Source organism: Acinetobacter piscicola, assembly GCF_002233755.1.
GTDB classification, from domain to species: Bacteria; Pseudomonadota; Gammaproteobacteria; order Pseudomonadales; family Moraxellaceae; genus Acinetobacter; species Acinetobacter piscicola.
Genome location: NZ_NIFO01000024.1, coordinates 1 through 56951, shown reverse-complemented (window position 1 = coordinate 56951; position 56951 = coordinate 1). Strand labels below are relative to the sequence as shown.

Genomic DNA, 56951 nt, shown 5'->3' with positions numbered 1-56951 from the left:
GGTTTTACGCAAAAATAATACTTTTTCTTGTATTACTGTCATCGCAAATTAAAGCCTATAAAAAAGATGAGAATATTCTTCTCGCACAACGCCGTGCAGGTATTGTCGTTGGGGCGATTGCTTTTATTGGGCTGATCGCTTTAGTGATGATTAAACCAGTTTTTGGCTGATTGTTAGACATGAATTTCACAGTTATATAGTGTCTAGGTTAAACTATATACAGGCTTAAAAATAAAGACATTTTGGGAAAAATTGTATGTTGACTCGTGTGGTATTTAATCAAAAAGGCGGTGTCGGGAAGTCAAGTATTGCGGTCAATCTGGCGGCTATTAGTGCTTATCAAGGTTTTAAAACTTTAGTGATTGATTTAGATCCACAAGCCAACTCAAGCCAATATCTTTTGGGTGATGATGCGACCTATTCAGCAGATAAAACTGCATTAGAACCGAATATTGAAAATTTTTATGACGATGTATTGGGAAATAATCAGCAAAAAGGTTTAATTGGTAATGCCATTGGCTCTTTATTAAAATCTAAAAATAAAGGTTTTGAGCAATATATTCATCGTTCACCTTTTAAAGATTTAGATGTATTACCTGCAAGCCCAAGTTTGGGTAATTTAGAGCATGCTCTAGAATCTAAACATAAGATTTACAAGCTACGTGATTCTATTCAAAGCCTAGTAGGGCAATACGATCGTATTTATATCGATACACCGCCTGCATTTAACTTCTTTACATTATCTGCACTCATTTCGGCAGATCGAGTGTTGATTCCATTCGATTGTGATGTATTCTCAAAACGTGCTTTACAAACATTGATTGAAAATGTGATCGAAACCCAAGATGATCATAATCAACGTCTTGAAATCGAAGGAATTGTGGTTAATCAATTTCAAGCACAAGCAAAATTACCGCGTGAAGTGGTACAGCAGTTAAAAGATGAAGGCTTGCCTGTTTTGGAAAATATGTTGCCACCTTCAGTATTGATGAAAGAGTCGCATCATAAAAATCTTCCATTAATTCATTTGGCTACAGATCATAAATTGACTCAAGCCTATCAGGCGTTGTTCAATGAGATAGATAAGAAATAAGATCGAGAAATATATGAATACTTCGAATACGGTTGCTTATAAATTCGCTAAATTAATAAAGCTATCTGCAGTTGCAGCGACGACGATTCTAGTCACAGCTTGTGCAACAACGGTAAAACCGACCTATGTGTCTCCAACGCAATATCAAGCCATGAATTGTGCGCAGTTGGCGGGAGAGTTTGACCGTATCCAGCAGTATATTAACAATGGCGTTCAACCTGCAAAAAGTACAGGCGTTGGTGTAGGCCTCGGTCTTGGTGGCGGTTGGGGCAGTGGCGGTGGCTGGGGAATAGGTCCAAGTATTTCTGTGAATATGGGACAATCTTCCAATACCAAAAATACAGAATTGTCTCGTCTTTATGGTGAGCAAGATGCTTTGTCTCAAGCTGCTCAGTTTAAAAATTGTCCTTATGTACCGAAACGCCAAGTTGCTCAGAAGTAATCTTTTTATAAATCAATATTTATGAATTTTATCTTTTGATTTAAATAAAAAAGCCGATGAATAAACATCGGCTTTTTGTATTTGTGTTTCTATATTTTGTCTGTATTTGAGCAGAATTGCTTATTTATGCACAGCACCTTTATTCTTATCAAAAAACTTATGGCGTATATAACCAATAATTCCAGGTAAAACGCTGATAATAATAATACCGAAAATTAAATGGGTAAAATTATCTTTGACAATCGGCATATTACCGAATAAATAGCCCAATGTAATAAATGAACCAACCCAACAAATTGCACCAATCACATTATAAGTCAGGAAGAATTTGTAATTCATGCTACTCGCACCTGCAACGAAAGGCGCAAAGGTACGTGCAAAAGGAATAAAGCGGGCAAAGATAATGGTTTTTCCACCATGGCGATCAAAAAACTGAGATGTTTTAACCAAATGTTCTTTATTGATAAATCTTGATTCGATCTCGAAAACTCGAGGGCCGATATATTTACCTATATGATAATTCACCGTATCGCCCAGTACTGCGGCAATAAAAAGCAAAATAATCAAAACAACAGGATCCATTGCACCTGTTGACGCTGCCAATGCACCAGCTGCAAAAAGTAAACTATCCCCCGGTAGGAAAGGCATAACGACCAAACCCGTTTCTACAAAAATAATCAGAAACAAAATACCGTAAACCCATACCCCATAATTGGTAATAAATTCAAAGAGGTGTTCATCTACGTGCAAAATAAAATCAATCAGATCCATAAGGCAAAAACTATGCGAAATTGTGCACAAATCCTAGCAGTGTGTGCTGTGAAAGTCAGTATTAAAACGTAAATAATTAAAGGCAAAAATTAAACTTTTTAAGCGTTCTATTTATAAGACGATGAGTATGATTATGAGTATTTCTAAAATTTTTAAACAGCGCTAATATGAGTACATATTTTAGACAAATTCAAAAAGGGTCACAAAATGTTTAATCCAAATGTCATCGTAAAAAACATCGTCAGTCAACCAAATACGGATGGTGCTTTAGCTTTAATTGCACGTTTACTTATCGCATTTATTTTTCTAGCTGCTGGTTGGGGGAAAATCACAGGTTATGCAGCAACAGTAGGTTATATGGAGTCGATGGGTGTACCAGGAGCTTTATTACCGTTAACCATTTTAGTTGAATTTGGAGGTGGCTTAGCCTTGTTATTTGGCTTTCAAGCACGCTTTGCTGCTTTTGGCTTGGGTCTATTTAGTATTATTACTGCATTTATATTCCATGATGGTGCGCAAGACATGATTAATTTTATGAAAAATTTAGCAATGGCGGGTGGTCTATTCTTCTTAATGTTACATGGCGCAGGTAAATTCAGTCTTGATCATGTGATTGAAAAATAATTTTTAAATTCTAATTTTTTTGATGAAGGCCAGATTTTTATCTGGCTTTTTTATGTTCTTAATTCAATTCAAGTCGATTGAAATCACTCAAAAGGAATGAGCAACTTCTGAATAATATTCAATAAATTTTGAAAATCTAGTGAAGTTGATGGAATGGTGTGCGTCTAGCGTATAAAAATGATAGAATATGGCGCTTATATTCATTTGCCTGCATAGTTGTTTACCCATGACTACCAATACTCAAATTACTGAAGACCGTATCCTCATCTTGGATTTTGGTTCTCAATATAGCCAGCTTATTGCACGCCGTGTACGTGAAGCTGGTGTATATTCTGAAATGTATGCTTTTGATATGTCTGAAGAAGACATTCGTGCATTTAACCCTAACGGTATCATCCTATCAGGTGGCCCTGAAAGTGTGCATGAAGAAGGCAGTCCACGTGCGCCAGAAGTTGTATTCAATTTAGGTGTACCTGTATTGGGTATTTGCTATGGTTTACAAACCATGTCAGAACAACTTGGCGGTAAAGTAGAGCCAGGTACAGTTCATGAATTTGGTTATGCAGCTGTTGACGTTTTAGAGCGTGATCAATTGCTTGGTGATTTGAATGATGGTGACAACAAACTCAATGTTTGGATGAGCCATGGCGACAAAGTGAGCGCGATTCCAGCAGGTTTTAAAGTTACAGCAAGCACGCCAAGTTGCCCATTTGCAGCAGTGAGTGATGAAGCTCGCCGTTTCTATGGTGTACAGTTCCATCCTGAAGTTACACATACTGCAAAAGGTGCAGAGTTATTGTCTAACTTTGTACATAGCATTTGTGGTTGTCGTAATCTTTGGAACTCGGAAAACATCATTGACTTACGTGTTGAACAATTACGTCAGCAAATTGGTGATCAAAAAGTTCTGTTAGGTCTTTCAGGTGGCGTGGATTCATCTGTTGTTGCTGCACTTTTACATAAAGCGATTGGCGACCAACTGACTTGTGTATTTGTAGACAATGGCTTACTTCGTTTAAATGAAGGCGAGCAAGTGATGGACATGTTTGCGAAAAACATGGGTATCCGAGTGATTCGTGCTGATGCTGAAGAGCGTTTCTTAACTGCGCTTGCAGGTGAAGTTGATCCTGAGAAAAAACGTAAAATTATTGGTCGTGAATTCATCGAAGTTTTTGCTGAAGAAGCACGTAAGCTTGATGGCGTAAACTTCCTTGCACAAGGGACAATTTACCCAGATGTAATCGAATCTGCTGCGACTAAAAATGGTAAAGCGCATGTGATTAAATCACACCATAATGTGGGTGGTTTACCAGAAGATTTAGCTTTTGAATTGGTTGAGCCGATTCGTGATTTGTTTAAAGATGAAGTACGTCGTTTAGGGACTACTTTGGGTTTACCGCATGAAATGCTTTATCGTCATCCATTCCCAGGTCCAGGTTTGGGCGTGCGTATTTTGGGTGAAGTGAAAAAAGAATATGCAGACATTTTACGTCTTGCAGATGACATCTTTATGCAAGAGCTTCGTGCAAGTGGTTGGTATGATAAGACTGCGCAAGCCTTTGCTGTATTCCAACCTGTGAAATCTGTAGGTGTGGTGGGTGATGGTCGTCGTTATGCATGGGTCATCGCACTTCGTGCAGTGGAAACTGTAGACTTTATGACAGCGCGTTTTGCACATCTTCCTTACGATCTTGTGGATAAAATTTCGACTCGTATCATGAACGAGATCAAAGATGTTTCTCGTGTGGTGTATGACGTTTCTTCTAAGCCACCAGCAACGATTGAATGGGAGTAAAACTGGGGTTTCAAGCAGCAACGCTGCTTGCCAGTTTTACGCCAAGCGCTCTGCGCGCGGCAGTGGGATTTTAATTGAAAAGCCGACTTAGGAAAAAGTCGGCTTTTCGTTGTTTGGGAGTGGAAAATTGAATATTTAATTTTTTAAATGTTTTACATAAGCGGTATTATGTCATTTTAAAGTTTATAAATGATACTCATGGAATTTTTCATATTTATTTTATCTATTATTGCTATGATTGTTTTCTTTAAAATTAAGAAAAAAAAGCATAAAGTAAAAAATATTTCTAAGTTAATTGAATACACATATAAATTCACTAACCCTCAAAATCCAACAATTTCTTTTGACGATGTTTTCTATTCGGATTTGGAAAACTACATTAATAGAAATTACAACATCCATATTTTAGAAAGAAAACAAGATTCTGTTATATTTACAACCCAAATAAATAATGTAAATTACAAGGTATTTGCAACTAAATTTATCAATAATCAGCTTGTTATTGGTGTTTCAACTATAAATTAAGGGGAGAATAATGATAATTGGGATAATTGTAGCTAGTATAGTTTTGTATTTAGTCATTTCTTCTTACTTCAAAAAGCATAAAGACGCTGATGAGAAAACTCTAAGACCTATGCCTGAGTGGGCAATTATATCTAATAGCTCTACACAAAATAATAGAGAAAGAATGAGTTATAGCCTAGTAATTCAAGCTGGTACTATTCTTGAAAAGCTTAACGTTATTTCTTTAAGCCAGCTTAGAACTTTAATGCTTAAACCAGGGTTAAGTAAATCTAACTTTGTATTATTAATCATGAATTTAGCTCCAAATATTATTCCTGAGAATCAACAAGAAGTTTTGAAAAAAACCTTCTATGAAAAACAGGCTAGGGTATATCTAGCAACATGTATAGAAATGGTTCTGATCTATGGTGATACTAATGATTTGGAAAATATATTAATTCAAGCCTGTAGTAAGCCTATAGATTGGATATGAATAAAACTCTAGAATTCTCATGTAACATAATGGGTATTATCTAAAACGCATCTTAATTTTTTATATTACTAAAAATTTCTCAGAGCTCTTATATCTTATCCCTTAAATTCATTATTTATCAAAATATTGAAATCTATTTTCACATCCCAACTTTACAAAAGATATATTAAGATATATCTTAATAGCCATTAAAGATACAGATGTAAAAGCAAATGATCGAAGAACAGCATCATCATGGGCGCCGTGGGCGTTTGTTTGAAACGGGGCGAATGAAGCTATTGGTCTTGCATTTAATCCAACAATCACCGAAGCATGGTTATGAAATCATTAAAGAAATTGGTGATTTAGTGGGTGGTGGGTATAGCCCAAGTGCGGGAACAATCTACCCAACACTGAATTGGTTAGAAGATATGAGCTTTGTCACTGTAGAACCCACGGAAAGTGATCGTAAGCAATATCATATTACACAGACAGGTATTGCACATTTACAACAACAGCAAACGATCACACAAGAACTACTTGAAAAATTGCAAACCCGAAGAGAGATACACAACAACGATCAACTTTTAGATATACATCGTGCGATGGAAAACTTAAAAACATCCTTACGTTTAAAACTGAAAAATCAAGATTTCAACCCTGAGCAAGTTCGACAAATTGCTGAAAAAATTGATCAAGCGGCTGTTGAAATCACCCGTCTTTAAAACTGAAATCGAGAGAAGAATATGAAACAACATCAATACCATGTCACAGTACAACACCTTGCCGATGCACAAGGCAACCCATCCACTTATACAGAAAAACTAGAATTTGATGTCGGAAATCATGACGATATTTTTGTGATATTACAACGACTACAACAAGCTGAATTATTTGATGAACAAACCACGAAATCCTTTGTAGTCGGTTTAAAGCTGTTTGGAGAAGTGATGTTAGAAAATAAAAATCATGCGTTATTTAAAGATTTTTTACCGCAGTTTGGGCAGTTTATGAAACACCTCAAACAGCATGTTAAGAAATAACGCATGTTGAATAAACATATTGATGGAATGAGAAGAAAATGCAGAAAAACCAAACCATGATGATTGGCAAGATTCCAAAACTACCTGCAAAATATGCAACTTGGATTATGCCATTACTCCTTTCGTGCCTAATGAGTGCAGCAATTTCGATGTTTAATCTTTGGAAAAACCTAGGCGTGATCGATGGATTCTTTTCCAAATGGTTCCCCATTTGGCTGCTTTCATGGGCGATTGCCTACCCAACAGTGCTGATATTCTTACCAATCGTTCGCCGATTAACCGGTTTAATTGTAGATCTTACGCCACCAGAAGTACCCAAATAGTTCTTTTGAGTGACAAAGCCTATTCAAAATAGTCTTATTTAAAATATAAAATGGGTAATGGATTACTCTCTCAAAGATTGAGAAAAATATGCTGTACACAAAGGCTTTTATTCTTAAAATAAAAAAATATTTACAACAAAAACAAAACTACTATTGTCCTATAGATAATATTCAGCGTATTAAGTTAGTTATAGGTTAATACGGATTTAGCCTTTATGATCAATACAATCAAATGATGTTAAATAAGGACTATTGGCATTGAATAATCTAAAGATAGATACATTGCCATTAGCCCCTAGACATCCTAAGCTGATGGACAACTTTAGGATAATAAAATGACCAATAGTAACTATACTGAAATTTCCAATTCTGATGATTGTGAAAAATATGTAAATCAATTCATACAAGATTTTCAGATTCGTTCTGCGGAAATAGGCAAAGGCACTGTTATTAAACGCGCTTTACCCAGTCGTCAAAAACGTATGATTGGCGCATGGTGTTTTCTAGATCATGCTGGTCCTGTCACTTTCCCCCAAGGTGATGGTTTAGATGTTGGCCCACATCCGCATATCGGGTTGCAGACCTTTACATGGTTGATTGAAGGAACCATGATGCATAATGACAGTATTGGTTCTGAGCAGTTAATTCGACCAAAACAAGTCAATCTAATGACGGCAGGGCATGGTATTTCACATACTGAAGTCGCACCCGAAACTGAAACAAAAATGCACGCGGCACAACTTTGGATTGCCTTACCTGACGATAGAATCAATATGGCACCGCAGTTTGATCATTATCCAGTCTTACCTGTCGTTGAGCAGGACAATGTTGAATTTACCGTATTGGTCGGTGAATTCAAGGACACGATTTCTCCAGTAAAAGTACATACCGAATTGGTTGGTGTTGATTTATATGCAAAAGAATCGACCAGTACACGTATTCCGCTCAATCCTAAATTTGAATATGGATTCTTAGCGTTAGAAGGTGAGGCGGTCATCAATGGTCATGAATTAGACAGTGACAATATGGTGGTGCTAGAACCTGGTATTAGCCATATCGAAGTACAGCTGCATAAAGGTTCACGTTTATTGTTGATTGGTGGCGAGCCATTTGAATCACCAATTCTACTGTGGTGGAATTTTGTTGGTCGTACGCAAGAGGAGTTGAAAGCTGCAACTGAGCAATGGATTAATCAAGATGCGCGGTTTGGTACGATTCCAGAATACGATGGACCACGTTTAGAGGCACCTGCTTTCCCAGATAATATGCGAGCTTCAAAGTAAATATTGGCGAAAATAAAGACAAGGAAAATAACATGGCAGTCATTTCAAGTGCAAAAGTAAAAACCTTTCCTGAACAATGGTCAGGTGAAATCATGAGTGGTAAACATCGATTCATTACAGATAAACCAGAGTCAATTGGCGGGCAAGATAAAGGGCCTGCACCTTATGATTTTGTCTGTTCGGGTCTGATCTCTTGCACCATGATTACGTTACGTATGTATGCAAAACATAAAGAGTTTGATTTAGGTGAATTTACTGTTGAAGCTTTTTTTAATGCCAATAAAGAGGGCAAAGAATGGATTGAACGTCGTTTATCCTTCGTTGAACCTTTGTCAGATGAGATGCATCAAAAGGTTTTAGACATTTGTCAAAAAACACCTGTGACCAAGACTTTATTACGCAGCTTGGAAATCAATACCTCAATTATCTGATTTGATTCGCGTAAATAAGAATGACACTTTGTATAAAAACAATGTGTCATTTTTTTATGTGAATCCGTTATAGTCGATATACAAAATTGAGGTCACAAAAATGATTACACTGCACCACTTAGAACAATCACGTTCTTTAAGAATTTTATGGGCACTTGAAGAATTAGGTGTCGAATATCAAGTTAAATTTTATAAGCGTTTGCCTACTTTTGCAGCGCCACCAGAATTAAAACAAATCCATCCTTTAGGCAAAGCGCCTGTTTTGACTGATGGTGATTTAGTTATCGCTGAATCTGCAGTTATTTTGGAATACTTACAAGCCACCTATGATACCGAAAACAAATTTAAGCCACAGAATCCTAAAGATTTAATGCAATACAATTACTGGATGCATTATGCAGAAGGTTCTTTGATGCCTTATTTGGTCATGACTTTAGTGATGAGTAATGTACCGAAGCATGTCCCATTTTTAATTAAACCGATTGCCAATAAAATTTGCGATGGGGTAAAGGGTGGTTTTATCAATCCACGCTTAAAAGAACATGCTGCTTTTTTAGAAAATTATTTGTCTGAACATGAATATTTTGCAGGTGATTTTTCTTTTGCTGATATCCAAATGAGTTTCCCTGTCGTTGCGATGCAAGAGCGAGTTAAAGCCAATAATCCTCAAATAGTAGCTTATGCACAAAGAATTCAACAACGTCCTGCATTTCAAATCGCCAAAGCAAAAAGTAATTTTTAGAGAATGGTGTGGATTTGCTCAGTGGTGTAATGAATTTGAATATGGTTTTCTTAGCGGGTGCATCGGGTAATACCGAATTTTGGCAACCTGTAATCAAGCAATTACCACAACAATATGAGAAGGTCGCCATTGCTTATCCAAGCTTTGGTGGTCATTCTGACCATGTTGCTGTACAAAGCTTTCAATCACTGCAAGAGTATGTACTTGAGCACATTCAAAAACCATCGATTGTTGTTGCACAATCTATGGGAGGAATTTTTGCAGTGCAAGCAGCTTTGCAGAAACCACAGCAAATCAAGACATTGGTCTTGGTTGCAACATCAGGCGGGATTGATTTAAGCCGTTTTGATGTAGCAGATTGGCGAGAAGAATATCAACAAACTTTTGCTGTACCTGATTGGTTTGTTCAGCATCAGTCCAATTTGGAGGATTCGCTTGATCAAATCACTTGTCCGGTACTGTTGATTTGGGGAGATGTAGATCCAATTAGTCCTGTAGCCGTGGGGCGGTATTTACACAGTAAAATAGTGAACTCGGAATTGCATATCATTGAAAATGGGCAACATGACTTAGCCGAAGTTTATTCGGATCAAGTTGCTGAGTTAATTCAGAATTTTTTAATCAAGCATTCTCTTTGAAATAATCAATACGTAAAAAAGGATGCCGAAGCATCCTTTTTGATTCATTTATGAATGATTCATTAATTGCGTTTAACCACAATTGAATCAATTCCACTGTGTTGCAAAGTTTGTTGTGCAATGACAGCCGTATTTTGTGAATCATAAGGCCCTGAAATCACACGATACCAAGTTTTACCCCCTTCAGAGCTTTGTACAACATCAGCAGATAAACCATTGAGAATAATTTCTGCACGACGAGCATCTGCCGCATCAGGATCATCATAGCTACGCACTTGTAAAATGTATTCTGGTTGAGCTTGCACAGGTGTTGCAGCTTGCTCTGAACCATCAACGCCAACATTAACATCATTCGATTGAGATGGTGCTTCAACAATCACAGGCTGCTGCTGAGTTTGTGTTTCAGGCACAGCTTGATCAGGAATCGGTGTGACTTGTTGTTGTGGCAACAAATCATAGAAACGGTAATCTTTGTTGGTATCTTCCTGATAATGCTCAGAAGTGATTTCATTTCGAGGTTGCACAGGTGCCCACGGTTTCCAGAGCAATAATGCAACTGCAAAACTTAACACGATTAATATGACGACGAGCATACCCAGCCATTTCGGAATCAAAGGCTGTTTAGGTTTATTCGGTCGTTCCGACACACCGCGTTGCGTTTTTCCAAACACGTGGACTTCCTCTTATTCTTTACATGCTTTCAGGCGCTGATACGCCAAGCAATGTTAAACCATTTTTTAATACTTGTTGTACATTTAATGATAACAATAAACGTGCTTGTGATAACGTAACATTTTGATCATCAATGAATTTAACACCATCTTGTGCATACCAACCGTGGAATAATGCTGCAAGTTCTTTCAAATAATTCCCCACTTGGTGTGGCTCGTAATTATTTGCTGCACGTACCATCACTTCAGGATAAGCTGCAAGCTTAGCTAAGATTTCAGTTTCAGATTCAAGTGTAAGCTGTTCTGCATTTTCACGCGCAGTTGCTACATTAAAATCGATACCCGCCGTACCCGCTTTTTGCAAAATACTTTGAATACGTGCATGCGCATATTGAATGTAATATACGGCATTGTCTTTACTTTGTGAAACAGCAAGATCTAAGTCAAAATCAATGTGTTGTTCAGATTTACGCATCACATAATAAAAACGAGCAGCGTCATTACCCACTTCTTTACGCAGATCACGCAAAGTCACGAATTGGCCAGAACGAGATGACATTTGCACCATCTCACCGCCACGCCATAAGCTCACAAACTGCACTAAAAGTACGGTTAGTTTCTTCGAGTCATAACCCATCGCATCGATTGCTGCTTTCACACGCGTAATATAGCCGTGGTGGTCAGAACCCCAAATGTCGATTAGGTCAGTGTAGCCACGTTGTAACTTATTTAAATGGTAAGCAATGTCAGATGCAAAATAAGTGGTTTGTCCGTTACGACGTTTTACAACACGGTCTTTTTCATCACCAAATTCAGTTGATTTAAACCAAATATTGCCATCTTTTTCGTATAAAAAACCACGCTGATCAAGCGTTTGCAAAGCTTCATCAATTTTTTCTATGAGAGAGTCTTCGCTAAACCATTGGTTGAACGTAACGCCAAACTCACCTAGATCATCTTTAATATCATCTAAAATGGCATGTAAAGCGGCTTGATGGAAAACACGATAGCCTTCGCCAATTAATTTTTGTGAATTAAAAATTAATCCATCAATGTGTTTTTCTTTATCACCTGAAACAACAACTTTATTGCCTTCGGCATCAAGTTCTTCTGCATATTGAACATCTTCAGGAACATCGAGGTAAACATCAGCAACAGGGCGTACATAAGCATCGCCATCTTTGTCGATAATGGTTTGTGCGATTTCTTTTACATAGTCGCCTTGGTAAGCATTTTTAGGGAAAACTAAAGTTTGACCTGTAAGTTCCAAGTAACGTAAATAAGTCGATGTCGCGAGGATGTCCATTTGACGACCTGCATCATTGACATAATATTCACGATCAACTTTTGCACCTGTTGCTTCAAGTAAATTCGCAACAGTCATACCATAAGCCGCACCACGTCCATGACCTACATGTAGGCTTGACGTCGGGTTTGCAGAAACAAATTCAACTTGAATTTTCTTTGCTGCATTGGCTTGAGTTTTACCATATTGGTCTTTTTGCGCTTGGATTTGATCCAAAACAGCAAAACGCTGGTCAGCATTCAAAAAGAAATTGATAAACCCCGGGCCTGCGATTTCTGCTTTAGAAATATCGATGACTTCAGGAAGGTTCGCTAAGATTTTTTCAGCTAGATCACGAGGTTTCATACCCGCTGCTTTAGCGCCAATCATCGCAATGTTTGAAGCGAAATCGCCGTGGCTTCGGTCTTTCGTTCGCGTCAAAGTACTACTGTTATTCCAGTCAGATGGAAGTATCCCTTCAGCTTGTAGGGATTGCATTGCATGATCAAGAGCTGCTTGTATGGCCGTATTCATAATCTATCGGAAAATAAATGTCGCAGAAAAACGCTAAATATAGCAAATTTCGAAGGCTTTAGGGGAATGCATTTGTATAGAATAAAAGGTATTCGATCTGAAATATTAAGCAATCAAGACCAAGCCTACTTTTATTGACTTGTTTAAATCGTATAAAGGTATTTTTTCTTTATTGCTTATCGTATTAAAAATTAAAATTAATTAAATAAAAACAATGTTTTATCATTTGTATTTTTAAAGTTATTTATTCCAAATCCTCTAATCATTCTCTACACGTTACAGGCTTATTTAAAAGTTCAGAATGAGCATTTTCAAATGTATAAAGTTTTGAATTGTTAAATATTTTAATCATTTTGGCTTTTTCCAGTGCTTTTTTAAACAAGGGCATTTTTTTCGCATTAATCAAATCAAATGGATTGCCATAATTTTTATTATCAACTAAGAATTGACTTTGACCTGCTTGAGGATCATGAGCTTTGAGTAGGTCTTTGCCATCTTTATTCTGAATAGTAAAGCCTGACTGTTGTGAAGAAATTTTACAATTTAGTCGAAAATACAGCATGTTGCCATCAGTCGATTTATTTTGGAGGGTATAAATACCTTGTAGATCATTTTCAATATACACCCACTGGCCTGTAGGCATATTGAGTGTCATTTGTTCTAATTTTTCAAGCGTTGCTTTGCTGACATCAACCACACCTTGCTGATCTATTTCAGGGGCTTTAGTTTCACCTAAACCCACCAGATTTTTAACTTTATCTGTGGTTTTGGTTACTCCCGTAGACACTTTTTGAACAGTTTGACAGCCCGAGCAAAGTAGCATTGTGCTAAAAATGAAGATATTTAATTTAGAATTCATATTGTTATTGGTTTTTAATGTTTTAATCACATAGATAAAATAAATCTAAAGTGGAAGAAAATCAATGATTGGTTAAAATATCTAACAAATAAATACAACATCTTTTCACGATGAAAGAGGCTATTTTCAATTAAGCAGTGCATGATGAGCGATCATCTGAGCATTACTTTAGGGTAGAAAATAACTAAACTTAATTTATCAATTTGTAAAATACTCTAAATATCATTATCACGCATCTAAATACCCATTTCGTGAAAAATAGGCTTAAGCTTATATGCGACAAAGGTCTTAGTTAAGCAAAATACCGAAGTTGAATAGATTGTTGACTTCAAAATGAGAATGGAAATGACAACGGAAAATTTGAAAAAACACCCTTTATATATTCCTTATGCAGGAAATACCTTGCTGGAACTCCCACTGTTAAACAAAGGTTCGGCATTTACAGAAGAAGAGCGAATTCGATTTAACTTGCATGGTTTGATTCCTCAAGTGATCGAAAGTATCGAAGAACAAAGCCAGCGCTCATATCAGCAATATTGCTCATTTAGTGAAGCAATCAATAAGCATATTTATTTACGAAATATTCAAGACACCAACGAAACTCTTTTTTATCATCTTATTGAGAATCATCTTAGTGAAATGATGCCAATCATTTATACACCGACAGTGGGTGAAGCCTGTCAGCGTTTTTCTGACATCTACCGCCGTCATCGCGGTATATTTATTTCTTATGCAGATCGTCAACACATTGATGACATTTTACATAACGTAAATCGTAAAAATGTCAAAGTGATTGTGATTACAGATGGCGAGCGTATTCTTGGATTGGGTGACCAAGGGATTGGTGGAATGGGAATCCCGATTGGTAAATTATCGCTTTATACCGCATGTGGTGGTATTAGTCCTGCCTATACATTGCCTATCACACTCGATGTTGGAACCAATAACCCACAGCTTTTAACTGATCCAATTTATTTGGGTTGGAATGAGCCTCGAATCAATGGTGAAGAATATTATGGTTTTGTTGATGAAGTCATTGCTGCAATAAAACGTCGTTGGCCAAAAGCGTTGATTCAGTTTGAAGATTTTGCTCAAAAGAATGCTATGCCTTTACTTGAAAAATATCGTGATAAAATCTGTTGTTTTAATGATGATATTCAAGGTACTGCTGCAGTTTCAGTCGGAACTTTGATCGCTGCGAGTCGTGCAGCAGGAAAACAACTGAAAGACCAAAAAGTTGCATTTCTTGGCGCGGGTTCAGCAGGCTGTGGTATTGCAGAGCAGATCGTTGCGCAAATGGTGGCAGAAGGTTTAACAGATGCTGAGGCACGTGCTCAAGTCTTCATGGTCGATCGCTTTGGTTTAATCACAGAGAATCAGCCAAATCTCTTAGATTTCCAACGTAAATTGGCACAAAAAACTGATCAAGTTGCACATTGGGGCAATGCAGAGGAAATCATTTCATTACTCGATGTGGTGAAAAATGCGAAACCTACTGTGTTGATTGGTGTATCGGGTCAACCGGGTTTATTTACTGAAGAAATCATTCGAACTTTGGCAGCAAACTGTGAATATCCAATAGTTTTACCATTGTCTAACCCAACATCACGCGTTGAAGCTGTTCCTGCGGATATTGTTGAGTGGACAGGTGGAAAAGCTTTAATTGCGACGGGTAGCCCATTTGCACCAGTGAATTATCAGGGACAAATTTTTAATATTTCGCAGTGTAATAACTCTTATATTTTCCCAGGTATTGGTTTAGGTGTTATTGCGGTTCAAGCGACACGTGTGACGGATAATATGCTGATTGCTTCAAGTACAGCACTGGCAGATTGTTCACCAAAACTACAAGATAAAAATGCAGATTTATTGCCTGATTTGAATGAATTGCAGCAAGTCTCTCGAATTATTGCTTTCAAAGTAGCCAAAGCAGCCATTGCAGATGGTGTTGCAGCATTGATCAGTGATGAGCAATTACAACAAAATATTGAAAAGAATTTTTGGAAACCTGAATATCGCGATTATAAGCGAGTTCCTTTCTAAAATTTATTGATAGGTATGCATGAGGGAGCAGCTATTGCCCCCTTTGTTTTGTAAAACTTAAAAATAATTCGAATTTCGATCTTTTTTTAGAATAATTCATTTGTGTTTTGATTTTTTATTATTTAATATGGCTACAAATATAATTTACCATTAATAATTAAAATGCTTAGAAATATTAATATCTTATTAGAACGTTTTGGCTTAGGAATGCAAAAAAGGGCAATTCATGTTCAATTTTCAAACCCAGTACTCAATGCCAATGTGTTTTTACAATGTATCCAAGGTACGCAGCACATCAATCAAGGTTTGAAGGCAGAATTACTGTGTCTTTCGACCAATGCAAATATTGCGTTAAAACAATTTATTGGTTGCCAAGTTGCTGTAGATCAAGTGACAGATTTTGGTGAGTTGTATCGAACAACGGGGATTGTGACGGGAGCGAGTCAAGGTCAAAGTGATGGTGCTTTAACTGTTTATAAGATCACACTCGAAGATGCAACAAGCTTATGGCATAAACGTCGTAATAGCCGCGTTTTTATGAATAAAAGTGTGGTGGAAATTTCAGAAATTTTATTCAAAGAATGGCAAACGAAAAGCGCATTATTTGCATCAAGCTTAAGTCTAGATTGTAGTGGCTTAAGGAAAGACTATGATATACGGCCGTTGATTGTACAGATAAATGAAACCGACCATCAACTTTTAACACGTCTTTGGCGGAGTGAGGGTTTGAGCTGGCTTATTGATGAGTCAGCTTCTATTGTTCCTATTTCTGCAGCTCAAATTCAAGCTCAGAAATTACGTTTAATTGATGATAATTCACAATATAAGGCGATGCCAAGACGAAATATTCGCTTTCATCGCAGTCATGCGACTGAACGGTTTGACACGATTACCAGTTTAATCGCACAACGTTCAATTCAATCTACAGCGATTCAGGTTCAGCGTTGGCAAGCGGATTATTTACTTCAAGATCAAACCTATACAACGTTGAGTCATCATCAACACAGTGAACAACAAGACAATGAGACCTTAAGTCTAGAACAAGCATGGACACTTAGCCCTGCATGGACGAGTGATCTCAACGGTGAAGATCAAACGACGAGGTCAAGCTCTGTACAATTGGATAAACTAAATACTCAACTCACCCAATACCAAGAATTGCAATCCAAATATTTTACTGCAATCAGTTCAGTCCGAGATGCGCAGGTCGGTTATTGGTTTGAGCTCAAAGAGCATCCTGAAATAGATCAACATGAGTCTTCTGATCGAGAGTTTTTAATCACAGGTAAGACATTTTATAACCAAAATAATTTACCAAAAGAACTATATGATCAGCTCTCCAAATTACTCAATTTGAGCTATTGGAATCATTTAATCAAAGATCAGCGACAGGCCAATGAGTTGTCTTTGGTACGTCGTAAAATTCCAATCGTTCCTGAGTACAATCCTTTAGTTCACCGTCCTGCAGTATTTCCACAACGTGCCAAAGTCGTCGGACCAGAAGGTGAAACGATTTATGTAGACCAATGGGGACGTATTAAAGTTCGTTTTTTATTTACTCGTACAGATGACAACTGGCACGATTGTGGTGCAGGCTCTAATGACAATGATACAGATTCTGCTTGGGTCGATGTACTGACGCCATGGGCGGGCGAAGGTTATGGCACAAGGTTTCATCCTCGTATAGGTGAAATCGTTGTGATTGATTTCTTTGATGGCAATGTAGACCGACCATTTGTGGTGGGACGTTTGCATGAAGCAGAGCGTTATCAAACGAAGTTCGATGGCAAGGGGCAGCTCCCTGATACCAAAAAGCTCAGCGGTATTCGTTCTTCAGAAGTGAATGGCTCAGGTTTTAATCAACTTCGTTTTGATGATACTACAGGACAGATCAGTGCTCAGTTGCAGAGTAGTCATGCAGCGACTCAATTGAATTTGGGAAATCTAAGCCATCCGAAAGATAAAGCAAGTAGTGATGGTCGTGGTGAAGGTTTTGAATTGCGTACGGATGCTTATGGTGCAGTGCGAGCTGGCAAAGGAATGCTGATTAGCACCTATGCGCAGGAAAATGCACTTGCTGAGCATTTGGAAGCAGCACAAGCTCAATCTTTACTGAAACAAGGTGCTGATAGCATGAATATGCTCAGTGAAATTGCAGCAAAGCAGCAAACTGATGCGTTGAATGTATTGAATCGACTGCCAAAACTGATCAATTCTTTAGAGTTGAAAGGTGCTAATCAAGCGCTTCAAGCAACTGTTGGATTATTTAAAAATGCGGTGAGTCGCGATCCAATTTCAGCTTTGAAGGACTGTGGTGGCTTTATTGATGATATTCAAAAATTTGGCACGGACTCTGAAAATATTGTCGATGAATTTAAAGATTTTTTTGATGAAGCAACAGAGTCTGTTGATAACTTAAAAGCTTTTATTGGAAACATGGAAGAACATGGTTCAGACCTGTTAAAGGTCAAACTTACGGGTTTAAAAGACCAATTAGATTCTGACCCTTTTGCTGGATTAAAAGCCTTAGGTAAAGTCATTACCCATGTTGAAATCAAAGATTTTGATGTGATGAGCCCATGTGGAACATTTAGCAAAGGCAGTAAATTGGATGTTAATCCAATGCAGGCGCTCAATTCTTTACAGGGTTTTATGGATGGATATACCCAAGATTTAGAGAATAGTGATGATGAAAAGGATCAAGCACAAGGCAAGATTTTCCGTCAAGCGTTGATGTTATTGGCTTCTCCCAATGGTATTGCTTTAACCACACCAGAAGACATCATTTTACAAGCTTCTCAAGATATTGCTGAAAGTGCTCAAGGTTCGATTAATTTAAGTGCACAGAAGAATATAGTGGCTCATGCGCTGGAGAGGCTGAGTTTGTTTGCGGCTGAAAAAGGTATAAGTGCTTATGCAGCCAAAGGTCCAGTCAAGGTACATGCTCATGACGATTTGATTGAAATGATTGCAAAAAAAGTCATTAAGCTGATTACGACTGAAGGCAAGATTGAAATGATAAGCACACAAGAGATAGACCTTAAGGCTGGTGGCTCACAACTGATTATTAATAAAGATGGTATTTTTATTAATACTGGTGGTTATTTCAAAATTAAAAGTGGACAGCATGTATTTGAAAGTGGGGCAAAGGTATTTTATGACGTGCCTGAGTTACCTAAGGCTGGACCATATGTCGTTGATTTTTTATTCTCAAGTTTGGCTGGCTCGGGAATTGAAAATGCAAAAATTCAAATGTTTGATCCTGAAAATAAAGAAATTATTTGGGAAGGAGTCACTAATTCTAACGGTAGAAGTGAACTATCTATACAAAGTGAATCTAAGCGCTATGAGGCTTTGATTGGTTTTGATGGCTGGTCAAGTATTTTTGAAGATGAAGATCAGTTTGATGAAGAAAATGAGGATGATTTTGATATTGGAGAGCATGGAATACAAATTGAATTAGATAGTGAAAAAGAATAGGTAAATTTATGTCAAATATTTATATTATTAAGGCTGGTGATACACTTTGGGGTATTTCCAAAAAATACCACACTACTGTTAAAGAGTTAGCAAAAATAAATTCTTTACATGGTAAAAAAATTCATAATTTAAAGATAGGACAAAAAATACATTTAAAAGCAGATTTGAATGGCGATGATGAACATGAAACACAATTAAAAATTATCATTTTAGATTTGGCCTTTAAACCAATTTTATCAGCTACAATTCAGCTTGAATTTGATGGGAAGAAAATAACAAAAACGACCAAAAATGGTGTTTTTGAGAATATTTTAATTGGTGACCATTCTAAGGGGCTAAAAGTTTATTATAAAAATGTTAATGGAACTTTTGATTTAATAGCAAATCACAAAAGCTTGCCAGTTGGTAAGAAAGTTTTGAAATTGACATCTCGGAAAATAAAGGTTGAAGGAAATCATTATGGTGAAAAAGGTGTTCCTCAATATTCTATTACTAGCATATTAAATGATTTAAAAGTAGAAGGTCGATTATTTCTTGAGGGAATAGGTGGTGCTTTGGGTTCTTCAAACAGTCCATCTAAAGCTAATAAAGTATTAACTCAGGTTCCTTCAGAAAAAAAGGAACAAAAAAGAACTGACAATGGTAATAGTACCCATATTATTGCTTCTCAATTTACGGAGGACAATTTTCTATTAAAACCAGTAAATAATAAATATAGGCGACATATAATTAGTGCCGCTAAACGACATGGTTTTACACCACATGCATTAGCAGCAGTAATTGATGCTGAGGCAGCAAAAATAAGAAAAACAGGGGAGTGGAATGTAAATAGTAAAGCTGATTCAAGTTCAGCAGCTGGGTTGACACAGTTTTTAGATGGGACTTGGCTAGCGATGTGTAAAGATAAAACTTCTTTAGTGGGGCAATATGTATTAGCAAACCCAAAATTATCTGAATTACAAAAATTGAATTTACGCTTCAACGCTGAAATGGCTATTGACGCAGCAGCAGCTTATGCAGTTAGTAACTTTAAAGCTTCGGGTTTACCTTACCAAAATTTAACTGAACCTAGTTCGATGGCAAAATTTGCATATTTATTACACCATGAAGGTTCGACTGGTGGGAAAAATTTTGTCTTGAATACCTTGAGTGAAGAACGTGCTCATAAGCTCTTATTTACTCAATTTGGTAAAAAAGGACATAAGCAAGCTTCTAATTTTTTAAAACGATTTAGTAATGCTAAAGCAGCATATGGTGCGTGGCTACGAAACTATATTGATGGACATATTGATATATATAATTACATGGTTAATAAAGAGAAAACTTCAAAAATTAATATCAGCATGGATGAAACGATTAAGTTACTTAAAGGGCAATCTGTAGCAATGCCCGCACCTAAACCGCAAACTAGTCAACCTAAAAAAACTACTGATCCATCAAAACCTACAATATCACCTTCTACGCGACAAAAGGTTGAACAAGAAATAATTGGAGGTGCGGATAGTTGGCATAACCCATTAGCAAGTTGTAAATTAAGAACTGCTGGATTGGCAAATGCAAAAGGAGCGACATTTGGCAAGGTTAGAAGTAATGAAACAAAGAACCATCAAGGAGTAGATTTACAAGCTAATCCAGGGGAAGAGCTTTATGCAGTTTGTGGTGGCATGATTGAGGTAGCTGAGGCAACAACTGGAGCATATGGTAAAATTGTTGTTTTAAAAGTAAATATAAATGATTTACCAGCGAAACAGAAAAAATATGCGCAAAGTAAATTATCACAAAGTACATTTGTCTACTTCTTTTATGCACATTTATCCGTTATTAGTGTTGAAAAGAAAACTCCTGTTGATGTAGGTGATGTCATTGGTAAAACTGGGGATACTGGTAATGCTAAGGGAATGAACACTATTGCTAAAGGTGGACATTTACATTTTGAAGCTAGGAGTGAACCAGTGTTAGGTAAAGGTTTAGCTGGAAGAATTGATCCTATTCCATTTATTGATGCAAATTTACCATATTAATTTTAAATACTTGATAGTAGACGACTCATGAAAAATATTAAAGCTTTAATTTTACTACTTGGTCTTAATCTAATTATTTCTTCTGGATTTGCGAAAACAAGTAATAGTTGGGATGACTATATGCAAGATGCAATCCAAATAAATTCACCAATAGAATTTATTGATAAATATAACAAATATACAGTCATTAGCCCTAAAAAGAAGATACGATTGACAGATTTTGGGAATATCGAAAAAAATAAAAATGGAGTGAAATATACTTTAAAAAAATATGGTGTTCAGATTTTAAACAACAATAAAGTTTATAATGTTTTTAAAACAACTACTACCTTGAAGTCTGATGTGGATTTTGCATTATTGTACAATTATAAGAATATAGTTGCTTTTAGAGTTAGAGAGTTTAGTACTATTGATTATATTAAGAGTCCGTATAGTACTTCTGAAGTAACTACTTATATTTATAATTTTGATTCAAATAATTTTTCTAAAATTACAGTTCTATTATCTGATTCAGATTTATATGGTGGGGATGTAGATTTATTAACTGGTGATCAATTTACATTTAATTCTAAAAAAGGAATTTATACTTATTTGGCAAATATTAAATATGCGAAAAATGGAAAGATTGGTACATTTAAAGTTGATTTAAATAATTCTTTAAAGTGTATCTCAGCAACATTAGGTTGTGAAAATGTAGGGCTATCTTCAGCAGAATTGGATAGCGCTAGTAAGTAAGCTATGAGAAAGCTAATCTAGTTGATCTTACGTGATTTTTAGATAGCGCATCATTATGAGCACTCATTCATGAATAATATTTATATCTTAATTTTTATAAGCGCTTTAATTGCATGTAGTGATAAAAGCCAGAATAAAATACAAAACAGTTCAAATAATGAACCAAATGTAATGGATACCAAAGTACAAATACAACAACCTACTGGTACAAGTGAAGCTTTGGTAGTAGGTGAAACAACGGAAGCTGTGGATAAGACAGTTACAACGAGAGAAAGTAATCAAGCAGTTCAAATTTCTTGTTCAAATCAAAATATTACAGAATGGTATGGCTTTGATGAGTCCACTGCTGAGCCAAAATGTGAAGTTGTAAAAGATTTTAAGTTACCATCTTATAAATGTGATGTTTCTAAAAATGCTTTTGGTGCAGATAAGGATGCAATTTTATTGGAGAATCAAGAACAACGAATCTTCGTTTATTCAAACTCTCTAGATTGTAATGAAATTTTAGAGATACGAAATTCTAATGCACCATAAAATTGATATCTTAAAATCTATATTTTAAGTTTTATTGAGATGGTGAGCTACAGTTTTGATAGAAATAATTGGTGTTTGGACGTTAATTATGAAATTTATAAAGAAAACAGTAGCATTTATGGTTCTAATGAGTAGTGTGAGTTTATATGCAGTAGATGATAATACCCAACAATGTTTAAAGTATTGGAATGAACAAAAGAAAATTGATCTAAAAGTTCGGATCTAAAGCTTTTTATACCCAAGATGGGAATAGTAGAAAACCCAAAATATTAGGAATAAATTTTGCTCCTGGTTATTATCATCATTTACATATTGGAACATGTATACCAAGTCTATAGGATATCTAATATGAGGTTTTTATTAATTTATATATATGCGTTTTTATTTGTTGGGTGCGGTTTTAATACTCAGAATACTCAGAATACTCAGAATACTCAGAATACTCAGAATACTCAGAATACTCAGAATACTCAGAATACTCAGAATACTCAGAATACTCAGAATACTCAGAATACTCAGAATACTCAGAATACTCAGAATACTCAGAATACTCAGAATACTCAGAATACTCAGAATACTCAGAATACTCAGAATACTCAGAATACTCAGAATACTCAGAATACTCAGAATACTCAGAATACTCAGAATACTCAGAATACTCAGAATACTCAGAATACTCAGAATACTCAGAATACTCAGAATACTCAGAATACTCAGAATACTCAGAATACTCAGAATACTCAGAATACTCAGAATACTCAGAATACTCAGAATACTCAGAATACTCAGAATACTCAGAATACTCAGAATACTCAGAATACTCAGAATACTCAGAATACTCAGAATACTCAGAATACTCAGAATACTCAGAATACTCAGAATACTCAGAATACTCAGAATACTCAGAATACTCAGAATACTCAGAATACTCAGAATACTCAGAATACTCAGAATACTCAGAATACTCAGAATACTCAGAATACTCAGAATACTCAGAATACTCAGAATACTCAGAATACTCAGAATACTCAGAATACTCAGAATACTCAGAATACTCAGAATACTCAGAATACTCAGAATACTCAGAATACTCAGAATACTCAGAATACTCAGAATACTCAGAATACTCAGAATACTCAGAATACTCAGAATACTCAGAATACTCAGAATACTCAGAATACTCAGAATACTCAGAATACTCAGAATACTCAGAATACTCAGAATGAATTTTTGAAAATGAATATTGGTAGTAATTATAAGCAACTAGAAAAAGAAAATAAAATTAAAATAGATAAAAGTACTAAGGGTGTTGATGGTTGTTTTTATGCGGAAAGTAAAGATGAAACTATAGATTATATCATTGTTAATGATATAATCTCATCTGCAATGTATAGGCGTTCTAGGTTTGTGAATGCTACTTCTAAGGAGGTAAAAACAAAGTTTAAAAATTTTGAACATATTAATGATGAGTATGATGAAAATTCTTATTATTTAATAAGTAAAATAGATGAAGTTAATGGTGTAAAGTTTCATATTGTGGGTGATAAGGTATTTGAAGTCTATTATGGTGAGCTAGGTGAGCTTAGATTTCAAGAAGGTTGCTTATAGTTTTTAAAATCAAAATTTTAATAGATAAATAAATAATAAAATTTCATTTATAGAAACGTGTGGAGATTTTAAATGAAAAGATATATATGGGTTGTATTTTTATTTCTATCCATAGATACATATGCTGAAATAAAATTTCCTTTTAAATCAGATTCATTATTTATAAATAATAATTTTATTGATTTAAGTAAATATGAATTTAGTAGGAATGATTTAAAGTTATTTTATTCGGGTGAGGATGAAGTTCGAATTCTCCAAACTATGAAGAAGAAAATAGCAGGTAAAGAATACTTACTTGCACTAGTTGCTGTTAATTTTAACAATTATGAAGGAGCAGGTCCTGCACAAGTTATATTTTTATCTGGTGGAGAGAATAAAAAGAAAAATTATCAAAATACTATATTTATAGTTATGGGAGGAAAATTTCCAATTCTAGAAGATGAAGTTAAAAGATTTCAAAATATTAATGAGAAAAAGTTGAAAAATTATTGTATTCAAAGTTTTTTACTTAATGCTGATTTAAGTAAAATAGAAGAAATGAAATGTGTAGGAAATGAGCCTAGTAGTGAAAAGAGGAACTTTAAGTTTAATATAGAAAATTTAGGGTATGATGAAGTCTAAGACAGGTATGAATAATAATTACGTATATTTTCATAATTTTTATCAATTGCTAAGAGTATTTAATATGAAAGCAACAATTCTTTTAATTTTATCTATTTTAGTACTAGTATCTTGCTCGAAGGGTTTTGAAACAGATAATCAAAATAGAAAAGAGGTGCTTAATACGGATTTTGGTATGTATGGTTTTAATGATATTAATATTAATATTAATGATAAATTTTCTTCTAAGCTAGTTGAGATAAGTGATAGTCGTATTGATGATTGCTTCATGGCTCAGAAAAAATCAGCAGATAACGATGTTGATTTTCAAATAATGAATGATCAAATTTCGGTAATTTCTTCAATGAAAAATGGTAGGTCATCATATACTGGTGTCAAAATTGGTGATGATGAAAAAATGATTTATTTAAAGCATAAATCTAAAAAGTTTAAAAAAATAGAAAACCCATATGGGGATCCAAAAAATGAATATTCTATTATTTTTTGGAATGATGATAATGAAAAGATCGGAACTAGATATGATATTGAAAGCCAAAAAATTATTTCTATAAGTGTAGGTAATCAGGATTTAGTATTAATGGAAGGTTGTGCTTGAAAACTTCACACTATTTTTAGATAGCGCATCATTATGAGCACTCATTCATGAAAAATATTTATATCTTAATTTTTATAAGCGCTTTAATTGTATGTTCGAATACGATGGGTTCAAAACAGCAAAAAATAGGTGAAAAAGCTATTTATGCAAATAGTGAACAGGATTTGAATAAAAAATATTTGGATATAAAAAATTATATTCGAGATAATCAGCCTGAGCTAAAGTATTTAGTTGATATTCAGCGAGCGTGGTTGAAAAATAGAAATTTGAAGTGTCAATTTGATGGCAAAAATCCTAATGTCGAAAATTATAAGTGTTTAAGTGATAGCAATTATATAAAAGTGCAGGATTTGAAAAAAAGCTATTTAAACTTTGAAAATCTGGAAAATAGTTTAATAAGACCTTTTAGGTACACAGATGGTATAGGGAAAAAATTAGAGGTAGGAGGCTGTTGGTGTAGCGAGAGCATGATAAAAATTTTAAAAGATAAAATATATGTATATCAAGCATGTGATGATAAATTAAAAACACCACGAATATACAAAATTGTTGGAAAAAAAATAAGCGAATTTTCTGTAGAATATCAGATTGATACAAATAATAATGGTGTCTCAGAGTTTAATTTATCATTTGTTACAAATGGAAAAAATGTTTGGAATATTGTACCAATAGTTTTTAGAAAAGATGATTTGATAAATTTAAATTTTTCAATTAATTATACTACTGATATAGATATGAAGGTTAAAAAGCTTGATTGTTCTGATTCAGAAGAATGAGTATTGAAAGCTTAATGTTTTTTTTTGAAAATTTATAAAAATATTCATCTGATAAGTTGGAGTAAAATGTGAGAAGAAATTCTATATGATTTTAAATAGAAAAACTGTACTAATAATATTATTAATTATCTACTCATCTTTATCTTGGTCTAGTGAGACGTTAGTAAAAGAGAATCATAAAGTTTATTTTAAAAGTAATAATTCTAAAATATTCCTATTTGAAGATTCGAATTATTGTTTTGATAAAGATGCTTTTTCAATAGAGCATTTAACTAATGATGAAAGAAAATATTTGGTTGTTAATCATACAGAAGATTGTAATCCAAGTGGAGAACACAAAATATTTGAAATTACTGATAAAAAGGCTGTTAATTTCTATCTTAGTTCATTGTATGATCCTGAGTTCTTTTCAAATGAGGGTAAAATTGTTGAAAGATTTAAAGATGGAGCTATTCGTTATACTAAAATATATACACTAAAAAATAATAGATATCATTTAAGTGAGGAAATAAAAACGCTAGATGAGAATATTAATCTAAGCACTATTTTTGATAATAGAATGAAGAAATTTCAGCTAGAAGATAATTCAAACAAGAAAATAAAATCATTTAACGTTCGTGTGGATAGGTTGTATTTATATAATGATAACTTTAAGAAAAAGAAATCTTATTTTATAAAAGGAGATGTATTGATTTTGCATGAAATTATTGAAATAAAAAAAGATTTATACATAAAAGTTAGTTATAAAGGGAATGATCAAATAGGATATGTGCTTTTAAAAAATTTGATTTAGCGGATCTTCCAAGGTGAAGGTCATACGTATAGGAGGGGTGTTTAATGGTAAGCAGAATTTTTTTATTTTTGATTGGTTTGATGTTTGTATGTGCAACCGAAGCGGCTCAGCCTAAGTCAAGTCATACAAAGTTATATTTTTCATATCAAATTTGTGAAAGTTCTGGGAAGTGTAAAAGTTTTACCCCTACAAAAAATGCAGATCATTATCTTTTTAAAAAGCTTCAACCTGCGCATGATGAATTCTATATCAAAGATCATGGTGGTGATTTCTATTTATACTATAAAAATATTTATAGTGAGGATGTTCAAGTTGGATGGGCCAACGCGCAAAAACTAACGAATAATAATGAGCGTGAGTTAAATCTAGAGATTGATAAAATTTACTTAGCTTTGGGTGGAATAGATTTTATAAAAAATGGATATGCAAACAAACAAGCTGAATCAAAGAACTTTAAATTAGGCTTGTATTATTTAGAGGATCATTATGAAAGTGCTCCATATTATCAAAAGCAAAAAATAGTTTTTAAGAAAATCGCGAATGATTTAGTTTTAGAATGTAATAGCTATCTGAATAATCCTTCCGTAAAAGATAATTTTTATGGGATATTTTATGGGGCCTGCTCTGAAGGCAAAAAGGTTTATTTCAAACAGATCAACTGAATCAACCCTCAAATTAATCGAAAAGTAACGTATTAAAATCGCTATAATGCATTTTTAAAATTTCTTCGTTTTAGCTATGTCATATCAAGTCTGGTTTGCCTACATGTTGGCCTGCTGGGTGATCAGTATCTCACCTGGTGCAGGTGCAATTGCATCTATGTCGAGTGGTCTAAACTACGGTTTCCGTAGAGGCTATTGGAATGCTATCGGCCTACAACTGGCATTATTGCTACAAATTGCAATCGTGGCGGCAGGAGTGGGTGTTCTATTTGCAACGACACCTTGGGCTTTCTTGGTTGTGAAATGGTTTGGGGTTTTGTACTTACTTTATCTCGCATATTTGCAATGGACAGCAAAAACACAATCGATTGATATTCAAAAAGAACAACCGACAAAGTCGATTCCAAAATTGATCGCTTATGGCTTTATTGTGAATATCAGCAATCCTAAGGCGATAGTTTTTCTTTTGGCGGTTTTACCGCAATTTTTGGATTTATCGAAACCACAATGGATTCAATATGTGATCATGGCAATCACGATGGTAACGGTAGATTTGATTGTAATGGCAGGTTATACAGGTTTGGCTGCCAAAGTTTTAAGATTGCTAAAATCACCAAAGCAACAAAAATATATGAATCGAACCTTTGCTGTACTCTTTAGTTGTGCGGCTGTGCTGTTGAGTTTGGTGCATCAATAAGTGTGAAAATAGGTAAGATCAGCTTGCTTGAAAATAAAATATAAGCAAAGGAAATAATTTGAATTATCTAGAATTTTATCTCTATGTGATCAGTGTCATTGTGATGATCGCAACACCTGGGCCTGTCATGATTTTAGTTGCAAGTGCGGGTTTGAAAGGCGGGTATCGTAAATCCTTACAAACAATCGTGGGGACAAACCTTGCATCTTTGGTCTTGATTGCTGCTTCTATTCTAATTTTAAAAGGCATGCTGAGTGTAAATGAAACACTCTTTGTTTTGATTAAAGTTTTAGGTTGTCTCTATATTGGTTATTTGGGCTATCAGATTTTAAAAGAAGCATTATTTCAAAAGGATCAGCCCTTAACCACGGTATTATCTCCCATCGATGGTGGCTTAGTAAAAGGGTTCCTCGTCGGTATTTCAAATCCAAAAGATATCATTTTCTTTTCTTCATTTTTTCCACAATTTATTGGCATTCATTCGGATATCAATATCAGTCTGTCTATTTTAGTGATTGCGTGGATTATTTTAGATTTTCTAACCTTATCTGTGGTTTATCTGTCTTTTAATAAATTGTCTAAAAGCCGAATTTATCCAAAAATTTTAGCATTATGTGGGGCTGTTCTAGTATTTATTGCTGCCTACGGTTTATATATTTCACTACAGAATATTTTCTAGTATTCAGTATGAAATGAAACGTTGTCTATTTGAAAGAAGGTCGTCGTTTAAGCGGCCTTTTTCATTTTCATTACACAGAAAGTCACAGTAAAAAGTAACGACATACACAATACAATACTTAAACCTGTTGAAATATTCAGTGCGGCACTTGACCATAAACCTACAGTTACACCTATTTGTGCAACGATAAACGCATTGAGAACCATCTGCTGAGGTGAGTGTGAAATTAAACGGGAAGTTAAAGCTGGAATGACCAGTAAAGCACCCATTAACAATGATCCGACAGCACGTAATGCTAAAACGGTAAATAAAGCCAAAAGCAACATAAAAATTAAACGTTGCCATTTCGCATCAACCCCTTCACTGACTGCAATATCAGGGTCAATCGCAATCTGAATCTGCGCTTGCCAATACTTATAGAGTATCGCCAATGCGCCAATAATGACTGCTGCAAAGGTCGGTAAATCAGACCATTCTATGGTGAGTAAATCACCAAACAAATAACTGAGTAATTCTGGACGTAAAGCAGGTAAATGCTGAATCAATAATAAACCAGAACACAGCAAGGTCGCAGAACACAGCGCCAACAAGGCATCATTGGGAAGACGGGGGTCATGTAAAACCCAAAGAATAGCGACCAATAAAATCGCAGTAAACGTCACGCCAAGCCAAAGTGGTAAACTGAGCACCGCAGCAAGTGCCACGCCAAGCAATGTACCGTGTGCCATGGTATCTGCGAAGAACGACATTCTACGCCACAACATTAAACAGCCTAAAGGTGCGGTGAGAAACACTAAAAGTGTACCCATGATCCATGCAGGTAATAGTAATTCTAACCATTCCATCATGGTTTAAGCTTCCGGTTCAGGGTGAATGTGTGGACGTGGATCATGTTCGCAAGTTTTCGCAGCATCACCATGTGCGCAATGATCATGGTGATGTTGGTAAAAAGCCCGCTGTGTTGCATAAGTATCGCCAAATAAGGCTTGGTATTCAGGATGTTGTTGAATACTATCGGGTAGACCACTACAACAAATATGCTTATTTAAACACACCACACGTTGCGTACCTTGCATCACCCATTGTAGATCATGGGAAACGATCAAAATTGAACAACCATAGCGTTCAGGTAAGCTACGGACATAACTATACAATTCAGCTTCGGATTGAATATCCAAACCTTGCATGGGTTCATCGAGGACTAAAATATCAGGTTGACGTAATAATGCACGTGCTAATAAAACCCGTTGCCGTTCGCCACCTGAAAGTTGTTGCACTTTAGAATTTTCGAGTTTGGCAATGCCTGTATCTCGAATAATCTCTGATTTAATCGTTTTGTCGCATTTTTCAAGATCAAGTAAATCTTTGACGCGCAACGGTAAGCTATGAGATGGATTAAACTTTTGAGGGACGTAAGCCAGTTTTAACTTTTTCTGGCTGATAATTTTGCCTGAGTTGGGTTTTAAAATACCCAATAAGACTTTAATTAATGTGGATTTCCCTGCGCCATTGGGGCCAATTAGCGTGACAATTTCTTTCTCTTGTAAAGAAAAATCGATATTTTTTAAAATGTCACGTTCATCGATGCGTACATTAATATGTTGCAATTGAACTAATGTGGGACTTACACCTTGTTCGAGCACTGCTGGCATATTCCTGAAATCTCAATAATACTGTGGTGTGCTTTAAACCCATCCGAATCTGAAAGCTGGTCAAGTTGTTGAATTAGACCTTTTGCAGAAGCTTCTTTAACAATATGACAGCTTGTACAAATAAGAAAAGCGGCTTGATGTCCTTCACGAGGGTGACAACATGGGATATAGGCATTAATCGAGGTTAAACGGTGAATAAAACCTTTTTCCAAAAGGAAATCTAACGTTCTATAAACAGTAGGTGGGGCAGCAGGGCGCTCTGAAGCGCCTTTCATTTTTGCCAAGAGATCATAAGCACCGACAGGCCCCGTAGCATTCAAAATTAACTCAAGCACTTCTTTACGCAAAGGTGTAAGACGCGCACCAGAGGTTGCACATAGGTTTTCTGCTTCTGATAGACGAGCTTCTACATTTAGATGATCATGCACACCATGTAAAGTGTCATGGTGTTCGTGTGAACAAACGCTCATATCAGACCTCAGGACTTGTTATTTGGATAATGACGGGAATCGTGGATATTAACATGAAGCACAATCAACTTACGAATAGCATAGGCAATTTTTAGCTTTTGTTATATTATAACAATAATAACATAAATTTTTCCGGTAATACATTTTCATGAATCGCATTATTGCTTTTTGTTTATGTGCGCTATTTTTTAGTGTTACATGGGCTCAGGCACCATTGGTGGTATCAACTCATCCTATTTACCTCATTGCAAAAGAAATTACGCAAGGTGTTGAAGAACCTGTACTTCTATTAGGCAATCAAACAGGTCACGATGTACAACTCACACCATCAAATCGTAAAACGATTATGGATGCTTCTTTGGTGATTTGGGTGGGTAAAGAGCATGAAGCACCGCTTGAGAAAGTATTGGGAGGCAATGCAAAAGCCTTTTCTATCTTGGATTCAGGCATTATCCAAGCTTTGCCTTTGCGCAGTACGCGTGGTATAGCGTTAAAAGATACGGTTGATACGCATGTTTGGTTAGATCCCAACAATGCAGTACGTATCGGGTTTTTTATAGCGGCATTACGTTCACAGCAATATCCTGAAAATAAAACTACGTATTGGAATAATGCAAAAAACTTTGCCAAAGAAATGTTATTCGCTTCACAAAAAGTTACTGGTGCAGGCGCAGCTCGTCCTTATTGGGCATATCATGATGCATATCAATACTTAGAACGCTCATTAAATTTGAAGTTTGCAGGTGCATTGACGGATGATCCGCATATTGCGCCGACAGTTGCCCAGATTAAGTTTTTAAATGATACGCGTCCGTACAAAAAAATGTGCTTATTGGCAGAGTCGAGTGCGAGCCCAAGTCAATACCGAAAATTAGGTGCAATCGCATTTCAATCCGTTGATGAAACCTTGGCAAAACAACAAGATTTTGTGGTTGCATGGCAAACTTTGGCACAAGAAACACAAGCTTGCGTACTTAATGCACGGAAATGATTTAAAAAATAATCAACAATTGTTTATATGAAAAGCAACCTGCATTTTAAAAAAACACGACTAAGGTCGGGAAAAGATTGCATGTTCAGGGGTGTAACTCTATAATGCCTGCGATTAAAAACGATCATCAGCTAAACTTGTCAAGCATTTGTGCTGTGAGTGGATAAAAAATGAGCCAAACTAATCGCTTGATTGACCGACGATTAGCAAAAGCTTTGGTCTATTTACAAGCGTTAATGATTCCTGTTTCAGCCTTGATAGCGTGGGTCTTGAAAGACTCGACTGCGGCTTTGAGTGCAACTTTAGGTGCACTTATATGTTGGCTCGCCAGTTGTTATTTTTCTTGGCAGTCGTTTCGAGCAGCAGGGGCACGTGCTTCAAAACAAGTTCTTTCGAACATGTATAGAGGCTTGATGGGCAAGTTTACAATTGTGATCGTTGGTTTCATTTTAATTTTAAGCAATGTTAAGCCGTTATCCCCGGTTGCATTGTTTTGTGGTTTTATTCTCGTTCAAACAATGTCGTGGGTCGCTCCTTTTTGGGTGGCACGGCAACAAAAAAAACGAGTATAAGCGCAGCAGAAATTGAAAATTTTTTTGGGGATTAACGAGATATCATGCAGCACGCGATATTCGTTAACTCTATTTATTATTTGACATTGACCAGGTGTGATTTATGGCTGCTGAAGAACATGCCCTGACTTCGACCGAGTATATCAAGCATCACTTGACCAACATGACCTATGGCAAAATGCCAGACGGTACTTGGAAATTGGCTGAGAATGGTGCAGAAGCTCAACAGATGGGGTTCACTGCTATTCACTTGGATTCAATGGGTTGGTCAATTGGCCTTGGTTTGATTTTCTGTTTGATTTTCTGGTGTGTAGCGAAAGCTGCAAACTCTGGTGTTCCTACCAAGTTCCAGTCTGCAATCGAAATGATTATCGAGTTTGTTGACTCAAGTGTTCGTGATACGTTTCATGGCAAATCACGTTTAATTGCGCCTTTAGCCCTCACAATTTTTGTGTGGATTTTCCTCATGAATGCGATGGATTTACTTCCAGTAGATTTCATTCCATATCTTGCAGGAGTTATTGGTTCAAACGTATTTGGTATGGATCCACACCACGTTTACTTCAAGGTTGTTCCATCTACAGACCCTAACATTACCCTAGGTATGTCATTGTCTGTATTTGCGCTAATCTTGTTCTATAGTATTCGTGAAAAAGGTATCGGCGGTTTCGTCGGTGAATTGGCACTTAACCCATTTAACCCAAGTAACCCAGTTGCAAAAGCGTTATTAATTCCAGTGAACTTAATTCTAGAATTAGTAACATTCCTTGCACGTCCAATTTCATTGGCGCTCCGACTATTCGGTAACATGTATGCGGGTGAGTTAATCTTCATCCTTATCGCTTTGTTACCTTTCTGGATCCAGTGGGCGTTGTCTGTGCCTTGGGCTATCTTCCACATTCTTGTTATCACGTTGCAAGCCTTCATTTTCATGATGCTTACAATCGTATACTTGAGCATGGCAAGCGAAAAACATTAATGGTATTGCCTAACTATCATCGGGTGGTTAGGTATAATTTTTTTACTTTAATTTGGTATAAACCTAACCTCTGAGGAATTATCATGGAACTCACTTTAGGTCTAGTTGCGATTGCAGCTGCTATTTTGATCGCTTTTGGTGCTTTAGGTACTGCGATTGGTTTTGGTCTTTTAGGCGGTCGCTTCCTTGAAGCTGTTGCTCGTCAACCAGAATTAGCTCCACAACTTCAAACTCGTATGTTCTTAATCGCAGGTCTTCTTGATGCTGTGCCTATGATCGGTGTTGGTATTGGCTTGTTCTTCATCTTCGCTAATCCATTTGTAGGTTAATCAGCTAATTCCGAAATTCACTATTTGAGGAATTTGCAATGAATATCAACCTCACATTGTTTGGCCAAGCGATTGCATTTGCGATTTTCGTCGCATTTTGTATGAAGTTTGTATGGCCACCACTAATCAATGCGATTAGTGAGCGTCAGCGTAAAATTGCTGATGGCTTAAACGCTGCAGAGAAAGCGAAAGCTGATCTTGCTGATGCGCAAGCACAAGTTAAGCAAGAAATTGATGCAGCAAAAGCACAAGCGGCTCAATTGATCGAACAAGCGAACCGTCGTGCGGCACAATTGGTCGAAGAAGCGCGTACTCAAGCATCTGCTGAAGGTGAGCGTATTCGTCAACAAGCGAAAGATGCTGTTGACCAAGACATCAATTCTGCTCGTGAAGAATTACGTCAACAAGTTGCTGCTCTTGCAGTTGCTGGTGCAGAGAAAATTCTGAACCAACAAGTTGACGCAGAAGCTCATAATGCCATGCTGAATCAGCTGGCTGCTAAACTTTAAGAGAGGCGAATATGGCTGAATTCTTGACGTTGGCACGCCCATACGCTAAAGCAGCATTTGCTTATGCATCTGAGCAAAATGCAGTTGACTCTTGGTCAACCACATTACAATTGCTCAGTGCTGCGGTGCAAGATGAAGCATTCTCCGCTTATTTAAATCGCCCTGAGTTGACACCTGCTGAGCAGGTTGGTCTTTTTGCGAAGGTTTTAGGTAATGAACAGACTGCAGCAGTGTCGAACTTTTTGACACTTCTTGCAGACAATGGCCGTTTGGCTTTGTTACCTGAAATTGACACAGAATACGAGCAACTCAAATCACAGAATAACAAGATTGTAGACGTTGTAATTGAATCAGCTTTCCCGCTAGATTCAGTACAAGAACAGAAGTTGGCTCATGCGTTAGAAAAACGTTTGGACAGCGCTGTGAAAGTTACAGTTGAAGTCAATCCAGCACTTATTGCTGGTGTTGTTATTCGTGCAGGCGACCAAGTGATAGATGATTCTGCGCTTAGCAAGCTTGAAAAAATGCGGACTCGTCTTCTTGCGTAATTGTTTATCAATAATTACTGCGTAAATGAAGACTGAACTTAAAAAAGATTGAGGTATAGCGCAATGCAACAACTGAATCCATCCGAGATCAGTGCGCTCATTAAACAGCGTATCGGCGATCTGGACACCAGCGCGACCGCTAAGAACGAAGGGACCATTGTTATGGTTTCCGACGGTATTGTGCGTATTCACGGCCTTGCTGATGCAATGTACGGTGAAATGATCGAATTCGACGGCGGCTTATACGGTATGGCACTGAACCTAGAACAGGATTCAGTGGGCGTCGTTGTTTTAGGTAACTACTTAAGCCTTCAAGAAGGTCAAAAAGCTCGTTGCACAGGTCGTGTATTAGAAGTTCCGGTTGGTCCAGAACTTTTAGGCCGTGTAGTAGATGCTTTGGGTAACCCAATTGATGGTAAAGGCCCAATTGATGCAAAATTAACTGATGCTGTTGAAAAAGTAGCACCAGGTGTAATTTGGCGTCAATCAGTGGATCAACCTGTACAAACTGGTTATAAATCAGTAGATACAATGATCCCTGTAGGTCGTGGTCAACGTGAGTTGATCATTGGTGACCGTCAAACTGGTAAAACAGCAATGGCGATCGATGCGATCATCGCTCAGAAAAATTCTGGCATTAAATGTGTATACGTAGCAATTGGTCAAAAACAATCGACTATCGCTAACGTAGTACGCAAGCTAGAAGAAACTGGCGCTATGGCGTATACCACTGTTGTAGCAGCAGCTGCAGCTGATCCAGCAGCAATGTTGTATTTAGCTCCATATTCTGGCTGTACAATGGGCGAATATTTCCGTGACCGTGGTGAAGATGCGTTAATCATTTATGATGACTTATCTAAACAAGCGGTAGCATATCGTCAAATTTCATTGCTTTTACGTCGTCCACCAGGTCGTGAAGCTTACCCAGGTGACGTGTTCTATCTTCATTCACGTCTACTTGAGCGTGCTTCTCGTGTATCTGCTGATTACGTTGAGAAATTCACTAACGGTGAAGTTAAAGGCCAAACTGGTTCATTGACTGCATTGCCGATTATTGAAACTCAAGCGGGTGACGTATCTGCATTCGTACCAACCAACGTAATTTCGATTACAGATGGTCAGATCTTCCTTGAAACTTCATTGTTCAACGCAGGTATTCGTCCAGCTGTAAACGCAGGTATCTCTGTATCGCGTGTTGGTGGTTCTGCTCAGACTAAGATCATCAAAAAATTGTCTGGTGGTATCCGTACTGCTTTGGCTCAATACCGTGAATTGGCAGCGTTTGCTCAGTTTGCTTCTGACCTTGATGAAGCGACTCGTAAGCAACTTGAACATGGTCAACGTGTAACTGAATTAATGAAGCAAAAACAATATGCTCCATATTCAATTGGTGACCAAGCTGTTTCAATTTATGCATCTAACGAAGGCTATATGGCTGACGTTGAAGTGAAGAAAATCGTAGACTTTGATGCTGCGCTAGTTGCTTACTTCCGTTCAGAACATGCTGCGTTAATGCAAAACATCGATGAAACTGGTGATTATAACAAAGACATCGAAGCTGCAATTAAGTCAGGTATTGAAAGCTTTAAAGCGACTCAAACTTACTAATTTCAACTTATGTTGTTATTGGTTATGGTTTGGTTCACGGATCAACCTTCGGGAGCTCGAAAGGGCTTTCGAATACTAGGTTAAGCGTATGGCAAATTTAAAAGAAATTCGCGCCAAAGTAGCTAGTATCAAGAGCACGCAGAAAATTACTCGCGCGATGCAAATGGTAGCAGCTTCTAAGATGCGTCGTGCGCAAGAGCGCATGGCTCAGGGCCGTCCGTATGCCGAAAATATGCACCGTGTAATTGCTCATTTGGTTCAAGCGAATCCTGAATATAAACATCGTTATATGGTTGAACGCCCTGTAAAACGCGTTGGCTATATCATTGTTTCTTCAGATCGTGGCCTTGCTGGTGGTTTGAACATTAACCTGTTCAAAAAAGTGGTAAAACACGTACAGCAGCAACAAGAGCAGTCAATTGAAGTTCAATTTGCTTTGATTGGTCAAAAAGCGGTTTCGTTTTTTAAAAGCTACGGCGGTAAAGTACTTGGCGCAACTACGCAAGTAGGTGATGCACCAAGTCTTGAACAGTTAACTGGTTCTGTACAGGTGATGTTAGATGCGTTCGATAAAGGCGAGTTAGATCGTATTTATCTTGTATCAAACGGCTTTGTCAATGCCATGACTCAAAACCAAAAAATCGAACAACTTGTTCCTTTAGCTGCGGCTGAAACGAACGAGGGTCTAAACCGTCAATATGGTTGGGACTATCTCTATGAACCTGAAGCTGAAGAGCTTCTAAATGGTTTGTTGGTTCGTTACATCGAGTCTATGGTTTATCAAGGTGTGATTGAAAACATCGCATGTGAGCAATCTGCTCGTATGGTTGCAATGAAAGCTGCAACTGACAACGCAGGTGACCTCATCAAGAGCCTACAACTCATTTATAACAAGCTGCGTCAAGCCGCGATTACTCAGGAAATTTCTGAGATCGTTGGTGGTGCCGCTGCCGTTTAACATTATTTTGAATTGAGGAGACAGCAATGAGTAGCGGTCGTATCATTCAGATCATCGGCGCGGTTATCGACGTCGAGTTTGAACGCAATAGCGTTCCTAAGATCTATGACGCTCTCCAAGTTGACGGTACTGAAACTACTTTAGAAGTTCAGCAACAACTTGGTGATGGTGTAGTTCGTACCATCGCAATGGGATCTACTGAAGGTCTTAAACGTGGTCTTAACGTGACTAACACTGGTGCGCCGATTTCTGTACCTGTAGGTACAGCATGTTTAGGTCGTATCATGGATGTTCTTGGTCGCCCAATCGACGAAGCTGGTCCTGTTGCAACTGAAGCGCGTTTACCGATTCACCGTCAAGCACCTTCTTATGCTGAACAAGCTGCTTCTACTGACCTTTTAGAAACTGGTATTAAAGTCATCGACTTACTTTGCCCGTTTGCTAAAGGTGGTAAAGTTGGTTTATTCGGTGGTGCGGGTGTTGGTAAAACCGTAAACATGATGGAATTGATCAACAACATCGCGAAAGCTCACTCAGGTTTATCTGTGTTTGCTGGTGTTGGTGAGCGTACTCGTGAAGGTAATGACTTCTATCACGAGATGAAAGATTCTAACGTTCTTGACAAAGTAGCAATGGTCTACGGTCAGATGAATGAGCCACCGGGTAACCGTTTACGCGTAGCGTTAACTGGTTTGACGATGGCTGAATATTTCCGTGACGAGAAAGACGAAAACGGTAAAGGCCGTGACGTTTTATTGTTCGTAGATAACATCTACCGTTATACACTAGCAGGTACTGAAGTATCAGCACTTCTAGGTCGTATGCCATCTGCAGTAGGTTATCAGCCTACACTTGCAGAAGAGATGGGTGTTCTTCAAGAACGTATTACTTCTACTAAGTCTGGTTCGATTACATCTATCCAAGCGGTATATGTACCTGCCGATGACTTAACGGATCCATCGCCTGCAACAACATTTGCTCACTTAGATGCAACTGTTGTATTGAGCCGTGATATCGCATCTTCTGGTATTTACCCAGCGATCGATCCACTTGACTCTACTTCACGTCAGTTAGATCCACTTGTAGTGGGTACTGAGCATTACGAGATTGCTCGTTCAGTTCAAAACGTTCTTCAACGTTATAAAGAATTGAAAGACATCATCGCAATTCTTGGTATGGACGAGTTAGCAGAAGAAGATAAGTTGATTGTTTACCGTGCGCGTAAAATCCAACGTTTCTTCTCTCAACCGTTCCACGTAGCTGAAGTGTTTACTGGTGCTCCTGGTAAACTTGTACCGCTTAAAGAAACAATTCGTGGCTTTAAAGGTCTTCTAGCTGGTGAATACGATCACATCCCAGAACAAGCGTTCTATATGGTTGGTGGTATTGACGAAGTGATCGCTAAAGCCGAGAAGCTTTAATTAGCAACTCTAATTTAGGAGATTCACATGTCGACTATGCAATGTGATGTTGTAAGTGTTAAAGAGTCTTTGTACTCAGGCACTGTGACAATGCTTATCGCAAAAGGTGCTGGCGGTGAATTGGGTATCATGCCTGGTCACGCTCCGTTAGTAACTTTACTCAAGCCGGGCGCAATTCGCGTTCTGCTTGAAAACGGTACAGAAGAGTTAATCTATGTATCTGGTGGTGTTCTAGAAGTTCAACCACATGTTGTTACGGTTCTTGCAGATACTGCAGTCCGTGCAGAAAACTTGGATGAAGCGGCAATTCTTGAAGCACGTAAAAATGCTGAACAATTGCTTGCAAATCAGAAGAGTGATGTGGATACAGCTGCTGCGTTGGCATCTCTTTCTGAGATTTCAGCTCAGTTAGATACTATCCGTAAAATGAAGAACCGTGCCCTATAAGGATATGGTTTAACATTGAAGAAACCACCCGAAAGGGTGGTTTTTTTATGGCTTAGATGTGGATGAAGTAGAATATTATTTGGGTTGAAATAACTATATGAATAGATAAAGTGTCAAATATTAAAAGTTGATTTCCTTTAAAATTATTCATTTCTACCTAATAAAAATTGTGTTTGTATAAATTGACTATAGTTATCACCTAAAGGTAATTCATAATCTTTAAAAAGTTGTCGACGAGTTGATATTGTTGATTGATTATTTTTAGGGTTAAAACCTGTTTTTTCAATATTTGTCCAATATAGATCTGTGCCACGCTTTTGCCATGAAGGCAATTCATTAAAGTTAATATCTCGACTAAAGAGCAAATCATGTTTTTCTTGACGTGAAAGTCCTTTAACTTGATGGGTTGCTTTTTTAATATTTTCCCCCTCATTACGTAACATCCAATAACAGTGAGCATTTAAAGCATTACGATTTGCATCTTCATGTCGCCAACGAAAGTAATCTTCAACAATTTTTGTATTGGGTAAAATACAGGTTCGAGCATCAAAAGTCGCTATATTTCCATGTAATAGACTAAATTTTGCACTCGCTTCAGCAGCTAGAATTGAAATTATTTTGCGCGTTTTACGTTTAAAACTATCCTCACTTGAATGAAAAAGTAATGAGATCTCATCGCTCTGTGTATAGCCGTAAATAACATTAAAACCACATTGCATTAAATGAGCTGTAGTTTCGACCATCAGATCTCTAAAACGAAGATCAAAGGGTGCTTCAAATTTCCAAGTATCTTTGGTTAATTTTGTGAATCCTCGACCATCTAAACGAACAACAATATATTGTTCAAGTGGAACACAAAAATCGTAAGCTGTTTCATAAACACGTAATCGTGTATCTAGATCATCAAATCTCATAGTTCAATTTCTTTGTTGCTATCATGCTAAAGTTATATTTCTTCCTCTATTAGTTTTAGCATAATCTGAATAATTAAAAATAGATTTATAGAAAATAATGATCCTCATCGAACAACAACCCCATTTTTGGGAACTCTACCAAAATCAAGATAATTACTACCTAAGTATCGCTGTAGACATGAGTTCGGTTGTATCTTGTTGGGATATTGGCTTAACTGAAATAGAAATTCAGAATTATCAAAATAATGGACGTATTACAATCGAAGAGTTCGCAAACTCAATTGTGACAGAAACCTATCGCGGGGACTTTTCCAACTTGGAAGCAAGGAAAGTTTCTGAGCAAATTCAGCAAGAGCTTCGAGCTGCATATAAAATTTGGCGTATTCAACAATAAAAGGCATTTAGTCAGATGGTACATGAATCGAAAAACCATTATTTTCAATCAGTTCTACGGTAAAAAGTGTATCAAAACCCTCTGTGATATTGGGGATTTCCAATTTATAAAAAGTCGCTTTAACTCCCTTTTCTGGAATATTGGCTTTACCATCACGTTGCGCATTGCGCTGTAAAGTACTGTTTAGATCTGTTTTAAAATAATAAGAAACTACTTCAAATCCATACTCTTTTGCACGTTGGATATATCGAGCGCGGTCAAATTGAGTCATGTTGGTATTATCAACCACGATTTTTGTTTTAGAAGCCAAAGCTGCTTCAAAAATCATATTTTCACGATGACGTGTTTTCAACATATCGAGATTGATGCGTAAATGAGTGTGATAAAAGAACTGTTGATAAAATGTCGATTTTCCTGAAGATTGAACGCCTGTAAAAATAATGAGTTGCATGAGTGATTACGAAAAATGATCATTTCTGCATTAAAACATGACGTTCGCTTTGCTACAATTTATTCATTGTCATAAAACTGAATATATTTAAAAGAAAATTCAAATGAACCCTAAAGTACTATTTTTATTATCTATTTTTCTCCATCTTTCAGGTTGTCAAAGTGCCCAGTTTGTCACAACACCAAATTCACCTACGGAGGCGAGTTTGGTTGCAGATTCTGTTGGAAATGGCTTGGAAACTGAATTAAACATTGATTATATCGTGGCATTCAAAAACTTAAGGATGGCCTATAACCGATGTGTGGCATTCACTGGTGAGCAAGATTTTGTATTTACAGACAATAAGTTAGAAAAAGATTTAGAAATGGGGACTATATTCGCACGTACAGAGGGTGGTGCATATTTATCAAAAATGCTCATTGAATCAGTCGGAAAGAATAAAACCCGTTTAACTTTATTTTTACCATCCAGCTATAAATTTGCGCAGGCACGTCTAAAACAAGATATTAAACGTGCCTTAGGGCAAGATCCACAATGCAATGTCGCTCAAGCTTTGTAAGCATTTAAAACATAGTAGATGGCTTTTATCTATATCAAATCAACATGATCATTGCTTTCGAGTTTCAAAAACGGTTTTTGCTTAACTTTGATCTGATTGCTGATCAGAATTAGACGTTGGAATCATCATTCCTGCAAGCTTAAGCATATCCATTTGAATATTATTCATTTGTTGCTCAATTTTTTTAAAGTTAACTTTGGAAATGTCCATGTCGCCATTTAAAAGTGATGAATTTAAAACTTGTTTATTGGTTTGAATAACTTGCTGGCGAATACCATCGATTTCCTGACTTTTTAAATCTAGCGAGATCAAAGCTGTATTAAAACCTTGTAGTTCACGTGTCAAAGTTTGAACCGTATTTTGCAATTCTGCTTGGTCTTTGGTTTCGATGGCCTGCTGTAAATCTGATTGAGCTTGTTGAAGCTTTTCAACATAGTCACCTGTTTTGAGCTGAACATTGGCAACATCACGAGCAATATAAAACATATTACTTTGTTTCAAGTCTTCAACATTTTTTTGCTGGGACTCAGATGAATGATTGCGATCTGAATGTGTTATTTCAGATTGAGAAGATTGTTCGGCTTGTTGTTCTTGTTGTGACGGTGGCGCAGCTTGATCACATCCTAAAAGTAGAATGCCAGAAGTAAAAATAACAAAAGGTAAAATAGCACCCTGTAAAAGCTTTTTCATCATCATCCAAAGTTAAATTGATTTGGTATTTCGCTAATATAGGATGAAAAAATGGAGAGATTGAGGATTGTTGCAAAGCATATACAGTTTGTAACGGGAATCGGCTTTTTTCGGAGAATGAAAATAAAAGGAATGCTATTTGCAACACTCCTTTTGCTCTTCTAAAATTTCAACGGATTATTTTTTTAACTCAGCTTCAATTGCAGAAGTAATGCGTGGGTCATCAGCGGTGATGTCTGGAGCAAAACGTGCAACGATTTCACCATTTTTATTGACTAAGAACTTTTCAAAGTTCCAAAGCACTTCTGGTTTTGGATTCGGCGTTAAGCCATAATCGACAAGGTCTTTCCACCAAGGCCCTTCACCAATACGCTCGGGAATTGCATTGATCAAAGTGTCATAAAGCGGGTGTTTATCGTCACCAGCGACAGAAATCTTCGCGAAAAGTGGGAAGTCAACGTTGTAGGTAAGTGAACAAAATTGTTGAATTTCATCATCGCTACCTGGTTCTTGAGCAAGGAAGTTATTTGCAGGAAAACCTAGAATTTCTAAACCTTGATCTTTCTTCTCTTTATAGAGTTTTTCAAGCCCTTCATATTGTGGCGTTAAACCACATTTTGATGCAACATTGACAATGAGTAGAACCTTACCTTGGTATTGGTTTAAAGTACTGCTTTCGCCTTTGATGGTATTTACAGGAATATCGTAAACGGTATTGCTCATGTTGTTGTCCTAGTAAAGTGAATAATGGATTCAGTTTGATTGGATGTGAATGATGTAATAGTAATGTTTTAACGATAATCCTGAAAAACAGCAAGTCGCATTTGTATTTCACAGCTAATAAAAAAGCAGACCATGTGATCTGCTTTACAATCTTAGGTAAAACTGAATTAAATTTATGGTGTTGTGTTGACTTTGGTTTGAAGCGCTTGCATTTCAGCCATTAAACTTTTTTGCATTTCAATGCCTTTATTTTGGAGCTGTTTTAGTTTTTCTGGATCTGGTGAATTTGCTATACTGGCTTCAGACATTTCTACACCTAAGTTATTTGCTTCTTTAATTTTTTCACGCACAGACACAACTTCTGAGCTTTTCAAAGCTAGTCCATCAAGCTCTTTATTGAAGCCATTCACATAAGTTTTCATTTTACCTACAACGCCTTGCAATGCAGCTTTATCACCTTTTTGCGTAGCTTGTCTCACTTCAGTTTGAAACGCAGCAGCTTCGTTATTTTTGGTTGAAAATAGTGTTTGAACTTGAGTTAAATCACTTTTGATATCTGCAGCATTATCGCTACTCAGTGTTGCTGTGGTTGCAACAGGTTTGCTCTCTGTAGCAGAAGAATTTGCATCAGCAGGTTTTTTGTCACAAGCAGTTAATGTAAATACAGAAGCGCATAGGGTAGCGAGTAATACTTTCTTCATTATTTATACCTTTAATTTTATCAACTTGAATGAATTTGATTTTTATTCCAAATTCAAAACTTCAATATGCTTAATGTTTAGCACTTAATGAAAAATGCCTATTTTTAATGCAGTTTTCTATAGTAATTTTGTACATAAATAAATGAATAATGAGAATTTTCATAAATAATAGAAGTCGATACTTCAAGTATTACGAATTTGGGTCGGGGTTTGCCCTGTATAGCGTTTAAAGAATTCAATAAAACTTGAACTATGTTGATAGCCCAATTCTAAGCCGATTTTTTTAACGGAAAAACCACGTTGAAGCAAGGATGTTGCATAAATGACTTTGGCTCGATTTCGCCATTCTGAAAGTGGGAGTTTTAATTGTTCTTGACAGAGTCTGAGTGCATGGCGTTCGGTAATTTGAAATGTATTTAAGATTTCAGACAAGCTTTTTGCAAAATAGATGGGATCTGATAAACCCTGAAGAATCGGTTTTAAAATCGGATGATCACTTTGCGGTAAGTAATGTTCATAACAAGAACTATTTTGAATCTGGTCTAAAAGCAATTGCAGCAAATGTTCATAATAGGTGTTTGATGGAATATTTTGCTTTTTTTGATCTAATATTTCTTCAATAGTCTGTCTGAGAAAAGGACGTATATTTAATGTCTTAGTCGTTTGAGCAAAGGGCTGGCATAGATCAGGATGAATGCGAATGCAAATATAATGTGTCAGTTGGTCATCCAAAGCAGTGCAACAATGTTCAGTTTGAGGTGGAATCCATAAACCGTAACTTGGCGGCGAAAGATAGATTTGATCAGCAACTTTTAACTCTAAAGTACCATTTAAACTTACATTAAAATCGCCCCATAGATTTGAATGCGGGGTAACCACATCGTCTTTTCTATAGAAAAACTCTTCTACAGAGATCATCGAATGAAGCTGAGTGTTTTGATTTAATTCAAAGTGCATGATTTAAATATCAACCGATATTGACGTTTATAGTGTGTTTAAGTGCATTGCTTTTTGGCTTGATTCAAGCCATGAGTAAAAGATTGCAGTCAGCCTCAAAATGATAAGGTTGAGTACACTATACAATAAAAGATTGAGATTAAAATAATTGAGCATATCGAAAATGATTTGGTATTTCTCATGATCAGTGTCCGAATTGCCCTATAGATGTCTGAAATGATGTATTTAAATTGATTCAGACTTAATTGATAATATTTCTCATATTTTATTTAAATCGTTAAAACTATGTATACAAATACTAAACCCATGTGGCGGGCAGTGTGTTTACCTATTCTCGCCGTGCTAATCTGGTCGATGAACATAGCAGTAACACGTTATGTGACGGATTATATTTCACCTGTAAGTATTAGTTTTTACCGTTGGGTGGTTGCATTTATTATTTTAACACCATTCATGTTACCAAAAGTTTGGCAGCAACGTCAGCTTATTCAACAGCATCTAGGGCAATTTGCTGTACTGAGCGCTTTTGGAATGGTGCTTTATCAAGGATTGGCATATACAGCAGCGCATTATACCACTGCAACCAATATGGGCATTATCAACGCCTTTATACCCGTGTTCACGATTTTTGTTTCAATTATGATTTTGAAAGAAACCCCGAATCGTTTTGCGGTGATCGGGAGTTTCATTTCTTTCTTTGGCTTGTTGTATGTGATTGGGCAGGGGAATTTCTCGAATTTGACTCAACTAGGAGGGCACTGGGGCGATCTATTGATGGTCTTAGCCGTATTCTTCTATGCTTTCTATGGCGTGTTCCTTAAAAAATGGCAATTGAAAGTTCCTTTGCTGATCAGTTTATATGTACAAGTTGGATTTACACTGCTTTATCATTTGCCATTCGTATTCTATTTAGGGATTGACCCGATTAACCAAGACAATGCTGCAAGTGTATTGTATGCGGGTATATTCCCCTCACTGGTTGCACCGTTATTATGGATGGTCGCAGTTCAATATTTAGGGCCAAACCGCACCAGTATTTTTATGAATTTAATGCCTGTATTTACGGCAATTATAGCTTACCTCTGGTTACATGAAGCATGGACTATTTTTCATACAATTGGTGGCGTCGTTATCTTAATTGGTATTGCTCTAGCGCAAAAAAAGTCAAATAGTGTCAAAAAAGGTACATAAATCGAATAAAATTCAGGTGTTATAGCGTGAAAAATGAACAAACGAAATGTTATTTTATAACTTTTATAAAATTAATTTATATCTAATGGTATGAAAATTTATGAATTATTTAATTAAAAATTTAAATAATAAAATAAATTGAATAACTTAATTTTATTGATTGATATGAAACTGTTTTGTTATAGGTTTTAAGTCTTAATTGTATGCAAATATTGCGTTTGTGTTGAAACAGTATTTGTAGCATAATATTTCTATTGAGATGGATTAAGTTGTTTTTAATCTTAAATCCTTACAGTTTCGTAATACCCTCTGGATGTGGTTTTACCCATCCTTTTTTATACTCAGCCAACCCTATATCTGGCTGAGTTTTTTTTGCTTTTTTTTCGTATCTTTTATAAGAAAAATGTATATTTAAAACAATGAACACATTTAGGCACGTATTATTTGCCCAGTCGATGCATCTATAATTTTACTTGGTTCACGACTTAGACCTAAATCACCATTCAGATAATTCAATTCAGCACCAAAATATTGGCTCGCATTTTGTAGTGATCTTGCTGGTTCTAAACCTGCTGGATTAGCACTGGTAGAGACGATGAAACCATTAAAAGCATTACATAAAGCTATACATAAAGGGTGATTGGTGACACGAATCGCGACTTGAGCATGATTGCCTTTAATCCAGTGTGGAATATGTTCATCAGCATCGACCAGCCAAGTGGTTGCACGTTCAGTTCGAGAGCGTTGCGTCCAAGAATCAATCATTTGTTTACGAATGTTTGGGTCTAGGTCAGTCAGTAAATGTTCGACTTGAGAGATTTGACCTGCCAACAAAATAACACCTTTTTCAATTGGGCGTTGTTTGAGTTTTAGAATTTCTGAAAAAGCATTTTCATTAAATGGGTCACAACCCAAACCCCATACAGCCTCTGTAGGATAGGCCAAAACTTTACCTTGTTGAAGAACCTGAGCAGCTTCAGCGACTGAGGTTGTAATCATCTAAATTCACCATGTTCATTGATACAAGAGAAGGGCTATTGTGAACCTTAATGACTGACTCGGCAACGTAAGTAAAGCCCAGACTGCTGAATACATAAGCCTAAAAGTTCCAATTCCATTAGGTAACTGGTTAATTCTGCTATATTTAATTCTAATTTGATCGCAAGAGTATCCAAATCTTGTCCAATCCAGTCTAAGTGTTGGTAAATACTAAAAAGATGTGGCGGAATTTCAGGTGTTTGTTTTTCATTTTCGGTACGCTGTGCGCAATGCCATTGCGTTGGGAGTGCAAGATCTTCAATGATTTGTTCAGGGTGATCGACGAGGATTGCGCCTTCACGAATCAACTGATGGCAACCTTGATGGTGTTCACTGTAAATATGCCCCGGAATCGCAAAAATAATTTTACCTTGCTCAGCTGCTGTTTGCGCCGTAATTAATGACCCACTACCCAATTGCGCTTCAGCAACCAAGACTCCTAAACTTAAGCCACTGACGATACGGTTACGATGAGGAAAATTTCGTTGAATAGGTTGTGTCTCGGGTAGGTATTCACTAATAACAGTACCTGAGTTTTGTAAAATCTGTTCTTGTAAATGTCTGTTTTGACTCGGATAAATGATGTCTAGACCTGAACCGACGACAGCAATTGTTCGATGATTCTTTAAACCACCCATATGTGCTGCTTCATCGATTCCTTGTGCTAAGCCACTGGTAATAAAAAAGCCTTTTTCACTTAAATAATAAGCAAAATCATAGGCAACCTGTTTACCGTGAGGGCTAGGTTTACGACTACCCACAATTGCAATTTGAGGTTGGCTTAAATTTTGAAATGAACCCTTTCCAAAAAGAATTGGAGGGTGATTGTTATAAGGTAATAATTGTTGAGGATATTGTTGTTCGGTATCAAGAAGAATAAAATCACTATGTTGTTTGATTTTTTCTAAGCAGTTTTGAAATTTAACTTGTCCAGTTATTGTTGGGAATTCTTCAGCTCTTTGCAGATGATGCTTATGTATTTTAAGCTCAGGCCAGCGTTTTAAATTTTCAGTTAAAACGGCATTGGAAATCGAGCCAAAATAGCTTTCTAATTTACGAAAACTAGAAAATGAATGTTGAACCAAATACCAAAGTTTGATGGTATCAAGTTGATCATCAGGTATTTGATTCAACATCAAAAAATTACAACAAGAACAGAAGCATTGGTTTAGTTACCCGAGCCATCTGTCATTGCAGGTGGTTTGATCTCCGCCCCCATTTTGATTGGCAAATTACTTTCCAATACATAAGCATAGCTTAGTTGATCAAAACTCTTGAAGATCATTACGGTAGCAATTTGCTGACTTGGTAACTTGATCGATTCCTTAGTTTTCGGATCACGAACCGTTTCACCTTGTTGGTAAACACTAAACACTTGACCTGATTTTGCACCATGTAAACTACCACGGTCAATCGTCACCACACTATGTTGTGCAGCTGTACCAATAGAGCCTTGAACCCGAACGACTTTACCGCCAGCGGTGACTTCATTGGTTGTGGTTGGATAGAACAGGCTTGGTAATTCAGCATCATAACGTGGCAAGACATAATCGCCACGACGAACTTCTGCATTGTAACTGTTGGTTAATTCAAGCGTAGTCACATCATTTTCACCTGCAACAGCAACGGCTGAAGCGACTTCAGTGAGCTCAATCCCAGCATTGAATTTTTTACCATTTGCATCGAGAAACTCATACGGTTGACCTTCACGATATACACCGTAATGCTGACCGACAACTAAACCATTACCACGTGCATATACAGTCTGACCTGCACCTGTAATCACACGATTATCCGCAGCACCGATGGTATATGGAATATTTTGTAAAGATTCAGGGCTGATCACAATACTGTGCTCTAACCATTGTTGGATATCTGAAAGAGGAATCACAGAGATTGCATTACTTAATGATTCAACACGAACTTGAGGGCGCAATGACGTACCACCTTGATGGCGACGGATAATACCTTCGCAACCATCACCTTCATCTACACCAATCAGTGGACGACCATCCAAAGTACAAAGCAGTAATTTGTCCCCAGGATAAATCCAGTGTGGATTTTTAACATGTTTATTACTTGCCCAAATTTCAGGCCAACGCCAAGGTTTGCTTAAAAATTTTCCAGCAATCGCCCATAAAGTATCGCCACGTTTAACCACATAAACGTTTGGCGCACTAGATTTGAGTGCAGGTGGGTTAACATTTGGGCTTGCATGCGTCATTTCCATGTAAGTGAATCCTGCACTTAAACATAGTGTTACAGCAAGTAATTGCTTCTTGAACCCCTTGGCATGAAAGTTCGTTATGCCAGCTAAAACCTTTTTCATTATCATAATTCCTAAAATTATGTATCTATATGCGTTATAATAAGCATATTACACACTTTTTTTTAATGAAGCATATTCTTCATTTAGTTTTAAGATCAATGGCATAGCAAGAGAGGGTACAGTATGGCCTTATTAAATATTTTAAGTTTTCCTGATCCCCGTTTGCGCACCATTGCAAAACCTGTCGATACCGTAACTGATGAAATTCGTCAGTTGGCAGCAGACATGTTTGAAACCATGTATGAAGCGCCAGGTATTGGTCTGGCTGCTACACAGGTTGATCAGCATATTCAGCTTATCGTCATGGATTTGTCTGAAAATAGAGATCAGCCTATGGTGTTCATTAACCCCAAAGTGACGCCACTTACGGAAGAAACGCTACCTTATGAAGAAGGCTGTTTATCCGTTCCTCAAATATACGATAAAGTTGAGCGTCCGTCACGTGTAAAAATTGAAGCAATTAACCTTGAGGGTAATGCTTTTGAGTTAGAAGCAGATGAATTGCTTGCTGTGTGTATTCAGCATGAGATGGATCACCTCAATGGCAAGCTGTTTGTAGATTATTTATCTCCTTTAAAGCGTCAAAGAGCACGTGAGAAAGTTGAAAAAGTTGTACGTTCACGTGAAAAGCAAAAAGTTGCAGTAAAGCGTTAATTTTTAAAGTTTGATTTTTAGCACGTTTAAAAATTCATTGTAAATACAAGCCCAATTTCGATTGGGCTTTGTTATACTCCACGCTGAAAAATGTTGAGAAGAACGTTTTGTTGAGAATAGGCTTACTGCTGGGTTTTATAGCAGTATTTTTACAGATCGCTGTATTTTTACAGCCTTTACTACCGAAGCAATATCAAATTGCCCCGGTCTGTGAAACTATTTCTCAAGCTTTAGCACAAAGCCAATTTTACGAAAAACATCAACATAGCACTCATCATCAGCATTCGATGTCACATGATGCGCATAACGTTTCGACAGAATCTTCGTCACATCATCATGATGCAAGCCATCAATGCCAATATTGTACGGTCTATGGCAATTTAGTTTTACCACCTGAGTTGGAGGTCAAAGCTGTTTTAGATCGTATACAAGTCCGCTTAATTGCATTTCAAGACACGTTTTGGCATGTTTATTTTGCATTACAACGACTCTTTCTGATTCCTCAAGGGCGAGCCCCGCCACTTTTTGCATAAATCAAAACTTATTTTTCTAGGGTCTTCATTGACTCCAGCCTTGTTTTATTATGATTTAAGAGAAAGAAAATGGCTCAACCTCAATTCTTTTTACAGCCTTTATCGGCTGCAATTTGTATCGCTTGTTATTCTTCAAGCAGTATCGCTGCACAGCAAGATCATGACGCTACCCAATTAGCACCAATCGTGGTCACTGCCCAGCTGAATAATGATGCCAATGGTTTAATTATTCATGCAGATCCAAAACAGCCTATTCAACCTGTTCCTGCAACAGATGGCGCAGATTATTTACAAAGTATTCCTGGCTTTAGTTCAATCAAAAGTGGTGGAACCAATGGCGATGTGACTTTCCGTGGTATGTTTGGTTCACGCATTAAAATTTTATCTGATGGCACTGAAAACTTAGGCGCTTGTCCTGCACGTATGGATGCGCCAACGTCTTATATTCAGCCTGAAAGTTATGATCGTATTTCTGTCATCAAAGGCCCTCAAACGGTTCAATATGCCAATACAGGTTCGGCTGCAACGGTTATTTTTGAACGACAAAAACCGCAATTATCGAAAGATAAAAACTACCTTGGACAAGCCAGCGTTTTAATCGGCTCATTTGGTCGTCTCGATCATAATATTGAAGCAGCGGTGGGTGATGAGAAAAAATATATTCGTCTAAATGCTAATCGTTCTGAGTCAAATCGTTACCAAGATGGTGATGGTAATACCGTTCCTTCCGCTTGGGAGCGTTGGAATACCGATTTAGCTTTAGGCTGGACGCCCGATGACGATACATGGGTTGAATTGACTGGTGGAAAAGCCGATGGAGAAGCTGAATACGCAGGTCGAACGATGGATGGCTCGCAGTTTGCCCGTGAAAGCCTAGGCTTAAGATTTGAAAAGAAAAATCTAACGGATGTCATTCAGAAAGTTGAAGGGCAGATCAACTATAGCTATAACGATCATGTGATGGATAATTTTCGTTTACGTACGCCACCAATGACTCATGACATGACAACGCACAAGATGGTAGCAAATCCATCTGAAATGCAGGTCACACGCCGTACTTTGAATTCACGGTTAGCCATGACCAGTGAATGGGATAAATTGAGCCTGATTACAGGAATTGATTCTCAGCAAAATCACCATGCTGGCAGTATGAAATCCATGATGATGAATATGCCTTTAGCCACCAATATGAAGTTTCATTCTTATGGTGCTTTTAGCGAACTTACGTATCAATTGAATGATGCCTATAAATTGGTCTCAGGCGCACGAATTGATCAAGTGAATGTAAAGGATTTAAGAGCAGAATCAAAAGCAAAAGGGCTTAATCTTGAATTAGATAAAACATTACCAAGTGCCTTTATTCGTTTAGAAGGTCAGCATCCTGAACATAATGCCAAGTCTTATATTGGTTTAGGCTATGTGGAACGTGTTCCAGATTATTGGGAGCTTTTTAGTTCAGCTCATGGTAATCCTGGTACACCTAATGCTTTTAATGGCTTAGATACTGAAAAAACTTTACAGTTGGATATGGGCTATCAACACGAACATGGTGCATTTAGCTCTTGGGTTTCTGCATATGCAGGTTTGGTGAATGACTTTATTTTATTGAGTTATCATAACCATCCAACCACAGGAATGGGTGGTCATAGCCATGGTTCTTCTTTTAGCGCAGGTGCTAAAAATGTTGATGCGGTGATTGCAGGTACAGAAGCAGGTGTGGGTTATCAATTTACCGATGCGATTCAAGCTGATATTAGTACCATGTATGCATGGGGAGAAATTACGGATAATAATGATCCATTGCCTCAGATTGCACCTTTAGAAGGGCGTTTCAATTTAAGATATGTACAAGATAAATATTCTTTAGGCTTATTATGGCGTGCAGTGGCAAAGCAGGATCGTATTAACCTCAATAAAGGTAATATTGTGGGTTATGACATTGGCGAGAGCAAAGGTTTTAGCACACTCGCGTTGAATGCAAGCTATAAAGTGATGAATGATGTTGATCTTGCTGTCGGTATCGATAATGTTCTTGATAAAACCTATACCGAACATTTAAATAAGTTGGGTGTTGGTGTGGATGGTCAAGTTGGCACTGAACAATTTAACAATACGGGTCGCAATTATTGGGCTCGTATCAGTATGAAGTTTTAACATATTGGATAATCAATAAAGCAATTTTAATCGTTTAAATAATAGATTCAATTTAAGAGGTAAATGTATGAGTAATGAGCAAAATTCGAGTAATAAATTATCCCCTGAAAAATCATTTTGGGGATGGAAATTGCTGATTATTGCAATTATTTTGGGCTTTCTTTTTATGGTTGTTTTCTACTTGGCCATCACCAATGAGCCAGACTACATGCCGAGTCAGAAAAATAAACAGATGCAACATACTGAGGCGCAAATGCCAGCAATGCAACATGATGAGCATATGCAAATGCAACAAACAGCCTCAGAAGCAACGGCTTCACATCACCATCAATAATTTATTTGTGATTGAGTCACTGATTTTTTGATGTTTTACCGCATTGTTTTCTGCCGTATCTAAACAAACAAGGAAGCTCAGGTTTCCTTGTTTTTTGTTTTGCAATCTGTTGTATCTTATAAGAAAAATTAGTGCATGCTTGCCAGTTGTTTACTTTGCTCCTTATACAATTCAAGTCCTATCTTCTGCATTTCACGACCATTTTTAAGTAAAAAGTCATCGAGCACTTTAAAACGTTTTGCACCTGTATAAAGTAAGGCATTTTTTGCAAATAAATAGTAAGCAAACCAAGAGGCGGATTGTGCCTTTAATCCCAGTTTTTTCATTTGCTTGCGACCAATAAAAAATTGGGTAATTTCCAAGTGCTGTTTGTAGGCAAGTTTTTGTTGTAGTGGACGTAAATAGCGGTATCGGCGTTCAAAAGGCTCTTTAGATAAACTCGAACCGAGTGAAATGCTACTTTCATCTGCATCAGGATGAGTGAAGCGTAGCCAATAAATCAGTTTCCAACTTTCAGACTCCTTATCGATTAACCATTTCTCATCAATTCCCATTAACCATCCTGCATATTTCCAAAAATGCAGAAAACTATCGACTTCACGTTTATTGGGAAAAATACCTAGCGCACGTATTCCAATTAAAACCACACCACTAAAGGCAATATTGGTCATGGCTTGATCATATTGATTAATCGGTGTACCCCAAGTTTCGGCATCCCATTTTTCAGATTTATTCAATTGAAAACGTACAAGAGAATGGATAAAGCGTACATAAATCGTTGAAGTAAAACCTGCATTGAAACGTTCAAAAGCATGGGGTTCAGTGATATCCATCCACCATTTACTGGTTTCAGCCAGTCTTTTACTTGCTTGCTGGTTCAATGCCCCTGTCAAAATCAGCGGCTGATTAAAGCCGGGGTAGAGATAGCCTGTCATTAATGATAAATCACGTAAGATAAAGCTATTATTTAGTCCCAGTTTATAAGTGAACTGTAATGAATCATCGATTTTTTGTTGATTGTACCAACTTGGTTTCTGTTCTACTTGTTTGAAAAATTCAGTCAGTTCAGTGATTTGATGCGGTAATTTTTCGAGACCTTGATATAACGCTGTTTCAAAGTATTTACGATGCTCTCTAGGATTTTGCATCACCCAAGACATGACTTTATCCATGGCAATATCACCCGTTTGCAGTGATTCATTTAAAGATAAATATTCTGCATAGGTGGGTTGGATATGATCATCGGTCATATAAGCTAAAATTTTGGCTTTTAGGTCAGATTTCAACATCTTTTCAAATGGTGCTAAGCGTTTTGGTCGAGTTTGCATTGTAGTTTTTCCCAGCTTACTGTCTAATTAAACTTTAATATGAATATTTATTCGTATTCAATTCGCATTTAAAAAGGGTAAATAATGAGAAAAAAACCACAACAACAACGTGCCAAAATCATCGTAGAAAATATTCTCGAAGCTGCACAATTGTGTATTGCTGAGCAAGGCTTATTACAAGTGACTACACCTAAAATCTCTGAAAAATCAGGTGTGAGTGTGGGTTCTATTTATCAATATTTTGAAAATAAAGATGAAATTATTCAAGAATTACTCAGTCGGAAAAGCGAAAAATTGGGCTTGGCATTGAAACAAATTGCAATTACACAAGAAGGGTTAGCAATAGAAGAAATTATCCCACTTTGTATTCAATTCGGCTTTGATACGATGAAAGCAGATAGCGGTTTCTTTATGGAAATTCTAAAAAATTGGCACGGCTATAACAATTCGGAAGCTGCACAAATTTTAGAAAAGCACTTTTATGAAGTAGGGTTGTTTGTATTTAGTCGTTTTTTTCAACATTGGAGTTTTGAAACGCTGAAGAATAAATCTTTTGTGATTATTAATAGTACTTTATTTACTATGATGAGGTATGTCAGTAGTACAAATTTTCTTATTTCAGAACAACAGCTCAAAAAAGAACTCACTTTGATGATTTTGGCTTATTTGGAACAAGATTTACATCAAGATTAATCCGTGATGAATTCTTGCACGCATATAATTGGTGTTGTAGATTATTAAAAATATAATTTTTCAATTATTTATGTATAAAAATATGAGCGATGACAACAATACAATGTCTATTCGATTAGAAAAAGTTTCAAAAAAATTCCTTCAAAAACCAATTTTTGAAGATTTAAATTTTACATGGCAAGGTTTTGGCATCTACAGTTTGATCGGTGAAAATGGTGCGGGTAAATCAACTTTACTGGGCATGATTGCAGGTTTATTAGATTGTGATTCAGGAAAAATTTTTATCAATCAACAACAATGTCTTTTGAATAATCAAGAATATAAAAAATTAGTCGCCTATGTACCTGATCATAGTCCTATTTATGACTTTATGCAGGGGCAGGAATTTTTAGACCTAATTTGTAGTATTAGAAAGTTAAATCCTGATTGTTATCAGACGTATATTGAACAATTTAAATTAGACAATTTTTTGAATATTACTTTTGCCGAAATGTCTTTTGGTACAGCTAAAAAATTCTTATTAACTTCGGCCTTAATGACAGAAGTGCCTATTTTATTGTTGGATGAACCGAACAATGGTTTAGATCAAGCAACATTACAGGCTTTTCAACAAATTTTGATACAGCAAAGCAAAACCAAGCTGATTTTAATGTCTTGTCATGATCAGCACTTTAGAAATAGTGTAAATGCAAAAAGTACGAGGCTTGATGAGCTGAAAATAGGGTGAGCTTGAGCCAAATGATTAAGACAATTATGCCAGTTTCGGTAGAAAGAAAGCTTATTGGTCAACTTATACAGTACCGTTTGAAATTTTATATTCAGACCACTGCTGATGCAGCACAGCGACATAAGCATTTGATCTTGTTGGTGGGTTTACTCGCTGGGCCGATGATATTTGCTATCTTGCTTGCTTTAGCAAAACCACTGGTCAGTATTTTACATGCTGAAAATATGTTGGAAAGTATCAAAATATGGAGCTTTTTTCTGCTTATACATGTGTTATGGAGTGGTTTTCAACAAAAAGCATTAAATGGTGGCGAGGGTTATCAGTATATTGCAATGACACCATTAACATTACGTATCCGAATAAGTGTTGAATTGGGATTTTTAGCATCACTTAGCGTCGCTATTTTATTGCCTTTTATCATTGCACTTATCTATGTGTGGACAACAGGTGTATTTTATCAGGCGATCATAGATAGCCTTTTGATTGTTTTATGGGGAATAGAACTATTACTGATCCAAATGTTGGTTTGTCAAAAAAATAAATATCTTATCGCTTTATGTCTTGCCTCATTTCTTGCGCCGTTGTCTTTAGCGTTGTTGAAAATAGAAATATTATCAATCCTTATATCTTTTATCGTGGTCTTTGTTACGTATCGACAATGGATGATCGGTAAAATAAGAAAACCGAGAAACATTCAACTTCCTGAAATTTTACGAATTCAAGCTAAACATTCTGTAAATATCAATTGGATTCGAATCAGTTTACGAAAAATATTGAATAAACACGTGATGAAGCAACGCATACTGTTCTTTATTTTTGCCTTTAGTGCTAGCGGTGTATTGGCGTGGTTTGCACAACAAAAAGATACGTGGATTTTACTTTATATCGCATTAAGTCCGCTTAGGCTCATGAATGTTATGAGTGCTTTTTATATTACAGTTATTTTAGTACATATCGGAACGATCAAAACCATGCTTGCCAGTACTTATGCAACAACAGCGAGATTTTGGCTCAGTCAGGGTATTTCAAATCGGCAATCGCTGATTTCAGAAATTGTGGTTTTATGGGGAATAGCCGTCATTGCCGCATTGCCTACATTGATTTGGATCATGCTTTCTAATGGAATGGTAAAAAGTTTGTTTATGATTGGAATGATGATGCTCGCTGTACCACTCATTCAACATATTTTCAGACAACCAGAACGAGTCCACGGTACTGTTCCATTACTTTTAACCACAATATGGTTTGCTATAAGTTATTTGTTGCTTTCTTTTTAAGCAAAAAAGCACTTTTTATAATAAAAAAAGCCAATTTGGAATAATAAACAACCAAACGGCACACGA

66 protein-coding genes (1 of these 66 running past the window's edge) are annotated in these 56951 nt (G+C 36.7%); 48 read left to right on the top strand and 18 right to left on the bottom strand.

Annotated features, from left to right (window positions below; translation table 11 throughout):
- From CDA10_RS14155 to CDA10_RS14145, 3 genes are all read left to right on the top strand, one after another.
- Positions 1-170: the end of a SirB2 family protein gene (locus CDA10_RS14155; protein WP_089606226.1), read on the top strand. The gene continues 223 nt to the left of window position 1, outside the view; 170 of the gene's 393 nt are visible here — the last part of the coding sequence; its start codon lies beyond the left edge, outside the window; its stop codon occupies positions 168-170.
- 86 nt (positions 171-256) lie between these two features.
- Positions 257-1093 carry a ParA family protein gene (locus tag CDA10_RS14150; protein ID WP_089606225.1) on the top strand — a complete coding sequence of 279 codons (837 nt, stop codon included), beginning with the start codon at positions 257-259 and terminating at the stop codon, positions 1091-1093.
- A 13-nt stretch (positions 1094-1106) separates the two neighbouring features.
- Positions 1107-1535 (top strand): hypothetical protein, encoded by a 429-nt coding sequence (locus CDA10_RS14145; protein ID WP_089606224.1) that lies wholly within the window; start codon positions 1107-1109, stop codon positions 1533-1535.
- A gap of 120 nt (positions 1536-1655) precedes the next feature.
- Here the strand turns inward: CDA10_RS14145 and CDA10_RS14140 are convergent, their stop codons facing one another.
- Positions 1656-2306, bottom strand: a complete 651-nt coding sequence (locus CDA10_RS14140) for a DedA family protein (protein WP_089606223.1) — start codon at positions 2304-2306, stop codon at positions 1656-1658.
- 207 nt (positions 2307-2513) lie between these two features.
- Here CDA10_RS14140 and CDA10_RS14135 point away from each other — a divergent pair, with 207 nt between their 5' ends.
- From CDA10_RS14135 to CDA10_RS14085, 11 genes are all read left to right on the top strand, one after another.
- Positions 2514-2930 carry a DoxX family protein gene (locus tag CDA10_RS14135; protein WP_089606222.1) on the top strand — a complete coding sequence of 139 codons (417 nt, stop codon included), beginning with the start codon at positions 2514-2516 and terminating at the stop codon, positions 2928-2930.
- 226 nt (positions 2931-3156) lie between these two features.
- Positions 3157-4725, top strand: coding sequence for a glutamine-hydrolyzing GMP synthase (gene guaA, locus CDA10_RS14130; protein ID WP_089606221.1), 1569 nt, complete (start codon positions 3157-3159; stop codon positions 4723-4725).
- 198 nt (positions 4726-4923) lie between these two features.
- The gene (locus CDA10_RS14125; RefSeq protein WP_089606220.1) at positions 4924-5250 is read left to right on the top strand and encodes a hypothetical protein; all 327 of its coding nucleotides are present in this window, start codon (positions 4924-4926) and stop codon (positions 5248-5250) included.
- 10 nt (positions 5251-5260) lie between these two features.
- Positions 5261-5722, top strand: coding sequence for a hypothetical protein (locus CDA10_RS14120; protein ID WP_089606219.1), 462 nt, complete (start codon positions 5261-5263; stop codon positions 5720-5722).
- A 212-nt stretch (positions 5723-5934) separates the two neighbouring features.
- Positions 5935-6426, top strand: a complete 492-nt coding sequence (locus CDA10_RS14115; RefSeq protein ID WP_089606218.1) for a PadR family transcriptional regulator — start codon at positions 5935-5937, stop codon at positions 6424-6426.
- 21 nt (positions 6427-6447) lie between these two features.
- The gene (locus tag CDA10_RS14110) at positions 6448-6744 is read left to right on the top strand and encodes a DUF3861 domain-containing protein (RefSeq protein WP_089606217.1); all 297 of its coding nucleotides are present in this window, start codon (positions 6448-6450) and stop codon (positions 6742-6744) included.
- A 38-nt stretch (positions 6745-6782) separates the two neighbouring features.
- Positions 6783-7067: a DUF2798 domain-containing protein gene (locus CDA10_RS14105; RefSeq protein ID WP_089606216.1), complete on the top strand. Its 285-nt coding sequence runs from the start codon at positions 6783-6785 to the stop codon at positions 7065-7067.
- 335 nt (positions 7068-7402) lie between these two features.
- The gene (locus CDA10_RS14100) at positions 7403-8350 is read left to right on the top strand and encodes a pirin family protein (RefSeq protein WP_089606215.1); all 948 of its coding nucleotides are present in this window, start codon (positions 7403-7405) and stop codon (positions 8348-8350) included.
- A 32-nt stretch (positions 8351-8382) separates the two neighbouring features.
- A complete protein-coding gene (locus tag CDA10_RS14095; protein ID WP_089606214.1) occupies positions 8383-8781 on the top strand; it encodes an OsmC family protein in 399 nt (132 codons plus the stop codon).
- 100 nt (positions 8782-8881) lie between these two features.
- Positions 8882-9523, top strand: a complete 642-nt coding sequence (locus tag CDA10_RS14090; RefSeq protein WP_089606213.1) for a glutathione S-transferase family protein — start codon at positions 8882-8884, stop codon at positions 9521-9523.
- Between the two features lie 35 nt (positions 9524-9558).
- Complete coding sequence (locus CDA10_RS14085) at positions 9559-10161, top strand: alpha/beta fold hydrolase (protein WP_089606233.1); 603 nt, start codon at positions 9559-9561, stop codon at positions 10159-10161.
- 62 nt (positions 10162-10223) lie between these two features.
- Here CDA10_RS14085 and CDA10_RS14080 read toward each other — a convergent pair whose 3' ends face one another.
- The 3 genes from CDA10_RS14080 to CDA10_RS14070 form a co-directional block, all read right to left on the bottom strand.
- Positions 10224-10832: an SPOR domain-containing protein gene (locus CDA10_RS14080; RefSeq protein WP_089606212.1), complete on the bottom strand. Its 609-nt coding sequence runs from the start codon at positions 10830-10832 to the stop codon at positions 10224-10226.
- A 19-nt stretch (positions 10833-10851) separates the two neighbouring features.
- Positions 10852-12651: an arginine--tRNA ligase gene (gene argS, locus CDA10_RS14075; protein ID WP_089606211.1), complete on the bottom strand. Its 1800-nt coding sequence runs from the start codon at positions 12649-12651 to the stop codon at positions 10852-10854.
- Between the two features lie 262 nt (positions 12652-12913).
- On the bottom strand, positions 12914-13510 hold the full coding sequence (locus CDA10_RS14070; protein ID WP_089606232.1) for a hypothetical protein: 597 nt from the start codon (positions 13508-13510) through the stop codon (positions 12914-12916).
- A 345-nt stretch (positions 13511-13855) separates the two neighbouring features.
- Between CDA10_RS14070 and CDA10_RS14065 the strand changes: the two genes are divergently transcribed.
- From CDA10_RS14065 to CDA10_RS16840, 6 genes are all read left to right on the top strand, one after another.
- Positions 13856-15553 (top strand): NAD-dependent malic enzyme, encoded by a 1698-nt coding sequence (locus CDA10_RS14065; RefSeq protein ID WP_089606210.1) that lies wholly within the window; start codon positions 13856-13858, stop codon positions 15551-15553.
- Between the two features lie 162 nt (positions 15554-15715).
- A complete protein-coding gene (locus CDA10_RS14060; protein ID WP_089606209.1) occupies positions 15716-19033 on the top strand; it encodes a type VI secretion system Vgr family protein in 3318 nt (1105 codons plus the stop codon).
- A gap of 8 nt (positions 19034-19041) precedes the next feature.
- Complete coding sequence (locus CDA10_RS14055) at positions 19042-21054, top strand: peptidoglycan DD-metalloendopeptidase family protein (RefSeq protein WP_089606208.1); 2013 nt, start codon at positions 19042-19044, stop codon at positions 21052-21054.
- A gap of 27 nt (positions 21055-21081) precedes the next feature.
- Positions 21082-21789, top strand: a complete 708-nt coding sequence (locus CDA10_RS14050) for a hypothetical protein (RefSeq protein ID WP_089606207.1) — start codon at positions 21082-21084, stop codon at positions 21787-21789.
- 69 nt (positions 21790-21858) lie between these two features.
- Positions 21859-22323, top strand: coding sequence for a hypothetical protein (locus tag CDA10_RS14045; RefSeq protein ID WP_089606206.1), 465 nt, complete (start codon positions 21859-21861; stop codon positions 22321-22323).
- An 88-nt stretch (positions 22324-22411) separates the two neighbouring features.
- Positions 22412-22549 carry a hypothetical protein gene (locus tag CDA10_RS16840; protein WP_157909361.1) on the top strand — a complete coding sequence of 46 codons (138 nt, stop codon included), beginning with the start codon at positions 22412-22414 and terminating at the stop codon, positions 22547-22549.
- 155 nt (positions 22550-22704) lie between these two features.
- On the opposite strand, the gene CDA10_RS16835 is transcribed toward CDA10_RS16840, so the two are convergent.
- Entirely contained in the window at positions 22705-23586 is an 882-nt protein-coding gene (locus CDA10_RS16835; RefSeq protein WP_157909360.1) for a hypothetical protein, read from the bottom strand.
- On the opposite strand from CDA10_RS16835, the gene CDA10_RS14035 reads away from it, so the two are divergent.
- The 8 genes from CDA10_RS14035 (at position 23560) to CDA10_RS14000 (ending at position 28754) form a co-directional block, all read left to right on the top strand.
- Entirely contained in the window at positions 23560-23931 is a 372-nt protein-coding gene (locus tag CDA10_RS14035; RefSeq protein ID WP_089606204.1) for a hypothetical protein, read from the top strand. The two genes, CDA10_RS16835 and CDA10_RS14035, sit on opposite strands and share 27 nt — an antisense overlap.
- Before the next feature lie 72 nt (positions 23932-24003).
- Complete coding sequence (locus tag CDA10_RS14030; RefSeq protein ID WP_089606203.1) at positions 24004-24552, top strand: hypothetical protein; 549 nt, start codon at positions 24004-24006, stop codon at positions 24550-24552.
- A gap of 64 nt (positions 24553-24616) precedes the next feature.
- Positions 24617-25147 carry a hypothetical protein gene (locus CDA10_RS14025; protein ID WP_089606231.1) on the top strand — a complete coding sequence of 177 codons (531 nt, stop codon included), beginning with the start codon at positions 24617-24619 and terminating at the stop codon, positions 25145-25147.
- A 47-nt stretch (positions 25148-25194) separates the two neighbouring features.
- On the top strand, positions 25195-25923 hold the full coding sequence (locus CDA10_RS14020; RefSeq protein WP_089606202.1) for a lysozyme inhibitor LprI family protein: 729 nt from the start codon (positions 25195-25197) through the stop codon (positions 25921-25923).
- Between the two features lie 85 nt (positions 25924-26008).
- Positions 26009-26716, top strand: a complete 708-nt coding sequence (locus CDA10_RS14015; protein WP_089606201.1) for a hypothetical protein — start codon at positions 26009-26011, stop codon at positions 26714-26716.
- 44 nt (positions 26717-26760) lie between these two features.
- Positions 26761-27378, top strand: coding sequence for a hypothetical protein (locus tag CDA10_RS14010; RefSeq protein ID WP_089606200.1), 618 nt, complete (start codon positions 26761-26763; stop codon positions 27376-27378).
- Positions 27379-27454: 76 nt separating this feature from the next.
- On the top strand, positions 27455-28075 hold the full coding sequence (locus CDA10_RS14005; RefSeq protein ID WP_089606199.1) for a LysE family transporter: 621 nt from the start codon (positions 27455-27457) through the stop codon (positions 28073-28075).
- A gap of 58 nt (positions 28076-28133) precedes the next feature.
- The gene (locus tag CDA10_RS14000; protein WP_089606198.1) at positions 28134-28754 is read left to right on the top strand and encodes a LysE family translocator; all 621 of its coding nucleotides are present in this window, start codon (positions 28134-28136) and stop codon (positions 28752-28754) included.
- 47 nt (positions 28755-28801) lie between these two features.
- On the opposite strand, the gene znuB is transcribed toward CDA10_RS14000, so the two are convergent.
- The 3 genes from znuB to CDA10_RS13985 are packed head-to-tail and all read right to left on the bottom strand — an operon-like array spanning position 28802 to position 30876.
- On the bottom strand, positions 28802-29602 hold the full coding sequence (gene znuB / locus CDA10_RS13995) for a zinc ABC transporter permease subunit ZnuB (RefSeq protein WP_089606197.1): 801 nt from the start codon (positions 29600-29602) through the stop codon (positions 28802-28804).
- A gap of 3 nt (positions 29603-29605) precedes the next feature.
- Positions 29606-30406 carry a zinc ABC transporter ATP-binding protein ZnuC gene (znuC, locus tag CDA10_RS13990; RefSeq protein WP_089606196.1) on the bottom strand — a complete coding sequence of 267 codons (801 nt, stop codon included), beginning with the start codon at positions 30404-30406 and terminating at the stop codon, positions 29606-29608.
- On the bottom strand, positions 30379-30876 hold the full coding sequence (locus CDA10_RS13985; RefSeq protein WP_089606195.1) for a transcriptional repressor: 498 nt from the start codon (positions 30874-30876) through the stop codon (positions 30379-30381). Before CDA10_RS13985 ends, znuC begins: the two co-directional genes overlap by 28 nt.
- A gap of 148 nt (positions 30877-31024) precedes the next feature.
- On the opposite strand from CDA10_RS13985, the gene CDA10_RS13980 reads away from it, so the two are divergent.
- The 10 genes from CDA10_RS13980 (at position 31025) to CDA10_RS13935 (ending at position 39238) form a co-directional block, all read left to right on the top strand.
- Entirely contained in the window at positions 31025-31867 is an 843-nt protein-coding gene (locus CDA10_RS13980; protein ID WP_089606194.1) for a metal ABC transporter substrate-binding protein, read from the top strand.
- Between the two features lie 170 nt (positions 31868-32037).
- Positions 32038-32439, top strand: a complete 402-nt coding sequence (locus CDA10_RS13975; protein ID WP_089606193.1) for an ATP synthase subunit I — start codon at positions 32038-32040, stop codon at positions 32437-32439.
- A 103-nt stretch (positions 32440-32542) separates the two neighbouring features.
- Positions 32543-33418: a F0F1 ATP synthase subunit A gene (gene atpB / locus CDA10_RS13970; protein WP_089606192.1), complete on the top strand. Its 876-nt coding sequence runs from the start codon at positions 32543-32545 to the stop codon at positions 33416-33418.
- Positions 33419-33501: 83 nt separating this feature from the next.
- Positions 33502-33747, top strand: coding sequence for a F0F1 ATP synthase subunit C (gene atpE / locus CDA10_RS13965; RefSeq protein ID WP_089606191.1), 246 nt, complete (start codon positions 33502-33504; stop codon positions 33745-33747).
- Positions 33748-33785: 38 nt separating this feature from the next.
- Complete coding sequence (locus tag CDA10_RS13960) at positions 33786-34256, top strand: F0F1 ATP synthase subunit B (protein WP_004723424.1); 471 nt, start codon at positions 33786-33788, stop codon at positions 34254-34256.
- A gap of 11 nt (positions 34257-34267) precedes the next feature.
- Positions 34268-34804 (top strand): F0F1 ATP synthase subunit delta, encoded by a 537-nt coding sequence (locus tag CDA10_RS13955; protein WP_089606190.1) that lies wholly within the window; start codon positions 34268-34270, stop codon positions 34802-34804.
- Positions 34805-34867: 63 nt separating this feature from the next.
- Positions 34868-36412: a F0F1 ATP synthase subunit alpha gene (atpA, locus tag CDA10_RS13950; RefSeq protein WP_089606189.1), complete on the top strand. Its 1545-nt coding sequence runs from the start codon at positions 34868-34870 to the stop codon at positions 36410-36412.
- 88 nt (positions 36413-36500) lie between these two features.
- Positions 36501-37370, top strand: coding sequence for a F0F1 ATP synthase subunit gamma (gene atpG, locus CDA10_RS13945; RefSeq protein WP_089606188.1), 870 nt, complete (start codon positions 36501-36503; stop codon positions 37368-37370).
- Positions 37371-37396: 26 nt separating this feature from the next.
- Complete coding sequence (gene atpD, locus CDA10_RS13940; protein ID WP_089606187.1) at positions 37397-38791, top strand: F0F1 ATP synthase subunit beta; 1395 nt, start codon at positions 37397-37399, stop codon at positions 38789-38791.
- Between the two features lie 27 nt (positions 38792-38818).
- Positions 38819-39238: a F0F1 ATP synthase subunit epsilon gene (locus CDA10_RS13935; protein ID WP_089606186.1), complete on the top strand. Its 420-nt coding sequence runs from the start codon at positions 38819-38821 to the stop codon at positions 39236-39238.
- A gap of 143 nt (positions 39239-39381) precedes the next feature.
- Here the strand turns inward: CDA10_RS13935 and CDA10_RS13930 are convergent, their stop codons facing one another.
- Positions 39382-40152, bottom strand: a complete 771-nt coding sequence (locus CDA10_RS13930; protein ID WP_089606185.1) for a tRNA(His) guanylyltransferase Thg1 family protein — start codon at positions 40150-40152, stop codon at positions 39382-39384.
- Positions 40153-40249: 97 nt separating this feature from the next.
- Here CDA10_RS13930 and CDA10_RS13925 point away from each other — a divergent pair, with 97 nt between their 5' ends.
- Positions 40250-40546: a hypothetical protein gene (locus CDA10_RS13925; protein ID WP_089606184.1), complete on the top strand. Its 297-nt coding sequence runs from the start codon at positions 40250-40252 to the stop codon at positions 40544-40546.
- Positions 40547-40553: 7 nt separating this feature from the next.
- Here CDA10_RS13925 and CDA10_RS13920 read toward each other — a convergent pair whose 3' ends face one another.
- Positions 40554-40997 carry an AAA family ATPase gene (locus tag CDA10_RS13920; RefSeq protein ID WP_089606183.1) on the bottom strand — a complete coding sequence of 148 codons (444 nt, stop codon included), beginning with the start codon at positions 40995-40997 and terminating at the stop codon, positions 40554-40556.
- 103 nt (positions 40998-41100) lie between these two features.
- On the opposite strand from CDA10_RS13920, the gene CDA10_RS13915 reads away from it, so the two are divergent.
- Complete coding sequence (locus CDA10_RS13915; RefSeq protein WP_089606182.1) at positions 41101-41556, top strand: hypothetical protein; 456 nt, start codon at positions 41101-41103, stop codon at positions 41554-41556.
- An 81-nt stretch (positions 41557-41637) separates the two neighbouring features.
- On the opposite strand, the gene CDA10_RS13910 is transcribed toward CDA10_RS13915, so the two are convergent.
- The 4 genes from CDA10_RS13910 to CDA10_RS13895 all read right to left on the bottom strand — a co-directional run bounded on the left by CDA10_RS13910 (position 41638) and on the right by CDA10_RS13895 (position 44627).
- The gene (locus CDA10_RS13910; RefSeq protein WP_089606181.1) at positions 41638-42246 is read right to left on the bottom strand and encodes a hypothetical protein; all 609 of its coding nucleotides are present in this window, start codon (positions 42244-42246) and stop codon (positions 41638-41640) included.
- A 177-nt stretch (positions 42247-42423) separates the two neighbouring features.
- Entirely contained in the window at positions 42424-42969 is a 546-nt protein-coding gene (locus CDA10_RS13905) for a glutathione peroxidase (protein WP_089606180.1), read from the bottom strand.
- 173 nt (positions 42970-43142) lie between these two features.
- Positions 43143-43670, bottom strand: coding sequence for a hypothetical protein (locus CDA10_RS13900; RefSeq protein ID WP_089606179.1), 528 nt, complete (start codon positions 43668-43670; stop codon positions 43143-43145).
- Positions 43671-43853: 183 nt separating this feature from the next.
- The gene (locus CDA10_RS13895; RefSeq protein ID WP_089606178.1) at positions 43854-44627 is read right to left on the bottom strand and encodes an AraC family transcriptional regulator; all 774 of its coding nucleotides are present in this window, start codon (positions 44625-44627) and stop codon (positions 43854-43856) included.
- A gap of 306 nt (positions 44628-44933) precedes the next feature.
- Between CDA10_RS13895 and CDA10_RS13890 the strand changes: the two genes are divergently transcribed.
- The gene (locus CDA10_RS13890) at positions 44934-45818 is read left to right on the top strand and encodes a DMT family transporter (RefSeq protein ID WP_089606230.1); all 885 of its coding nucleotides are present in this window, start codon (positions 44934-44936) and stop codon (positions 45816-45818) included.
- 429 nt (positions 45819-46247) lie between these two features.
- Here the strand turns inward: CDA10_RS13890 and CDA10_RS13885 are convergent, their stop codons facing one another.
- From CDA10_RS13885 to CDA10_RS13875, 3 genes are read right to left on the bottom strand one after another with little or no spacing between them, the layout of a single operon-like run.
- Positions 46248-46817 (bottom strand): L-threonylcarbamoyladenylate synthase type 1 TsaC, encoded by a 570-nt coding sequence (locus CDA10_RS13885; RefSeq protein ID WP_089606177.1) that lies wholly within the window; start codon positions 46815-46817, stop codon positions 46248-46250.
- A gap of 47 nt (positions 46818-46864) precedes the next feature.
- A complete protein-coding gene (gene dprA, locus CDA10_RS13880) occupies positions 46865-47992 on the bottom strand; it encodes a DNA-processing protein DprA (RefSeq protein WP_089606176.1) in 1128 nt (375 codons plus the stop codon).
- A gap of 32 nt (positions 47993-48024) precedes the next feature.
- Entirely contained in the window at positions 48025-49185 is a 1161-nt protein-coding gene (locus tag CDA10_RS13875; RefSeq protein WP_089606175.1) for a LysM peptidoglycan-binding domain-containing protein, read from the bottom strand.
- Positions 49186-49308: 123 nt separating this feature from the next.
- Between CDA10_RS13875 and def the strand changes: the two genes are divergently transcribed.
- The 4 genes from def (at position 49309) to CDA10_RS13855 (ending at position 52860) form a co-directional block, all read left to right on the top strand.
- Positions 49309-49839: a peptide deformylase gene (def, locus tag CDA10_RS13870; RefSeq protein WP_089606174.1), complete on the top strand. Its 531-nt coding sequence runs from the start codon at positions 49309-49311 to the stop codon at positions 49837-49839.
- 83 nt (positions 49840-49922) lie between these two features.
- Positions 49923-50372: a DUF2946 family protein gene (locus tag CDA10_RS13865; protein WP_407640381.1), complete on the top strand. Its 450-nt coding sequence runs from the start codon at positions 49923-49925 to the stop codon at positions 50370-50372.
- Between the two features lie 69 nt (positions 50373-50441).
- Complete coding sequence (locus CDA10_RS13860) at positions 50442-52526, top strand: TonB-dependent copper receptor (protein ID WP_089606172.1); 2085 nt, start codon at positions 50442-50444, stop codon at positions 52524-52526.
- A gap of 67 nt (positions 52527-52593) precedes the next feature.
- Positions 52594-52860 (top strand): DUF4199 domain-containing protein, encoded by a 267-nt coding sequence (locus CDA10_RS13855; RefSeq protein WP_089606171.1) that lies wholly within the window; start codon positions 52594-52596, stop codon positions 52858-52860.
- Between the two features lie 128 nt (positions 52861-52988).
- On the opposite strand, the gene CDA10_RS13850 is transcribed toward CDA10_RS13855, so the two are convergent.
- Complete coding sequence (locus CDA10_RS13850) at positions 52989-54188, bottom strand: oxygenase MpaB family protein (RefSeq protein WP_089606170.1); 1200 nt, start codon at positions 54186-54188, stop codon at positions 52989-52991.
- An 84-nt stretch (positions 54189-54272) separates the two neighbouring features.
- Here CDA10_RS13850 and CDA10_RS13845 point away from each other — a divergent pair, with 84 nt between their 5' ends.
- From CDA10_RS13845 to CDA10_RS13835, 3 genes are all read left to right on the top strand, one after another.
- Positions 54273-54881, top strand: coding sequence for a TetR/AcrR family transcriptional regulator (locus CDA10_RS13845; protein ID WP_089606169.1), 609 nt, complete (start codon positions 54273-54275; stop codon positions 54879-54881).
- A gap of 103 nt (positions 54882-54984) precedes the next feature.
- The gene (locus CDA10_RS13840) at positions 54985-55608 is read left to right on the top strand and encodes an ATP-binding cassette domain-containing protein (protein WP_157909359.1); all 624 of its coding nucleotides are present in this window, start codon (positions 54985-54987) and stop codon (positions 55606-55608) included.
- 11 nt (positions 55609-55619) lie between these two features.
- On the top strand, positions 55620-56885 hold the full coding sequence (locus CDA10_RS13835) for a hypothetical protein (protein WP_157909358.1): 1266 nt from the start codon (positions 55620-55622) through the stop codon (positions 56883-56885).
- The last annotated feature ends 66 nt before the right edge of the window (positions 56886-56951 follow it).

Excerpts from the sequence above, each read along its gene's own strand:
- CDA10_RS14150 (WP_089606225.1), top strand. The coding sequence starts at position 257 with ATGTTGACTCGTGTGGTATTTAATCAAAAAGGCGGTGTCGGGAAGTCA.
- CDA10_RS14145 (WP_089606224.1), top strand. The coding sequence starts at position 1,107 with ATGAATACTTCGAATACGGTTGCTTATAAATTCGCTAAATTAATAAAG.
- CDA10_RS14140 (WP_089606223.1), bottom strand. The coding sequence starts at position 2,306 with ATGGATCTGATTGATTTTATTTTGCACGTAGATGAACACCTCTTTGAA.
- CDA10_RS14135 (WP_089606222.1), top strand. The coding sequence starts at position 2,514 with ATGTTTAATCCAAATGTCATCGTAAAAAACATCGTCAGTCAACCAAAT.
- guaA (WP_089606221.1), top strand. The coding sequence starts at position 3,157 with ATGACTACCAATACTCAAATTACTGAAGACCGTATCCTCATCTTGGAT.
- CDA10_RS14125 (WP_089606220.1), top strand. The coding sequence starts at position 4,924 with ATGGAATTTTTCATATTTATTTTATCTATTATTGCTATGATTGTTTTC.
- CDA10_RS14120 (WP_089606219.1), top strand. The coding sequence starts at position 5,261 with ATGATAATTGGGATAATTGTAGCTAGTATAGTTTTGTATTTAGTCATT.
- CDA10_RS14115 (WP_089606218.1), top strand. The coding sequence starts at position 5,935 with ATGATCGAAGAACAGCATCATCATGGGCGCCGTGGGCGTTTGTTTGAA.
- CDA10_RS14110 (WP_089606217.1), top strand. The coding sequence starts at position 6,448 with ATGAAACAACATCAATACCATGTCACAGTACAACACCTTGCCGATGCA.
- CDA10_RS14105 (WP_089606216.1), top strand. The coding sequence starts at position 6,783 with ATGCAGAAAAACCAAACCATGATGATTGGCAAGATTCCAAAACTACCT.
- CDA10_RS14100 (WP_089606215.1), top strand. The coding sequence starts at position 7,403 with ATGACCAATAGTAACTATACTGAAATTTCCAATTCTGATGATTGTGAA.
- CDA10_RS14095 (WP_089606214.1), top strand. The coding sequence starts at position 8,383 with ATGGCAGTCATTTCAAGTGCAAAAGTAAAAACCTTTCCTGAACAATGG.
- CDA10_RS14090 (WP_089606213.1), top strand. The coding sequence starts at position 8,882 with ATGATTACACTGCACCACTTAGAACAATCACGTTCTTTAAGAATTTTA.
- argS (WP_089606211.1), bottom strand. The coding sequence starts at position 12,651 with ATGAATACGGCCATACAAGCAGCTCTTGATCATGCAATGCAATCCCTA.
- CDA10_RS14070 (WP_089606232.1), bottom strand. The coding sequence starts at position 13,510 with ATGAATTCTAAATTAAATATCTTCATTTTTAGCACAATGCTACTTTGC.
- CDA10_RS14065 (WP_089606210.1), top strand. The coding sequence starts at position 13,856 with ATGACAACGGAAAATTTGAAAAAACACCCTTTATATATTCCTTATGCA.
- CDA10_RS14060 (WP_089606209.1), top strand. The coding sequence starts at position 15,716 with ATGCTTAGAAATATTAATATCTTATTAGAACGTTTTGGCTTAGGAATG.
- CDA10_RS14055 (WP_089606208.1), top strand. The coding sequence starts at position 19,042 with ATGTCAAATATTTATATTATTAAGGCTGGTGATACACTTTGGGGTATT.
- CDA10_RS14050 (WP_089606207.1), top strand. The coding sequence starts at position 21,082 with ATGAAAAATATTAAAGCTTTAATTTTACTACTTGGTCTTAATCTAATT.
- CDA10_RS14045 (WP_089606206.1), top strand. The coding sequence starts at position 21,859 with ATGAATAATATTTATATCTTAATTTTTATAAGCGCTTTAATTGCATGT.
- CDA10_RS16840 (WP_157909361.1), top strand. The coding sequence starts at position 22,412 with ATGAAATTTATAAAGAAAACAGTAGCATTTATGGTTCTAATGAGTAGT.
- CDA10_RS14035 (WP_089606204.1), top strand. The coding sequence starts at position 23,560 with ATGAATATTGGTAGTAATTATAAGCAACTAGAAAAAGAAAATAAAATT.
- CDA10_RS14030 (WP_089606203.1), top strand. The coding sequence starts at position 24,004 with ATGAAAAGATATATATGGGTTGTATTTTTATTTCTATCCATAGATACA.
- CDA10_RS14025 (WP_089606231.1), top strand. The coding sequence starts at position 24,617 with ATGAAAGCAACAATTCTTTTAATTTTATCTATTTTAGTACTAGTATCT.
- CDA10_RS14020 (WP_089606202.1), top strand. The coding sequence starts at position 25,195 with ATGAAAAATATTTATATCTTAATTTTTATAAGCGCTTTAATTGTATGT.
- CDA10_RS14015 (WP_089606201.1), top strand. The coding sequence starts at position 26,009 with ATGATTTTAAATAGAAAAACTGTACTAATAATATTATTAATTATCTAC.
- CDA10_RS14010 (WP_089606200.1), top strand. The coding sequence starts at position 26,761 with ATGGTAAGCAGAATTTTTTTATTTTTGATTGGTTTGATGTTTGTATGT.
- CDA10_RS14005 (WP_089606199.1), top strand. The coding sequence starts at position 27,455 with ATGTCATATCAAGTCTGGTTTGCCTACATGTTGGCCTGCTGGGTGATC.
- znuB (WP_089606197.1), bottom strand. The coding sequence starts at position 29,602 with ATGATGGAATGGTTAGAATTACTATTACCTGCATGGATCATGGGTACA.
- znuC (WP_089606196.1), bottom strand. The coding sequence starts at position 30,406 with ATGCCAGCAGTGCTCGAACAAGGTGTAAGTCCCACATTAGTTCAATTG.
- CDA10_RS13985 (WP_089606195.1), bottom strand. The coding sequence starts at position 30,876 with ATGAGCGTTTGTTCACACGAACACCATGACACTTTACATGGTGTGCAT.
- CDA10_RS13980 (WP_089606194.1), top strand. The coding sequence starts at position 31,025 with ATGAATCGCATTATTGCTTTTTGTTTATGTGCGCTATTTTTTAGTGTT.
- CDA10_RS13975 (WP_089606193.1), top strand. The coding sequence starts at position 32,038 with ATGAGCCAAACTAATCGCTTGATTGACCGACGATTAGCAAAAGCTTTG.
- atpB (WP_089606192.1), top strand. The coding sequence starts at position 32,543 with ATGGCTGCTGAAGAACATGCCCTGACTTCGACCGAGTATATCAAGCAT.
- atpE (WP_089606191.1), top strand. The coding sequence starts at position 33,502 with ATGGAACTCACTTTAGGTCTAGTTGCGATTGCAGCTGCTATTTTGATC.
- CDA10_RS13960 (WP_004723424.1), top strand. The coding sequence starts at position 33,786 with ATGAATATCAACCTCACATTGTTTGGCCAAGCGATTGCATTTGCGATT.
- CDA10_RS13955 (WP_089606190.1), top strand. The coding sequence starts at position 34,268 with ATGGCTGAATTCTTGACGTTGGCACGCCCATACGCTAAAGCAGCATTT.
- atpA (WP_089606189.1), top strand. The coding sequence starts at position 34,868 with ATGCAACAACTGAATCCATCCGAGATCAGTGCGCTCATTAAACAGCGT.
- atpG (WP_089606188.1), top strand. The coding sequence starts at position 36,501 with ATGGCAAATTTAAAAGAAATTCGCGCCAAAGTAGCTAGTATCAAGAGC.
- atpD (WP_089606187.1), top strand. The coding sequence starts at position 37,397 with ATGAGTAGCGGTCGTATCATTCAGATCATCGGCGCGGTTATCGACGTC.
- CDA10_RS13935 (WP_089606186.1), top strand. The coding sequence starts at position 38,819 with ATGTCGACTATGCAATGTGATGTTGTAAGTGTTAAAGAGTCTTTGTAC.
- CDA10_RS13930 (WP_089606185.1), bottom strand. The coding sequence starts at position 40,152 with ATGAGATTTGATGATCTAGATACACGATTACGTGTTTATGAAACAGCT.
- CDA10_RS13925 (WP_089606184.1), top strand. The coding sequence starts at position 40,250 with ATGATCCTCATCGAACAACAACCCCATTTTTGGGAACTCTACCAAAAT.
- CDA10_RS13920 (WP_089606183.1), bottom strand. The coding sequence starts at position 40,997 with ATGCAACTCATTATTTTTACAGGCGTTCAATCTTCAGGAAAATCGACA.
- CDA10_RS13915 (WP_089606182.1), top strand. The coding sequence starts at position 41,101 with ATGAACCCTAAAGTACTATTTTTATTATCTATTTTTCTCCATCTTTCA.
- CDA10_RS13910 (WP_089606181.1), bottom strand. The coding sequence starts at position 42,246 with ATGAAAAAGCTTTTACAGGGTGCTATTTTACCTTTTGTTATTTTTACT.
- CDA10_RS13905 (WP_089606180.1), bottom strand. The coding sequence starts at position 42,969 with ATGAGCAATACCGTTTACGATATTCCTGTAAATACCATCAAAGGCGAA.
- CDA10_RS13900 (WP_089606179.1), bottom strand. The coding sequence starts at position 43,670 with ATGAAGAAAGTATTACTCGCTACCCTATGCGCTTCTGTATTTACATTA.
- CDA10_RS13895 (WP_089606178.1), bottom strand. The coding sequence starts at position 44,627 with ATGCACTTTGAATTAAATCAAAACACTCAGCTTCATTCGATGATCTCT.
- CDA10_RS13890 (WP_089606230.1), top strand. The coding sequence starts at position 44,934 with ATGTGGCGGGCAGTGTGTTTACCTATTCTCGCCGTGCTAATCTGGTCG.
- CDA10_RS13885 (WP_089606177.1), bottom strand. The coding sequence starts at position 46,817 with ATGATTACAACCTCAGTCGCTGAAGCTGCTCAGGTTCTTCAACAAGGT.
- dprA (WP_089606176.1), bottom strand. The coding sequence starts at position 47,992 with ATGTTGAATCAAATACCTGATGATCAACTTGATACCATCAAACTTTGG.
- CDA10_RS13875 (WP_089606175.1), bottom strand. The coding sequence starts at position 49,185 with ATGAAAAAGGTTTTAGCTGGCATAACGAACTTTCATGCCAAGGGGTTC.
- def (WP_089606174.1), top strand. The coding sequence starts at position 49,309 with ATGGCCTTATTAAATATTTTAAGTTTTCCTGATCCCCGTTTGCGCACC.
- CDA10_RS13860 (WP_089606172.1), top strand. The coding sequence starts at position 50,442 with ATGGCTCAACCTCAATTCTTTTTACAGCCTTTATCGGCTGCAATTTGT.
- CDA10_RS13855 (WP_089606171.1), top strand. The coding sequence starts at position 52,594 with ATGAGTAATGAGCAAAATTCGAGTAATAAATTATCCCCTGAAAAATCA.
- CDA10_RS13850 (WP_089606170.1), bottom strand. The coding sequence starts at position 54,188 with ATGCAAACTCGACCAAAACGCTTAGCACCATTTGAAAAGATGTTGAAA.
- CDA10_RS13845 (WP_089606169.1), top strand. The coding sequence starts at position 54,273 with ATGAGAAAAAAACCACAACAACAACGTGCCAAAATCATCGTAGAAAAT.
- CDA10_RS13840 (WP_157909359.1), top strand. The coding sequence starts at position 54,985 with ATGTCTATTCGATTAGAAAAAGTTTCAAAAAAATTCCTTCAAAAACCA.
- CDA10_RS13835 (WP_157909358.1), top strand. The coding sequence starts at position 55,620 with ATGATTAAGACAATTATGCCAGTTTCGGTAGAAAGAAAGCTTATTGGT.